The organism is Sphaerisporangium sp. B11E5, from assembly GCF_039871875.1.
Lineage (GTDB): Bacteria > Actinomycetota > Actinomycetes > Streptosporangiales > Streptosporangiaceae > Sphaerisporangium.
Window position 1 is genome coordinate 1 of the sequence record NZ_JBDPMD010000021.1, and the last position, 54,770, is coordinate 54,770.

The 54,770-nt window shown below is 69.6% G+C and carries 57 protein-coding genes and 4 pseudogenes (1 of these 61 running past the window's edge); 16 read left to right on the forward strand and 45 right to left on the reverse strand.

Annotated features, from left to right (window positions below; genetic code table 11):
• Positions 1–118 (forward strand): annotated as a pseudogene (locus ABGB17_RS19645) (IS5/IS1182 family transposase); the annotation flags it as partial.
• 23 nt (positions 119–141) lie between these two features.
• Here the strand turns inward: ABGB17_RS19645 and ABGB17_RS19650 are convergent.
• The 3 genes and pseudogenes from ABGB17_RS19650 to ABGB17_RS19660 all read right to left on the reverse strand — a co-directional run.
• Positions 142–267, reverse strand: a pseudogene (locus ABGB17_RS19650) (IS5/IS1182 family transposase); the annotation flags it as partial.
• A 572-nt stretch (positions 268–839) separates the two neighbouring features.
• Complete coding sequence (locus tag ABGB17_RS19655) at positions 840–1,034, reverse strand: DUF397 domain-containing protein (RefSeq protein WP_347631536.1); 195 nt, start codon at positions 1,032–1,034, stop codon at positions 840–842.
• Positions 1,027–1,854, reverse strand: coding sequence for a helix-turn-helix transcriptional regulator (locus tag ABGB17_RS19660; protein ID WP_347631538.1), 828 nt, complete (start codon positions 1,852–1,854; stop codon positions 1,027–1,029). Before ABGB17_RS19660 ends, ABGB17_RS19655 begins: the two co-directional genes overlap by 8 nt.
• Positions 1,855–1,978: 124 nt before the next feature.
• Here ABGB17_RS19660 and ABGB17_RS19665 point away from each other — a divergent pair, with 124 nt between their 5' ends.
• Positions 1,979–2,578, forward strand: coding sequence for an ATP-binding protein (locus ABGB17_RS19665; protein ID WP_347631540.1), 600 nt, complete (start codon positions 1,979–1,981; stop codon positions 2,576–2,578).
• Positions 2,579–3,115: 537 nt separating this feature from the next.
• On the opposite strand, the gene ABGB17_RS19670 is transcribed toward ABGB17_RS19665, so the two are convergent.
• From ABGB17_RS19670 to ABGB17_RS19685, 4 genes and pseudogenes are all read right to left on the reverse strand, one after another.
• Positions 3,116–3,532, reverse strand: a complete 417-nt coding sequence (locus ABGB17_RS19670; protein WP_347631542.1) for a PIN domain-containing protein — start codon at positions 3,530–3,532, stop codon at positions 3,116–3,118.
• Positions 3,508–3,819, reverse strand: a complete 312-nt coding sequence (locus ABGB17_RS19675; RefSeq protein WP_347631544.1) for a hypothetical protein — start codon at positions 3,817–3,819, stop codon at positions 3,508–3,510. The genes ABGB17_RS19670 and ABGB17_RS19675 overlap by 25 nt, the downstream gene beginning before the upstream one ends.
• 266 nt (positions 3,820–4,085) lie before the next feature.
• A pseudogene (locus ABGB17_RS19680) lies at positions 4,086–4,181 on the reverse strand (peptide-methionine (S)-S-oxide reductase); the annotation flags it as partial.
• Positions 4,182–4,370: 189 nt separating this feature from the next.
• Complete coding sequence (locus tag ABGB17_RS19685) at positions 4,371–4,790, reverse strand: hypothetical protein (RefSeq protein WP_347631546.1); 420 nt, start codon at positions 4,788–4,790, stop codon at positions 4,371–4,373.
• A gap of 204 nt (positions 4,791–4,994) precedes the next feature.
• Here ABGB17_RS19685 and ABGB17_RS19690 point away from each other — a divergent pair, with 204 nt between their 5' ends.
• Positions 4,995–7,682 carry an AAA family ATPase gene (locus ABGB17_RS19690; protein ID WP_347631548.1) on the forward strand — a complete coding sequence of 896 codons (2,688 nt, stop codon included), beginning with the start codon at positions 4,995–4,997 and terminating at the stop codon, positions 7,680–7,682.
• Here the strand turns inward: ABGB17_RS19690 and ABGB17_RS19695 are convergent.
• Complete coding sequence (locus ABGB17_RS19695) at positions 7,675–8,289, reverse strand: hypothetical protein (RefSeq protein WP_347631550.1); 615 nt, start codon at positions 8,287–8,289, stop codon at positions 7,675–7,677. The genes ABGB17_RS19690 and ABGB17_RS19695 overlap by 8 nt on opposite strands.
• Before the next feature lie 3 nt (positions 8,290–8,292).
• Positions 8,293–8,676, reverse strand: a complete 384-nt coding sequence (locus ABGB17_RS19700; protein ID WP_347631552.1) for a hypothetical protein — start codon at positions 8,674–8,676, stop codon at positions 8,293–8,295.
• Between the two features lie 311 nt (positions 8,677–8,987).
• Between ABGB17_RS19700 and ABGB17_RS19705 the strand changes: the two genes are divergently transcribed.
• Positions 8,988–9,452 (forward strand): GNAT family N-acetyltransferase, encoded by a 465-nt coding sequence (locus ABGB17_RS19705; RefSeq protein WP_347631554.1) that lies wholly within the window; start codon positions 8,988–8,990, stop codon positions 9,450–9,452.
• A 135-nt stretch (positions 9,453–9,587) separates the two neighbouring features.
• Here the strand turns inward: ABGB17_RS19705 and ABGB17_RS19710 are convergent, their stop codons facing one another.
• Positions 9,588–10,034 (reverse strand): hypothetical protein, encoded by a 447-nt coding sequence (locus tag ABGB17_RS19710; protein WP_347631556.1) that lies wholly within the window; start codon positions 10,032–10,034, stop codon positions 9,588–9,590.
• A 38-nt stretch (positions 10,035–10,072) separates the two neighbouring features.
• Positions 10,073–10,174: pseudogene (locus ABGB17_RS19715) on the reverse strand (peptide-methionine (S)-S-oxide reductase); the annotation flags it as partial.
• A gap of 38 nt (positions 10,175–10,212) precedes the next feature.
• Between ABGB17_RS19715 and ABGB17_RS19720 the strand changes: the two are divergent.
• From ABGB17_RS19720 to ABGB17_RS19750, 7 genes are all read left to right on the forward strand, one after another.
• Positions 10,213–10,974 (forward strand): recombinase family protein, encoded by a 762-nt coding sequence (locus ABGB17_RS19720; RefSeq protein ID WP_347631558.1) that lies wholly within the window; start codon positions 10,213–10,215, stop codon positions 10,972–10,974.
• Positions 10,975–11,020: 46 nt separating this feature from the next.
• Complete coding sequence (locus ABGB17_RS19725; RefSeq protein ID WP_347631560.1) at positions 11,021–11,659, forward strand: zinc ribbon domain-containing protein; 639 nt, start codon at positions 11,021–11,023, stop codon at positions 11,657–11,659.
• A 536-nt stretch (positions 11,660–12,195) separates the two neighbouring features.
• Positions 12,196–13,446, forward strand: a complete 1,251-nt coding sequence (locus ABGB17_RS19730) for a replication initiator (RefSeq protein WP_347631562.1) — start codon at positions 12,196–12,198, stop codon at positions 13,444–13,446.
• Between the two features lie 138 nt (positions 13,447–13,584).
• Positions 13,585–14,226 (forward strand): helix-turn-helix transcriptional regulator, encoded by a 642-nt coding sequence (locus tag ABGB17_RS19735; protein ID WP_347631564.1) that lies wholly within the window; start codon positions 13,585–13,587, stop codon positions 14,224–14,226.
• A 128-nt stretch (positions 14,227–14,354) separates the two neighbouring features.
• The gene (locus ABGB17_RS19740) at positions 14,355–14,684 is read left to right on the forward strand and encodes a DUF296 domain-containing protein (RefSeq protein WP_347631566.1); all 330 of its coding nucleotides are present in this window, start codon (positions 14,355–14,357) and stop codon (positions 14,682–14,684) included.
• A 220-nt stretch (positions 14,685–14,904) separates the two neighbouring features.
• A complete protein-coding gene (locus ABGB17_RS19745) occupies positions 14,905–15,213 on the forward strand; it encodes a hypothetical protein (protein WP_347631568.1) in 309 nt (102 codons plus the stop codon).
• Between the two features lie 11 nt (positions 15,214–15,224).
• The gene (locus ABGB17_RS19750) at positions 15,225–15,509 is read left to right on the forward strand and encodes a hypothetical protein (protein ID WP_347631570.1); all 285 of its coding nucleotides are present in this window, start codon (positions 15,225–15,227) and stop codon (positions 15,507–15,509) included.
• A 222-nt stretch (positions 15,510–15,731) separates the two neighbouring features.
• Here ABGB17_RS19750 and ABGB17_RS19755 read toward each other — a convergent pair whose 3' ends face one another.
• Together ABGB17_RS19755 and msrA are read right to left on the reverse strand one after the other, a co-directional pair.
• Positions 15,732–16,178: a hypothetical protein gene (locus ABGB17_RS19755; protein WP_347631572.1), complete on the reverse strand. Its 447-nt coding sequence runs from the start codon at positions 16,176–16,178 to the stop codon at positions 15,732–15,734.
• Positions 16,179–16,716: 538 nt separating this feature from the next.
• On the reverse strand, positions 16,717–17,379 hold the full coding sequence (gene msrA / locus ABGB17_RS19760; protein WP_347631574.1) for a peptide-methionine (S)-S-oxide reductase MsrA: 663 nt from the start codon (positions 17,377–17,379) through the stop codon (positions 16,717–16,719).
• A gap of 144 nt (positions 17,380–17,523) precedes the next feature.
• On the opposite strand from msrA, the gene rarD reads away from it, so the two are divergent.
• Positions 17,524–18,477: an EamA family transporter RarD gene (gene rarD, locus ABGB17_RS19765; RefSeq protein ID WP_347631576.1), complete on the forward strand. Its 954-nt coding sequence runs from the start codon at positions 17,524–17,526 to the stop codon at positions 18,475–18,477.
• On the opposite strand, the gene ABGB17_RS19770 is transcribed toward rarD, so the two are convergent.
• The 17 genes from ABGB17_RS19770 to ABGB17_RS19850 all read right to left on the reverse strand — a co-directional run bounded on the left by ABGB17_RS19770 (position 18,453) and on the right by ABGB17_RS19850 (position 37,039).
• A complete protein-coding gene (locus tag ABGB17_RS19770) occupies positions 18,453–19,448 on the reverse strand; it encodes a polyprenyl synthetase family protein (protein ID WP_347631578.1) in 996 nt (331 codons plus the stop codon). The genes rarD and ABGB17_RS19770 overlap by 25 nt on opposite strands.
• Before the next feature lie 7 nt (positions 19,449–19,455).
• Complete coding sequence (nuoN, locus tag ABGB17_RS19775) at positions 19,456–21,015, reverse strand: NADH-quinone oxidoreductase subunit NuoN (RefSeq protein WP_347631580.1); 1,560 nt, start codon at positions 21,013–21,015, stop codon at positions 19,456–19,458.
• Complete coding sequence (locus ABGB17_RS19780) at positions 21,012–22,541, reverse strand: NADH-quinone oxidoreductase subunit M (RefSeq protein WP_347631582.1); 1,530 nt, start codon at positions 22,539–22,541, stop codon at positions 21,012–21,014. The genes nuoN and ABGB17_RS19780 overlap by 4 nt, the downstream gene beginning before the upstream one ends.
• Positions 22,541–24,394, reverse strand: a complete 1,854-nt coding sequence (gene nuoL, locus ABGB17_RS19785) for an NADH-quinone oxidoreductase subunit L (RefSeq protein ID WP_347631761.1) — start codon at positions 24,392–24,394, stop codon at positions 22,541–22,543. Before nuoL ends, ABGB17_RS19780 begins: the two co-directional genes overlap by 1 nt.
• A gap of 66 nt (positions 24,395–24,460) precedes the next feature.
• Positions 24,461–24,757, reverse strand: coding sequence for an NADH-quinone oxidoreductase subunit NuoK (gene nuoK / locus ABGB17_RS19790; RefSeq protein WP_347631584.1), 297 nt, complete (start codon positions 24,755–24,757; stop codon positions 24,461–24,463).
• A complete protein-coding gene (locus ABGB17_RS19795; RefSeq protein WP_347631586.1) occupies positions 24,754–25,596 on the reverse strand; it encodes an NADH-quinone oxidoreductase subunit J in 843 nt (280 codons plus the stop codon). Before ABGB17_RS19795 ends, nuoK begins: the two co-directional genes overlap by 4 nt.
• Positions 25,589–26,104, reverse strand: a complete 516-nt coding sequence (gene nuoI, locus ABGB17_RS19800) for an NADH-quinone oxidoreductase subunit NuoI (protein ID WP_347631588.1) — start codon at positions 26,102–26,104, stop codon at positions 25,589–25,591. The genes ABGB17_RS19795 and nuoI overlap by 8 nt, the downstream gene beginning before the upstream one ends.
• Positions 26,091–27,452, reverse strand: a complete 1,362-nt coding sequence (gene nuoH, locus ABGB17_RS19805) for an NADH-quinone oxidoreductase subunit NuoH (protein WP_347631590.1) — start codon at positions 27,450–27,452, stop codon at positions 26,091–26,093. The genes nuoI and nuoH overlap by 14 nt, the downstream gene beginning before the upstream one ends.
• The gene (locus tag ABGB17_RS19810) at positions 27,449–29,860 is read right to left on the reverse strand and encodes an NADH-quinone oxidoreductase subunit G (protein WP_347631592.1); all 2,412 of its coding nucleotides are present in this window, start codon (positions 29,858–29,860) and stop codon (positions 27,449–27,451) included. Before ABGB17_RS19810 ends, nuoH begins: the two co-directional genes overlap by 4 nt.
• The gene (gene nuoF / locus ABGB17_RS19815) at positions 29,857–31,143 is read right to left on the reverse strand and encodes an NADH-quinone oxidoreductase subunit NuoF (RefSeq protein ID WP_347631594.1); all 1,287 of its coding nucleotides are present in this window, start codon (positions 31,141–31,143) and stop codon (positions 29,857–29,859) included. Before nuoF ends, ABGB17_RS19810 begins: the two co-directional genes overlap by 4 nt.
• Positions 31,140–31,808: an NADH-quinone oxidoreductase subunit NuoE gene (gene nuoE, locus ABGB17_RS19820; RefSeq protein ID WP_347631596.1), complete on the reverse strand. Its 669-nt coding sequence runs from the start codon at positions 31,806–31,808 to the stop codon at positions 31,140–31,142. The genes nuoF and nuoE overlap by 4 nt, the downstream gene beginning before the upstream one ends.
• On the reverse strand, positions 31,805–33,157 hold the full coding sequence (locus ABGB17_RS19825; protein ID WP_347631598.1) for an NADH-quinone oxidoreductase subunit D: 1,353 nt from the start codon (positions 33,155–33,157) through the stop codon (positions 31,805–31,807). The genes nuoE and ABGB17_RS19825 overlap by 4 nt, the downstream gene beginning before the upstream one ends.
• Entirely contained in the window at positions 33,154–33,831 is a 678-nt protein-coding gene (locus ABGB17_RS19830) for an NADH-quinone oxidoreductase subunit C (RefSeq protein WP_347631600.1), read from the reverse strand. The genes ABGB17_RS19825 and ABGB17_RS19830 overlap by 4 nt, the downstream gene beginning before the upstream one ends.
• Positions 33,828–34,379 carry an NADH-quinone oxidoreductase subunit B family protein gene (locus ABGB17_RS19835; protein ID WP_347631602.1) on the reverse strand — a complete coding sequence of 184 codons (552 nt, stop codon included), beginning with the start codon at positions 34,377–34,379 and terminating at the stop codon, positions 33,828–33,830. Before ABGB17_RS19835 ends, ABGB17_RS19830 begins: the two co-directional genes overlap by 4 nt.
• Before the next feature lie 39 nt (positions 34,380–34,418).
• Complete coding sequence (locus tag ABGB17_RS19840; protein WP_347631604.1) at positions 34,419–34,778, reverse strand: NADH-quinone oxidoreductase subunit A; 360 nt, start codon at positions 34,776–34,778, stop codon at positions 34,419–34,421.
• 116 nt (positions 34,779–34,894) lie between these two features.
• Positions 34,895–36,148, reverse strand: a complete 1,254-nt coding sequence (locus ABGB17_RS19845; protein WP_347631763.1) for a geranylgeranyl reductase family protein — start codon at positions 36,146–36,148, stop codon at positions 34,895–34,897.
• Positions 36,149–36,295: 147 nt separating this feature from the next.
• Positions 36,296–37,039: a demethylmenaquinone methyltransferase gene (locus tag ABGB17_RS19850; protein WP_347631606.1), complete on the reverse strand. Its 744-nt coding sequence runs from the start codon at positions 37,037–37,039 to the stop codon at positions 36,296–36,298.
• Between the two features lie 76 nt (positions 37,040–37,115).
• Here ABGB17_RS19850 and ABGB17_RS19855 point away from each other — a divergent pair, with 76 nt between their 5' ends.
• Positions 37,116–38,384 (forward strand): hypothetical protein, encoded by a 1,269-nt coding sequence (locus ABGB17_RS19855; protein WP_347631608.1) that lies wholly within the window; start codon positions 37,116–37,118, stop codon positions 38,382–38,384.
• On the opposite strand, the gene ABGB17_RS19860 is transcribed toward ABGB17_RS19855, so the two are convergent.
• Entirely contained in the window at positions 38,381–38,581 is a 201-nt protein-coding gene (locus ABGB17_RS19860) for a DUF4229 domain-containing protein (RefSeq protein ID WP_347631610.1), read from the reverse strand. The genes ABGB17_RS19855 and ABGB17_RS19860 overlap by 4 nt on opposite strands.
• 293 nt (positions 38,582–38,874) lie before the next feature.
• Between ABGB17_RS19860 and ABGB17_RS19865 the strand changes: the two genes are divergently transcribed.
• Positions 38,875–39,114 (forward strand): BldC family transcriptional regulator, encoded by a 240-nt coding sequence (locus ABGB17_RS19865; protein ID WP_262842220.1) that lies wholly within the window; start codon positions 38,875–38,877, stop codon positions 39,112–39,114.
• Positions 39,115–39,318: 204 nt separating this feature from the next.
• On the opposite strand, the gene ABGB17_RS19870 is transcribed toward ABGB17_RS19865, so the two are convergent.
• Both ABGB17_RS19870 and ABGB17_RS19875 read right to left on the reverse strand, forming a co-directional pair.
• Positions 39,319–39,567, reverse strand: coding sequence for a hypothetical protein (locus tag ABGB17_RS19870; protein WP_347631612.1), 249 nt, complete (start codon positions 39,565–39,567; stop codon positions 39,319–39,321).
• A gap of 10 nt (positions 39,568–39,577) precedes the next feature.
• Entirely contained in the window at positions 39,578–40,576 is a 999-nt protein-coding gene (locus tag ABGB17_RS19875) for a hypothetical protein (RefSeq protein WP_347631614.1), read from the reverse strand.
• A 193-nt stretch (positions 40,577–40,769) separates the two neighbouring features.
• On the opposite strand from ABGB17_RS19875, the gene ABGB17_RS19880 reads away from it, so the two are divergent.
• Positions 40,770–41,075 (forward strand): PLDc N-terminal domain-containing protein, encoded by a 306-nt coding sequence (locus tag ABGB17_RS19880; protein WP_347631616.1) that lies wholly within the window; start codon positions 40,770–40,772, stop codon positions 41,073–41,075.
• 63 nt (positions 41,076–41,138) lie between these two features.
• Here ABGB17_RS19880 and ccsA read toward each other — a convergent pair whose 3' ends face one another.
• The 6 genes from ccsA to ABGB17_RS19910 form a co-directional block, all read right to left on the reverse strand.
• Entirely contained in the window at positions 41,139–42,116 is a 978-nt protein-coding gene (gene ccsA, locus ABGB17_RS19885) for a cytochrome c biogenesis protein CcsA (RefSeq protein ID WP_347631618.1), read from the reverse strand.
• Positions 42,106–43,662, reverse strand: coding sequence for a cytochrome c biogenesis protein ResB (locus ABGB17_RS19890; protein ID WP_347631620.1), 1,557 nt, complete (start codon positions 43,660–43,662; stop codon positions 42,106–42,108). The genes ccsA and ABGB17_RS19890 overlap by 11 nt, the downstream gene beginning before the upstream one ends.
• Entirely contained in the window at positions 43,662–44,396 is a 735-nt protein-coding gene (locus ABGB17_RS19895; RefSeq protein ID WP_347631621.1) for a cytochrome c biogenesis protein CcdA, read from the reverse strand. Before ABGB17_RS19895 ends, ABGB17_RS19890 begins: the two co-directional genes overlap by 1 nt.
• On the reverse strand, positions 44,386–44,961 hold the full coding sequence (locus ABGB17_RS19900) for a TlpA disulfide reductase family protein (RefSeq protein WP_347631623.1): 576 nt from the start codon (positions 44,959–44,961) through the stop codon (positions 44,386–44,388). The genes ABGB17_RS19895 and ABGB17_RS19900 overlap by 11 nt, the downstream gene beginning before the upstream one ends.
• An 88-nt stretch (positions 44,962–45,049) precedes the next feature.
• On the reverse strand, positions 45,050–45,688 hold the full coding sequence (locus ABGB17_RS19905) for a histidine phosphatase family protein (protein WP_347631624.1): 639 nt from the start codon (positions 45,686–45,688) through the stop codon (positions 45,050–45,052).
• Positions 45,689–45,700: 12 nt separating this feature from the next.
• A complete protein-coding gene (locus ABGB17_RS19910; protein ID WP_347631626.1) occupies positions 45,701–46,633 on the reverse strand; it encodes a LysR family transcriptional regulator in 933 nt (310 codons plus the stop codon).
• A gap of 141 nt (positions 46,634–46,774) precedes the next feature.
• Here ABGB17_RS19910 and ABGB17_RS19915 point away from each other — a divergent pair, with 141 nt between their 5' ends.
• Positions 46,775–47,398, forward strand: a complete 624-nt coding sequence (locus tag ABGB17_RS19915; RefSeq protein ID WP_347631629.1) for a DedA family protein — start codon at positions 46,775–46,777, stop codon at positions 47,396–47,398.
• A 15-nt stretch (positions 47,399–47,413) separates the two neighbouring features.
• On the opposite strand, the gene hemL is transcribed toward ABGB17_RS19915, so the two are convergent.
• The 6 genes from hemL to ABGB17_RS19945 all read right to left on the reverse strand — a co-directional run.
• Positions 47,414–48,712: a glutamate-1-semialdehyde 2,1-aminomutase gene (gene hemL, locus ABGB17_RS19920; protein WP_347631631.1), complete on the reverse strand. Its 1,299-nt coding sequence runs from the start codon at positions 48,710–48,712 to the stop codon at positions 47,414–47,416.
• 401 nt (positions 48,713–49,113) lie between these two features.
• On the reverse strand, positions 49,114–49,767 hold the full coding sequence (locus ABGB17_RS19925; RefSeq protein WP_347631633.1) for a bifunctional DNA primase/polymerase: 654 nt from the start codon (positions 49,765–49,767) through the stop codon (positions 49,114–49,116).
• A gap of 81 nt (positions 49,768–49,848) precedes the next feature.
• On the reverse strand, positions 49,849–50,841 hold the full coding sequence (gene hemB / locus ABGB17_RS19930; protein ID WP_347631635.1) for a porphobilinogen synthase: 993 nt from the start codon (positions 50,839–50,841) through the stop codon (positions 49,849–49,851).
• Positions 50,842–50,909: 68 nt separating this feature from the next.
• Entirely contained in the window at positions 50,910–52,451 is a 1,542-nt protein-coding gene (locus ABGB17_RS19935; protein ID WP_347631765.1) for a uroporphyrinogen-III synthase, read from the reverse strand.
• 95 nt (positions 52,452–52,546) lie between these two features.
• Positions 52,547–53,485 carry a hydroxymethylbilane synthase gene (gene hemC, locus ABGB17_RS19940; RefSeq protein WP_347631637.1) on the reverse strand — a complete coding sequence of 313 codons (939 nt, stop codon included), beginning with the start codon at positions 53,483–53,485 and terminating at the stop codon, positions 52,547–52,549.
• Positions 53,482–54,770, reverse strand: the 3' portion of a protein-coding gene (locus ABGB17_RS19945; protein ID WP_347631639.1) for a glutamyl-tRNA reductase. It continues 37 nt past the right edge of the window; 1,289 of the gene's 1,326 nt are visible here — the last part of the coding sequence; the start codon falls outside the window, past its right edge; its stop codon occupies positions 53,482–53,484. The genes hemC and ABGB17_RS19945 overlap by 4 nt, the downstream gene beginning before the upstream one ends.

Consider the following 54,770-nt stretch of genomic DNA (forward strand, 5'->3'; position numbering starts at 1 on the left):
GCTGCACCACTTCCGACGGCTGCGCATCCGCTGGGAGATCCGCGAGGACATCCACCGAGCCTTCCTCAGCCTCGGCTGCGCCCTCATCTGCTGGCGACGCCTCACCTCATTGCGTTAGGAGCTCTTAGCGTCGACGATGGGTGGTTGCCCGCCGTTACAGCCCCGCTTGAGGCGGTTGGCCCGCCGACGCTTCTTGATCGGGATCACCGCCTTGATGCCGTCCCTGCGCAGGGAGGCCCAGTTGCTCCGAGAGGAGTACGCCTTGTCCGTCAGCACGGTCGCTGGCGGGATGTAGTTGATGCGGTAGACGTGGACGTGGACGTGGCTCACCGCCCCGGTTCCGGTCTGCCCGGACGGGAACCTCCTTGGCAGAGCGCGTCAACGTCGGATCCGGCGCCATGCGACCTGCGGCCGTGTGGGAAGGTCGGCCGGTGGCGCTGACGGACACTCAACTCCACGTGGTCCGGCGATATACGACGAGCACGGCGACGGCGGGAAACGCCGCCACATGTCGCGGTCTAGGTGTAGTGACCACGAGCGTTGGTGACAGTTGGGGTTGATCTGACAGCAGCGCGGCCATCAGGAGCATGCGACGGCAGCCGCACACCACCTTCTGACCTCCGTCTTCGGCGAGAGAGCAGAGTGATTGTTCCACCTGAAAAGCGGAAGGTCATTGCCGTACTTGGGTCGGTTTGCCATCGGACAATCTGGGGGCCGACCAACAGGCCCGGCAAAGCATCCACACAGCGCCGAAGGTCGCACGGCGGCAGGCTGAGCAAGAGCCGCCCGGCTGATGATTCGGCAAATCCCCACCAGGAGCGGGTACGGGCTGGCACGGCCTAGAGCCGGCCCGCCTTGACCTCGCCGAGGAACACAAACCACTCACTGGGCGGGCAGACAAGCACAGGGCCATCGGTGATCTTGCTATCGCGGAGCGCGCGCCGACCTGGGAGGTTGGAGGCGACTTCTACGCAGTTGCCGGCGTCGGTGCTGTAGGTGCTTTTGCGCCATTGTGCGCCCCGAAGGTCACTCACCTTGGTTCACCACTTCCTGTATCAGTCGAACTGACTGTCTGGCCGGTAGGGCTTCTGCCCTGATGGCGTCGTACCGTGCTGAGAGTTGGGCGATGGTACGGCGATCGTCCAGGGTCCGGCCGACAGGCTGTGAGTCCGTGTAAGCAGCGTAAGCCGATCCGTTGCGTTCGGCGATGATGAATCCGCCCGACAGCCCGCAGTGCGCGCCGGCGTCCGACGGGACGACTTGAAGTGTCAGGTGAGGATGCCGGGCCATCTCGATCACGAGCTCTAGCTGTTCTCGCATGACCTGTGCGTCGCCGATGCGCCGTCTGATCACGGCTTCGTCGATGACGACGCTGGTCAACGGCGGCTTGTCCTTGGTGAGAATCGCCTGGCGGCGCATGCGGCTCGTGAGACGCGTCTCCAGCTCCTCGCTGGTGATGCCGGGCCACGTGCCTAGGATCTCCCGCGCGTAGCTCTCGGTCTGCAACAGGCCGGGGATGATCAGAGGTTCCCATGTGCGCAGGCTCATGGCGTCTGCTTCCTCCTCCAGCCATGGCCGTAGGTATTCCGGTGCCTGCTGCTGCCATGTCGTGGCGGCTTGCAGCCGGACCATGACTCCGTCGAGCCTCAGTGCTTGATCGGCCAGCTCGGCGAAGCGCTCTGACGGCGTGCGCTTCATGGTCTCGACTAAGGCGACGAGAGCGTCCGAGTACCCCATGCGTTCTGCCAGCTGACGCTGGGTCAGCCCAGCCGCTTGACGGTATCGGCGCAGCTCGAAGGCGAAGAGGTGACGCGGTGACTCATGAGGGTTGATCTCCTCTTTGCTTGCGGACAAATCCCACCTTCCGGTTCAGATAGGGTCCTTTGCTGACTAACTAACGTGCTTACGTGAGTTGTAGTTAATACGTAAAACCAAACCGGCTCCAATGCTAGCGCTCCAGCGTCAACCTGGTAAGGCGATGTTCCCGGACGTCGCTAACCCTCTGCCGACTGAAGAGGTTAGGCGCAGAATGAGAACAGGAACACTGCTAGGTGTAATAGACCTGGTCGGCCGACCGGAATCCGTCCAGCTCGCTCGACAGTTCGCGAGCAGCAGGCTCGGGGAGGGTCACCCCGCTCTGGAAGACGTCATCCTTCTCACGTCCGAAGTCGTCACCAATGCCATAACGCACTCCAACTCGCGCGACGGCGGAAAGGTGACCGTGGTGATGGTGGAATGCCACGAGTACATCCACGTCAACGTCTCCGATGCTGGAGCCGATACGGCTCCTCGGCTCCGCACCGACGCCAACGGGGAGAACGGGCGCGGCCTGGTGTTGGTGGACGCGCTGTCCAGGGATTGGGGCGTACGCGAGGACGCCGGCAGGCGGACCGTCTTCTTCGAAGTCGCCTACGACTTCAGGCAAGCGCCTGCGCACCTCAGGCAGAGCGCGATGCGCAGGACCGCCGAACGAGCTGCGCGCACGGTGACGGAGAGCGCTGCCGTTGGGTGGAAGGCCCCGGACGACGCCCCAGCGGCCGGCTGTCACGCTACTGAAGCCGAACGATGGGTTGAGTAGACGGCTGACAGATCACGACGGTGCTCGGCCGACCGGTGCCGAGGCACGAGGCACCGGTCCTTCGATCCTCCCTGGCCACGCGCGTACAGAAACCGAACTCAGGCGATCGTCCGGCCTGCATGGGCTGAGGCGTAGAGACGGCGCCCCGTCAGAGCTGTACCTGATCGCCCCCGGGAGACCATTCTCCGGTCAGGCTGCGCTCACGACGGCGGCGGCCGGTGCTCCCCGTCGGGACCGGCCCTCAGGGCCGCACGCCCGGCGGGGAGGGCACCCTCACCACCGATCCGGTAGCGCCATCGGTTCGAGATGGGCTTCTTGCCCAGAACAAGAACGAGACCTCCGAGCAGGCCTGACCACCACCGCCCGGAGGTCTGCGCAATCCGGCTACTCCTCTGAAGAGGTCGTCAGCCCAGTCGGGCACCAGGCCCAAGGGTCACCTGCGTTGACACCGGTGCCGCCTATGCCGCAGTAGCCGTTGGGGACCTTGTGCAGGTACTGCTGGTGATAGTGGTATCGCCAGGGCGACAAATTGCCGCGCTACACGCGGACCAGGCGGACTGCTTTGCCGCAGAGCTTGCTCATGTCGTCTTCGTCTGACGTGAGGATGAGGACCGGGCGGGTGGAGCGGAGGGCGGTGGCGGCGACGACGGCGTCGATCGCGTACTTGTGGCCGTGGAGACCGCTGGCACGGAGCAGGCCCAGTGCTTGGGCGGAGACGTCCTCCGTCATTGGCTCCACACGCAGGCGCGACAGGTGCCAACGCAGGCGGTCGTTTGTCACACGCGGGTCGAAGGCTTCGATAGGCGTCAGAGAGCTGACGGCGACGCGGAAATCGTTGCTCTGCGCTTCTCGGACGATCGCGGTGACCCGCTGATCGGCCGCACACCATTTGGAGAGGCCTTCGGAGTCCAGGATGACGGTTCCGGCGCTCAGCTTGCTTCGTGCGCGTGCCATCCGCTGTCCTCCTGCAGTTCGGGAGCGGACTTCACACTGCGGAACAGGTCTTCCGCCTCATCACGGAAGCGCTGGGGAATCGGGCCGTTCTCCTGTTCGTTGGCTTGAAGCGCTTCCTCCAGCAGGTCTCGCTCGATCTGGCGCTCCACCGCGGCGTCAACGTAAGCGGAGAAACCGCGGGTACCAACACGTTCCTTCACAGCGCGGATGTTGCCGGCACGCAGAGAGACGCTGACCTTGGCCGCTGGCCCCTCCCCCGGCGGAAAGGCTCGTTCAGGCAGACTCATGGACCAATCTTACTACTTCGAGTAGCAAATTACCCACCTTCTGGGTGGAGCAGCAATCGCCGCCCTGGCGCGCAACGCGCTCCATGCGATCACAACCCAGACGATCTCGGACAGCCGAGGAGGTGCGGGGGCGGAGCCCCTGCCTCGGGGTTGGGGCGGGAGCCCCAATAAGAACAGTCCGAGCAGAGCGAGGGCCATTTCCGGGCGCAGCCCGCACACGCACTACGGGCCACACCTGGACGTGGTGCGGCCCGTGGCTCTGTGGGTCAGGCTTCGCCGGCGGTCAGGCCGATCGGGCAGCTGACGCCGGTGCCGCCTATGCCGCAGTAGCCGTTGGGGACCTTGTACAAGTACTGCTGGTGTTAGCAGTTCGCCTCCCGCAGTAATTCTGAGCGCTCGTGCTCGGTCACCCTGCGAGCAGTCTCGGACAGGGACCGCCTGGACGGTTTTCCCGCACAGTTTGCTCATGTCGTCCCATCGGATGTCAGAACGATGACCGGGCGCACCGAGCGCAGCGCGGTAGCCGCGAGTCCCCACATCCCCTCACCCGCTCAGGCCTTGCGGAGCCCGGCGAACTGCAAGCCGGTGAAACCTGCCACCACCGCCGCCTGGGCGATCACGAAGGCGGCGCCCAGACCGGCCAGCGGGAACCACCCGGCGATCAGCATCTCCGCGCTGGCCAGCACCCATGCCACGTTGACCACCATCACCGCGATCACCGCCGCCCTGTTCACCACCGGACGGCCGGCAAGGTAGAGGAGAGTCGCGGCGAAGGCGACCAGGAACGCGCCGACCGGCACGAGGAAGGCGGCGGGCAGGCCGAACATCGAGCCGAAGATCGCTGCGACGGCCAGGAAGACGAGGCCGTTGGCGCCCGACCCGATGGCGTCCTGCTTGAGCGCGAACCGCAGCAACTTGCCCTCGGCGTTGGAACCGGCGGCAGTGGTGGACCCGTCGGCAATGGCGGCCATGATCAGTCCTTTCGTGGTGCGGGACCCTGTCGTCCCTGCTGCCATCGAAATTACGCAGGCCGGTGCCGCGCCGAATCTGTCATCGTGACGGTAGTGCCCGGTCACGGTCACCCGCTCGCACACTGGGCACGCGTTTCCAGCCCTGCCACTTCGCCGCCGATGCCACGCCGGAGGTAGGACGCACGTTCCGCTAGATTTTCGGCCATGTTGTACGGGCGGGCTGCGGAGCAGACGCAGGTGGATCGGCTGCTGGCGGACGCGCGGTCCGGGCGCAGTGGTGTGCTGGTGGTGCGGGGGCAGCCGGGCATCGGGAAGTCCGCCTTGCTCGGCCATGTGACCGAGCGCGCCGCGGGAGTGCGAGTGCTTCACGGGGTCGGCATAGAGTCCGAGGCGGAGCTGCCGTATGCGGCCCTGCATCTGCTCCTGCGTTCCGAGCTTGACCGGATCGACGCGCTGCCCGAACCACAGGCGGCGGCACTGCGGGGCGCGCTGGGCCTGGCTGCAACGGCTTCGGTGAACCGGTTTCTCGTCGGGCTGGCCGTGCTCAGCCTGCTGGCCGAGGTCGCGGGCGACGGGCCGCTGCTCTGCCTGGTCGATGACGCGCAGTGGTTCGATCGGGCGTCCATCGACGCGCTGGTGTTCGTGGCGCGGCGGCTGGACGCGGAAGGCATCGCGCTGGTGTTCGCGGGAAGGGAGGAGTTCCACCCGCAAGGGCTGCCCGAGCTGTGGCTGGACGGTGTGGACCGCGACGCCGCCGTCGCGCTGCTGGCCGAGTCGGCCAGGGACCTGGCGCCGAAGGTGCGTGACCGCGTCCTGGCCGAGGCGTGCGGCAATCCACTCGCGCTCCTCGAGCTGCCGTCCACGTTCACCGCGGAGCAGCAGGCCTGGCAGCTGAACCCCTTCACCACGACTCCGGTCGCCAACCGGGTTCAGGAGGCCTTCCAGCAGCAGATCAGGGCGCTGCCCAGCACGGCTCAGGCCCTGCTCGCGGTGCTCGCCGCCGACGACACGGGCGACCTGGGCATCGTGCTGCGCGCCGCAGAGTCCTTCTCCGCCCGGCTGGCAGACCTGGAAGCGGCGGAGCAGGCCAAGCTGGTCACGGTGAACGGGGCCGCGGTGGCCTTCAGGCACCCGCTCATCAGGGCCGCTGCCTACCAGAACGTGCCGTTGACGTCGCGGCTGGCCGTACGGCGCGCCCTCGCCGAGGTGCTCGACGGCGGCGAGCACGCCGACCGCCGGGCCTGGCATCTGGCCGCGGCGACGACCACGCCTGACGAGGACGTGGCGCTCGGGCTGGAGCTGGCCGCGGAACGGGCGCGCACCCGTTCCGGTTATGCGGCCATGGCCGCGGCCTACGAACGGGCCGCCGAGCTCACCCCCGACACCGCCAAGCGCTCGGTACGGCTGGCCGCGGCGGCCGTGGCGGCCAGCGACGCGGGCCAGCCGACTCGTGCGAGCACGCTGGCTGACCGGGCCAGTGAGGAGATCCAGGACCCGCTGGCCCTCGCCCGCCTGATCCAGGTGCGCGCCCATCGGGAGTTCGAGCAGGGTAGCCAGGCCGTGGCCGGCGAGCTCATCATCGCCGGCGCGGAGCGGGTGGCCCCGCAGGAGGCCGAGCGGGCGGCCTACCTGCTCGTGGAGGCGGTGCGCTGCGGGTGGTACGCCAGTGACCCGGGCCTGGCGCAGCAGGCGGCGACGCTGCTCAGGGCCCTGCCCGAGGTCGGCTCCCCGCTGGTGAGCGGCGCGCTCGGGCTGGCCGCACTGATCAACGGCGAGCTGCAGGATGCGGTCACGCTCATGCAAGGGCTTGTGCTCGCTCCGGATCTGTCCGCGCTGCAGGTGCCGGGTCTGCTCTTCGTGGCCCAGCTGTGCGCGCCGATCGGGCGCTACGGTCAGGGCGAGGCCGTCGCGGCGCGCGTCGAGGCCGAGTGCAGGGCCCACGACATGGGCGGCTGGCTGACCGTCGCGGTGGAGACCCGGCTGCAGGCGCAGATGCTGCTCGGCAGGTATCGCGAAGCGGCGGCCAGGCTGGAGGAGATCATCCCCATGGTCGGCGACCTGGGACAACGGAACGGAGCGGTCGCGCTCACCGCGCTGCTCGCATTGGCCCGCGGCGAGCTGGGTGACGAGCAGGGTTGCCGGGCGGCGGCCGCTGCCGCCTTGGAACAGGCGGGAGCGCGCGGGCTCCGCACGGCTGAGGCGGTCGCGGTGGCCGGGCTCGGCCGGCTGGAGCTCACGCTGGGCCGGCCAGAGGCGTCGCTGGGGATCCTGGAGAGAATTTCCCCCGCCATGGTGCCTGTGTCCGTCTTCTCCGCCCCCGACCGGATCGAGGCCGCGGTCAGGGCAGGCGAACCCGAGCAGGCGCGCGAGCCCCTGGCGTACTACCTGGACTGGGCGGCCGGCATCGGCGTGCCGTCCGCCGATGCGGTCGCTCTGCGCTGCCGTGCCCTCGTCGAGGACGACGAGGACCTGTACGACGAGGCCGTGCGGGTGCACGAGCAGGGTGAGCAGCCGCACGAGCAGGCCCGCACGCGGCTGCTCTACGGCGAGTGGCTGCGTCGTGCGCGCAGGCGCGCCGCCGCCCGCGCTCAGCTGCGCGCCGCCCTGGAGACGTTCGACCGGCTCGGCATGAGGCTGTGGGCCGAGCGGGCCCGCGCGGAGCTGCGTGCCACCGGCGACGTCCCCGCGGCCCCGCGCCAGGCGGACGACCCGCTCAGCGTCCTCACCGCGCAGGAGAGACAGGTGGTACGTCTGGCCGCCACGGGCGCGTCCAACCGCGACATCGCGGCCCAGCTGTACCTCAGCCCGCGCACCGTCGGCTACCACCTCTACAAGGCCTTCCCCAAGCTGGGGATCTCCTCGCGGGCGGAGCTGGCCGCGATCGCTACCTGAGCCTGCCGTACAGCTCGGTGATCTTGGCTTCGTCGGCAACGAGCGGCAGCCGGTCGAAGGTCAGGGTCCAGTCGTTCGAGATGCCGCTGGTGTCGCCGACACGCTCGATGATGCCGAAACCGACCGGTTCGGTCTGCCCCTTGGGCAGAAGCGTGCCGTGCCATTCCAGGTATGTCGCGCCGTCGACCTTGACTGCCTGGCCCGGCTGCAGCTGGACGTCGCTGACCTGGTCGAAGAACCTCTTCAGGTAGGCGAGCTTGCCGTGCGTGGTGCGCAGCGTGCGGTCGTTCAGGCCGGGGGCGGACAGCGGCGCGCCGGTGAACCGTTCGACCAGGGCTTCCGCGTCCTCGGCGTTCCATGCTTCGGCGCGGGCGACGAGCTCGTCGGGGCCGAGGACAGGCCTGCGGCCCTGATCGGGGGCGCTGCCATCGGCGACGCCGGCGAACAGCTCGGGCAGCTCGGGGGCGAGCAGCTTGAACAAGCTGTGCCGGTCATAGTAGCGACGGCCCTGGACGACCTTGCCGCCGTCGGTCAGCTGGACCCGGTAGACCGCCGGGTAGGCGATCTCGTGGCCCTTGACCGTGGCCTTGTTGTGAGCTTCGAACATCACTCAGGCGGGACCGTTCACAGCGATGTGCGTCCCCTGGAAGCGGAAGTCGGGGATGAGGCTGAGCGTTCCGCTGATCGACTTTCTGATGGCCTCCTCACCCTGGAGCAGCGGCCTGCTCGCCTTCGCCGGCTCCCACAGCGTCGCGTCCTTGGACCAGATGTCGACGTAGGCGCTCACCCGGTCGGGCGTGGTGACCTTGCCGAACGTGATCTGCCGCTTGATGAACGTGCAGGCGTTCGGCGACACCCAGCCGCTGATGGAGGTGACCTCCGGCCGCGCCTCCGCGCAGCCCGCTCCGTCCCAGCCCTTCTCGGTCGCCTGCGCCGGGCTCACGATCGTGCACAGCGCAAGCGCCGCCCCGACCGCGAGACCCATCCCTGCCATCCGCGTCGCCTTCATGACCTGCCCTTTCGATGTTCTTTCAGGTGACACCGAAACTAGGCCGATCTACTTCGCGGCAAATCTGTCAACGTGACGGTAGCCAGGCGTGCCGCACCCGGCTCTCAGCCGCCCGCCCGGACGGCCCGCATCCTGATCGGTGTGGTCGCCGGGCTGGAACCCTGTACACGAGGCTGACCGACCTAAGCTCTGCGCGGACTGGCCATCATGTCGCCCGGCGACACTTCCCCTCATGCCGATGAGCGGATGCATGACGCCGAGGGACACCGATCACCACTCAGCCCGATAATGATCTGATGAGCATCCAGATTCGACGGCCCCAGCCAGGCACCGAGGCGGAGTTCGTAACAGGGCTGGAGTGGCTCTTCGACCCGCCCGGCAGCCGTCCTCCGGATTGGGACCGCGACCGCGCCGTCGAGCGCACCGCCCAGGTCCTCGCGAGCGAGAACGTCGCACTGTTCGAAGCCCGCTCGCCTCAGGACCAGTTGGTCGGCGTTGCCAGCGTCTACCTGGACATCCTCTCGGTGCGCTTCGGTCGCCGGGCTTCGATCGAGGATCTCGCCGTGCACCCCGAATGGCGCTCCCGAGGTGTCGGCGCCAGCCTGCTGACAGCCGCCAGGACGTGGGCGCAAGAGCATGGCGCCGACTACGTCTTCCTGGAGTCCGGCGTCGCACGAACCGAGGCGCATCGCTTCTACCTTCGCCAAGGTGCAAACCACGCGGCCGCAGCGTTCAGATGGACGGTTGGACACAATCGCTGACGAGCTTCGGTCGTGAATCGCCTTATCAGCTTCTGCCGCGAGTCGCGTCCCCGGCACAACTCCGGATTGATCATGTCAACCATCACCCGAGGCCGCAGTGTCAAGCATCAACCGAGGTAGGACAGTTACCGACGGCTACCAGTTCGGCGCCAGACCGTTCGGCCTACGAGTCCACCACCATCGGGTCTCGGTCCTCTCAGAGAGGGGCCGCCAGTACTGCCCGAGCTCCGCACCGCCGTCCTCGTGCGTCACCGCTCGGTAACGCTCGTCCAGCCGATCCAGGGCATGCCGGAACTTGCCCCGCAGCTTCCCGCGCAGGGCCTCGCAGTACTCCTCCAGCCCATCCCGCACGGTCAGATCGAGGATGTACTCCTGGACCGGATAAAAGTCCTGGCCAGGCCACTCCTGTTCAATGCGCTTGACCAGGAGTTCCCAGAGCCGCAGAGACGACAGGACGCCATAGACGGGTTCCTCCGCCTGGGCGACGGATTCGGCTGCCATCCCCTCCTTCTCCTCGGCAAGGCACTGGAGATCCAGGACGGCGACCTCCTGACGTTCCGCGGGAGTGAGGATTGCGGTCAACGCCTCCGTCTCACTCCCGCGTTGAATACGTCGAGCCACTAGTTTCCGTCACCAGAGGTCAAGCCGACAGGGCAGGCGACCCCGGTTCCGCCTATGCCGCAGTAGCCGTTGGGGACCTTGTACAAGTACTGCTGGTGGTAGTAGTACTCCCAGGGCTGTAATTCCTGTGGAGGTGCTCATGGGCCAGGTTCCCCCGGTCGTTCCCGTCGTCTCCTACGCTCGCATCTCGGCGGACACGCGGCGCGATGAACACGGCGTGCAGGATCAGCACACGATCAACCGGCGGACGGCGGCGCGGCAGGGCTGGACCGTCGTGCATGAGTTCACGGACAACGACAAGTCAGCTGCCAAGGCTGACGTCGTGCGGGATGACTCCGAAACCATGCTGAGGGCGCTTCGGGCGGGGAAGCTAGTCGACGGCACGCCGGTTCGGGGCGTCGTGATCGTCGCCGATGATCGATTAACCCGCCGTCCTGGCGACTACGAGCGCTTCGTGGAGTCGTTCACGTACAACGACGGCTTCGTGTTCGCGGACGCGAAGCAGACCAAGAACCTGTACAGCGAAGACGTCGAAAGCATGGGGCTCTTCGGGGTGGTCATCTCGAAGATGGAGGTCCGGAAGATGCAGCGCCGCATGCGGAGTTCCCACCGGGCCCGCGCCGAGAGGGGCGAACCGGTCGGCGGGACTCGGCCGTTCGGATGGCAGGCTAACCGCTTGACCTTGGACGCCGGCGAAGCACCACTTCTCCGTCAGGCGGCGATCGACTTCATTCGGGGGCGTTCCATCCACTCGATCGTCGTCGAGTGGCAGGCGCCGGGAGATCATGACATCGCGCGGCAACCCCTGGACGTCGAGATCACTGCGGCCGGCGCTGGACAACCCCCGTATGTGCGGCTGGCGTCAGCTCGGCGGGGAACTGGTCCGGGACACCAACGGTGATCCGGTCGTGGGGCGATGGGAGCCCATCATCACCCCTGATCAGTGGTTGGCGATCAAGGCCATCATGGATGCTCGCCGGGGTCGTCAGATCTACCCAGATGGCAAGATCGGCGAGATCCGTCCCCCCGACTTCACGGAGTACCGGTACCTCCTCACCGGCATCCTCCGGTGTGGACGCGTGAAGCCGGACGGTGCGACCTGCAACGCGTCCATGCGTGTCACCCACCAGCGTGACTGCAAGCAGCACATCTACGTGTGCCCGGACAAGACTCAAGGCGGGTGCGGCGGTGTGGGCCGACGCGGTGACCTCGTCGACTTCTTCATCTCGGAACTGGTGCTCACCAAGATGGAGGAAGAGGCGACGTTCACCAGCTCTGACACGGTGACGGCGTGGCCTCGGGAGCAGGAATACCAGGACGCGAGGAACCGTCTGGAGGCGCTCACCCAGCAGTGGGAGGCGGGACAGGTGACGAACGACCATTACTTCCGCCTGCTCCCCCGGCTGGAGAAGTCGATCGCTGATCTCCGCGCGGAGTCGGCCCGGTTCAAGGCGACGACCGAACGGCGGCAGGCCAGGGCGAAGCAAGCGAGAAACCGGCCGCGACAGCAGACGCGAGCGCACGAAAGCCACCGGGCGAAAAGAGATGATCAGCCGTTCCGCTGGAGGGCCCCGGCCCAGCGGTAGGCCACAGAACTTGGCAGCGCTCACCGGTTGAACCGTCGCGAACAACACTCCACGATCTTCTCTCGCTGAAAGCACCACCACTCCACAGGCCGCCATCACCTGTCTTCGGCCTGCCGTGCGCTGGTGCTTTCGTCGTCTTCGGACGTGGCGGGTGGCTTCCGCCCGAGGAAAGGAGGCCCCTGCTGGTACCCGATGAACTGGGACCGTATGCCGCGCTTGCTGCGGAGTGGTGCAAGCGCGAGATCGCCGAGTCACCCCGGTGGTCTGCCGACAAATGGCGTCGCATCGCCACCATCCACGGGATGGAGTACGTGGAAGACGTACCCACACCCGCCCCGTCCGCCGAGAGCGGGAGGGATGCCGCGTGAGCGAGGCTCCCTCCTTCTCCCCCGAGGTCTTCGCCGCCGCGCAACGCGCATCCATGCCCGACTTCGCCCGGTGGCAACAGATGGTGCGCGCGACGGGCGGCTGCGCCGAACCGATCCGGCTACAGGGGCACCGGATCACTTTCGACTCCGCCCCTAGAGATCCTGGACGTGTACCAAACGGCCGATGAGCCGACCGGATTCCTGCTCACCGCCTGCGGCAACCGCCGTGCCTCCCGCTGTCCCGCCTGCTCGGAGACCTACCGAGACGACACCTACCACCTGATCCTCTCCGGCCTGCGGGGCGGCAAGGGCGTGCCCGAGGACGTGAGCGCCCACCCACGGGTATTCGCCACCTTCACTGCCCCCTCCTTCGGCGCTGTCCATGCTCGACGCGAGAGGGACGGCAAGGCGCTCATGTGCCGGCCCCGGCGCGACACCCCCGTGTGCGAGCACGGACGGCCGGAAGGCTGCGGGGCACGTCACGAGCAAGACGATTCCCAGATCGGGCAACCCATCTGCGTGGACTGCTACGACTACGTCGGCGCGGTGCTGTGGAACGCCCACGCCGGTGAGCTGTGGCGCCGCTTCACCCAAGCACTCCCGGCCTCCTTCGCTCGACGTCTGGGCATCACGCGTGCCGCGCTGCGCAAGCGGATGCGGCTGTCGTACGCCAAGGTGGCGGAATACCAGGCGCGCGGCCTGGTCCACTTTCACGCCGTGATCCGCCTCGACGGACCGGCCGGCCCTGCCGATCGTCCCCCGGACTGGGCAGCCGTCCCCGTCCTACAGGACGCCATCCGTGAGACGGCGGCCTCCGTGTCGGTCCTGGTCCCAAAGGACGGTTCCCCCTTCACCGGCCGGTGGGGCAGTCAGCTCGACGTGGATCCCATCTACGTCTCCCCTGCTCTGGAGGGCGTAGCAGATCAACGGGTCGCGTCCTACATCGCCAAATACGCTACAAAGGGCGCCGAGTCGGCCGGGACGGTGGATCGCCCGATCCGCGACATCAGGTACGTGGCCGGGCTGGAGGTCACCGAGCATGCCCGGCGCATGATCTACACGTGCTTCATCCTCGACCGGCAGCCGGAGTTCCGGCTGCTGCCGCTACGGCAATGGGCTCACATGCTCGGCTACCGGGGCCACTTCTCCACCAAGAGCCGCCACTACTCCACCACCCTCGGCGCCCTGCGGCAGGCACGGGCCGACCACCAGGCCGAAGCATCTCGACAACGGCGCGGCCTCCCGGGCCTCGGGACCCGTCAGACGGTCACAGCCGGACAATGGGGGTACGTCGGCAGCGGGCATCGCGACGGTGAGCACTTCTGGGCGGAACTCGCCCGGCAGCGCGTCTCCGCTGCCCGCCGGCTCGCACGCCAGCAGCAGCACCCAAGTCCGCGGGATGGGGGCGGCTGCCCATGAACGTAGTGGAGTGGCCGGCGCCAATGCGACGCACCCCGAAGGGGCCGCGAAGCGGTTGGGGCCGGCGACGCCACCCCTTTGCAGAGTGAGCACCCCGATCCCGAGGTCGTCGGAAGCTCCCAAGCGTACGATCGGGACGTGTCGATCGGACCCCTGATCAAAGACCTTCGTGAAGCGGCCGGACTCTCCCAATCGGAGCTTGCCGACGTCCTTTGCGATCTCTCCGGCAGGCCGACAGTCACCCGAGAAACGGTCTCACGCTGGGAGAACAGCAAGCGCAATCCAACGTTCTGGCTACCGTTCCTGGCCGAAGCGCTGGACGTCCCTCTGAGTGTCTTGGAGTTCGGGGAAGTGAGAAGACGTACGTTCGTCGTCGGCACCGCTCTCGGCGCGTTGAGCCCGATGATTCCGCCGACCACCAGAAACACAGCAGCAGAGATCGTGACATCGATCGCGAGCGGCGACCCCAGCCCACTGGCCACCGTCCAGACCTCGCACGAAACCGATCTACTCATCTCGCGCTTCGCCTCACAGGACACGGCGACCGTGCGCCATCTCGTCCGATGGCTTGACGAGGGACCGCCCGTCCTGCGCGTCAACGCATGCGGGATCGTCGCGAAAACGTCGAAGATCGATTTGATCGACTCCGCGACACACGCGCTCCGGCGTGACGCTGAGATTCGTGACCTCTACATGTGGGCTGTCGGCAAACGCGTAGGTGACAACCCGAAAGCCCTGATCAAAGAGCTGTACAACCCCAAGGACGCCGGGGCCCGCTGATGCTCGGCGATGATGCTCCGTCAAGGCCCCGCCGAGTTGGTGACCCCGGCCCTTCGCGCCGCTCTACGATCTGAGCCGATCCCGGAGAACATCCGCACCATTGGCCTGATCCTGAACGGAGCAGATCCGTGCATCTGATCGAAATCAAGAACGCCGAACTGATGGAGACCTTGCAGGCACGCGTCACGGAACTCGGCATCACGAACGGCGCTGTCGTCTCACTCATCGGCGCCGTCGACTCGTTCCGCATCTCCACCATGCCGGAGGACGACGCGACGAAAGACATCGTGACCGACTACGAACTACCCGCCGAGATGAGCGGCACCGGGGAGATTGTGGACGGCATGCCGCACATCCACGCCGTTATGGCAGTACAGGGTGACAGGGGCATAGCAGGTCATCTCCACGCCGCATCGGTAGGGACCTGGTTCGCCCGCGTCTACATTCAGCCGTTCTAGGAGAAATGTCGGCGAGTGGCCACCCTCCCTGGCCACTCCTCGAGCGTAGGCAAGGGCGTTCCCTGGGAATGTGCTTGCAGCGACCCAGGACACTCCCGCTGCGGGCACAACAGATGCCCCTGGAACGAGCACTGGGAGGAGTCAAACAATGGCCGCAGGCTGGAGGGTAGACCGCCGAGAGGAACAAGCCGACCGCCACCGTACTTACCTGGCGAAACTGGTGCCCTTACTCGAGGAGCAGGGCCTCTCCACCCTCATCACGAAAACGATCAAGCTGTCCGTGGCGGGCGGCGACTACAAAACTCCCACATCCATGCTGGACTTCTACCCTCCGGAACTGGACGTCTGGAGCGCCGACGGAACGCCGGTCACGACCATCGCCATCGACGAGGGACGCGCCAGCGAAACCCCGTACTACACCTACCGGCGGCGCGGCGGCGACCCCCCGCAAGTGCTGTGCCCCATCGACGCCCCTGGCGACGGCGCACAGTCGGTAGCCGCGATGGCCAAGGCAGGACCCGAGCGGTAAGCCCGGTTGCCGTGTACCCCTACATCCGCCACGACCCACCGGAAGATCAACGGCAAGCGAACCCGGACACCGTCAAGCGGGTCCGCTCCGCAGTGGCGGACATCGTAGAGACCGAACGGCGACGGCACCGGGCTGAGGGCCTGGTGCACTCATGGGACCTCAACCGTGAGGACCTCGACAAGGCGGCCGTCTCGTTGGGCATCCCCCCGGTGTCCGATGAGGAGTGGGGCACGATCCTGGCCGCGCGCGGTAAGCCAGACCAACCACCCCCTGATCACATCGTGCTGGATGGGTGAGGGCGTAAGTAGTCCGGCGCGATGGAGCCCCCCACCGGGGAAGCGATGGTGGGGGCTCATCCATGCTTGGCAAATTTGCTACGGACAGTTCCCCCGGGTTCCCGATGGACCGGCGCGAAGCGCCGGGCCTTCGATCGCCCCCGACCCCGTGTGGAGACAAGCCACCGCATGGCGATCGTAGGGCTGTACCTGATGAACGCGTAGGGACGCCTGCCATCCCTGCTAGTAGTAGGTGTAGACGGGGACCGAGAGAGTGGTGTACCGGCCCTGTGCCTCTGTCACCCTGACAAGGGTGAACGCCGCAGCGCGTGTGACGTTCCAGGTGTGCGCGGCCAGCACCCACGGGGAGCTACAGGCCAGCTGCGTACCCGGCTGGAGCATAACCGGCTGGAGCCGAGACGGTCCGCAGTCGGTCGTGCCGTACTCCGGAAAGGAGATGAGCGATACCAGTTCCGTCAGCTGGATGGCCTGGTCCGTATTGTTGATCACCGTCGACAGGCCCCGGCGCTGGTCACCTTCTGCCTCGGTGCAGGTGACGATCAGAATGTTGGGAGTATCTGCCCGCAGTTGCTGCTGCGCACAGTCCACGGTGCTGGCATGAGCTGGGCCGGCGAGGCCCAGGGTGGCAACGCCGGCCGCCGCGAACATGAGAATCAGGCTCTTGGTCAAGATTCGCATGTGGTACCTCCACTTTGGACATCATCGATGTGTTATCGAAACATCCATCGGGCCGTTCGTACCATCCCTTCATGTCTTCAGGGCCGGCGCCGTAGCTGCCAGACGTGTATGGCTCCGCGACTCCCGGCCAACATGACCTCCTCAACCGGCTGCGCCGTGTCGCCGGCAACCAGCCAAGCCGGCAGCGTGCGCCGCCGCCCGGCGGCACCGGCCGTGAAACTTCCACGGAGGCCCGTCCCGCCAGCGTTTCGCGCGGCGCAGGGTGTCCACCGCCTCTAGGCCGGTAGCTTGATCAGCCCTCACGTCGACATCTCTTGTAGTGCAAGGCTGCTCACGTGCGGCGGTCGGTGCTCCCGGCCGGGACCGACCTGAAGGGGCGCACGCCCGGCCGGGAGGGCACCGGCCGCGCGGCGCGCTTGCGCGCCGCCTTGACCCTGTAGAGAAGGTCCTCGCCGGAGAAGGGTCTAGCCCAAGATCCGCGCCGGGGTTGCCGGGAATCCTGGGCCGGGATGCGGGTGGAACCGCTGGTCTACGCCTCGCCGGTTGTCAGGCCGATCGGGCAGGAGACGCCGGTGCCGCCGATGCCGCAGTAGCCGTTCTTATTGCGGTGGAGGTACTGCTGGTGGTAGTCCTCGGCTGGGTAGAAGGTGGGGGCTGGGCGGATTTCTGTGGTGATTTGGGGGTGGCCGGCCTTGGTCAGGGCCTGCTGGTAGGTGTCTCGGCTTGTTTCGGCGGACTTTTGCTGGGCTTCGGTGTGGGTGTAGATGGCGCTGCGGTACTGGGTGCCTACGTCGTTGCCTTGGCGCATGCCTTGGGTGGGGTCGTGGGACTCCCAGAAGACCTTGAGGAGTTCCTCGTAGGTGACTTCTGTGGGGTTGTAGACGACGCGGACGGCTTCGGTGTGGGCGGTTTGGCCGGTGCAGACCTCTTCGTAGGTGGGGTTGGGGGTGTGGCCGCCTTGGTAGCCGACCAGGGTGGTCACTACGCCTGGGGTTTGCCAGAACTTGCGTTCGGCGCCCCAGAAGCAGCCGAGGCCGAAGTCGGCGATCTCGGTGCCCTCGGGGTAGGGCGGGGCCAGGGGGGTGTCCAGGACGGCGTGGCGCTCGGGGAGGGGGATGGGGTCGGAGCGACCGGGGAGCGCTTCGTCGGGGGTGACCATGGACGTCTTGTGCTTGGCGAAGAGCCAACCCATTTGGGGCACCTCCGTTGGGATCAGGGTTGCACTGGGAGTAACCGCTGGGGGGACTGACTTGTTCCCTGGGATTAGCGATGCTTAACAGTAGGGCAATGCGTTACTTATTTGTGGTTAAGGAGTCTACAGAGGAAGATGGCGGTTATGCCTGACTCACGACGTGGTGTCCTGTTCGGTGCGGCGGCGTACACCATGTGGGGGCTCTTCCCTCTGTACTGGCCGTTGCTCCGGCCTACGGGGGCGGTGGAGATCCTCGCGCACCGCATCGCCTGGTCGCTCGTCGTGGTGCTCGGGGTGTTGCTGGTGCGGCGGCACTGGTCGTGGATCAGGACGATCGTGCGGCGGCCGAGGACGTTGCTGCTGCTCACCCTCGCGGCCATGGCGGTGACGGTCAACTGGGGGCTGTACATCTACGCGGTGAACAGCGGGCATGTGGTGGAGAGTTCACTCGGGTACTTCATCAACCCTCTGGTGAACGTGCTGTTCGGCGTGCTGGTGTTCCGGGAGCGGATGCGGCGCTGGCAGTGGGTCGCGGTGGGGCTCGGCGCGCTGGCGGTGGTGGTGCTGAGTGTGGACTACGGGCGGCCGCCGTGGATCGCATTGGTGCTGGCGGCGAGTTTCGGCACGTACGGGCTGCTCAAGAAGTCCGCGGGGGTGGGTGCGGCGGAGAGCCTGGCGGTGGAGACGCTGGTGCTTCTCGGGCCGGCGCTCGGCTACCTGCTGGTCCTGGAGTTCCAGGGGGCGGGGACCTTCGCCGGGTACGGGGTCTGGCACGCGGTGCTGCTGGCCGGCGCGGGGCTCGTGACGGCGGTGCCGCTGATGATGTTCACCGCGGCGGCGATCCGGGTGCCGCTCACCGTGCTCGGGCTGCTGCAGTACATCGCGCCCATCCTGCAGTTCCTGTGCGGCGTGCTGGTCGCGCGCGAGGTCATGCCGATGAGCCGGTGGGTCGGCTTCGCGGTGATCTGGGCGGCGCTGGCAGTGTTCAGCTGGGACAGCCTGCGTCACACGCGGGCGGCACGGCGCCGCGCCGCGCGGCCCGCGGAGCCTGTGGCGCCCCTCGGACGGGTGCCTCAGCCCGAGCGGTCGGCCACGTAGGAGCACAGCGCGAGCAGCGCCTCGCGGGCCGGGATGTCCGGCAGGGCCAGCAGGTCCAGCCGGGCCCGCTCCACCCATGACATCAGCTCGGCCCGTGCCCGGTCCATCGCGGGGTCGGCGCGCAGCAGCGCCACCGCCTCCGCGACGTGCTCCTCGGGCACCGGGCCGCTGAGCAGCTCCCGCAGCCGCGCGTTGCCGGGCTCCTCGGACGCCAGCACGTACAGCACGGGGAGGGTGCGGACGCCCTCGCGCAGGTCCGTACCGGGGGTCTTGCCGCTCTCCCCCGCCGACGACGCCACGTCGAGCAGGTCGTCGCCGAGCTGCCACGCCACGCCGATCGCCTCGCAGGCGCTGGTGAGCCGCTCCACCACCGCGGCGGGCGCCCCGGCGAGCATCGCGCCGAACCGGCCGGAGGTGGCGATCAGGGAGCCGGTCTTGTCGGCCAGCACCTCGAGATAGTGGGTGACGTCGTCCACGCCGGGCCGCGGGCCGATGGTCTCGCGGATCTGCCCGCGCACCAGCCGGGAGAACGTGCGCGCCTGGATGCGCACCAGCTCGGGCCCGAGGTCGGCGAGGATCTCGGACGCCTGGGCGAACAGGTAGTCGCCGGTGAGGATGGCCACGGTGTTGTCCCACCGGGCGTTGGCGGACGGCGAGCCCCGGCGCACCGGGGCCTCGTCCATCACGTCGTCGTGGTAGAGCGTCGCCAGGTGGGTCAGCTCGATCACCACGGCCCCGGGCACGACACCCGGGGCGCTCGAGTCGCCGAAGTGCGAGGCCAGCAGCACGATCATCGCGCGGAAGCGCTTGCCCCCCGCCTCGATGAGGTGCTTGGACGCCTCCGCGACGAAGGCGTCCTCACTGTCGGCGGATGCCCGCAGTAGCTTCTCGACGGCGTCGAGACCGCTGGCGATGTCCGCTGCCAGTCCCTCGTCGATGAAAGGCAGGTCGACTACGGGCGGCGCGGCCATGAGACTCCTATCGAACGAACAACGACTGCGCGGCCGAGTGCGCCAGGTCGAGCACCGGCTGCGGGAAGACCCCGAGGACTACGGTAGCCGCAGCCGAAAGGGCGACCACAGCCGCGGTCCCCATGCTGGGCACCGCGATGGTCGGCCCCTCGGGCGCGGGGTCGCTGAAGAACATCAGCACGATGACGCGGACGTAGAAGAACGCCGCCATCGCCGAGGTGACCACACCCACGATGACCAGGGTCGTCGCGCCGCCGGCCACCGCGGGGGCGAACACCGCGTACTTGCCGAAGAACCCGGACGTGAGCGGGATGCCGGCGAAGGCGAGCAGGAACAGGGCGAAGATGCCCGCCAGCGCGGGCGACCTCTTGCCGAGGCCGGCCCACCGGGACAGGTGTCCCGCCTCGCCACCCGCGTCGCGCACCATGGTGACGACCGCGAAGGCGCCGACCGTCGCGAACCCGTAAGCCACCAGGTAGAACAGGATGCCGCCGAGCGCCGCGGCGTTCTGCTGCAGGTTGCCGGTGGCCACCACCGCGACCAGCAGGAAGCCGGTGTGCGCGATCGAGGAGTACGCCAGCATGCGCTTGATGTCGGTCTGGGTGATCGCCAGGATGGCGCCGATCACCATGGTGAGGATGGCGACGGCCCACAACACCGGCTGCCAGATCTCGTCCAGGTTGCCGAGCCCCACCCAGAACACCCGCAGCAGCGCGCCGAACGCGGCGATCAGCGTGCCGGACGCCATCAGCGCGGTGATCGGCGTGGGCGAGCCCTGGTACACGTCCGGCTTCCACGCCTGGAACGGCGCGGCACCGATCTTGAAGAGCAGCCCGACGCCCAGCATCGCGGCGCCGATATAGAGCAGGTTGTCCTGCCCGAGCTGCGTGCTGATCATCTGCTGCAGCGCGCCGAGGTCCACCGAGCCCGCGAAGCCGTACAGCAGCGCGGTGCCGTAGAGGAAGAACGCCGAGGAGAAGGCGCCGAGCAGGAAGTACTTCATGGCCGCCTCCTGGGACAGGAGTCGGCGGCGCCGCGCGAGGCCGCACAGCAGGTACAGCGGCAGGGACATGACCTCGAGGGCCACGAACATGATCAGCAGGTCGTTGGAGGCCGGGAACAGCATCATGCCGCCGACCGCGAACAGCACCAGCGGGTAGATCTCGGTGTGCGCGCCGCCCTGGCTGATCGCCTGGTCCTCCTCGGCGCTGCCGGGCACGGCCGACGCCTGGGCCACGAAGTGGTCGTCGTCGTTGACCAGCAGCACGCTGACGATCGCGAGCAGCAGGATGGCGCCCCACACGAACAGCGACGGCCCGTCCACCGCGACCGCGCCCATGGCGGCGGCCTCGCGCACCCCCTGCGTGCCCTGCCAGACGGTCAGCGCGAACGCCCCGATCAGGGACAGCAGCGTGATGGGCATCTGCAGGGACTTGCGCAGGTAGCGCGGCGTGAACGCCTCCACGAGCACCCCGGCGACGGCCGCGCCGAACACCAGGAGCAGCGGGGACAGCGTCCCGTACTCGATCGTCGGCGCGGGGATGGGCGCGAGGGCGAGCAGGCTCATTCTCCTGGCCCCTTCTGGTCGGCAGCCGCGGGTATGGCCGGGGTGAACTGCGGTGCCTGCACGCTGGTGAGAGTGTGCTGGACCGCGGGGTTGATCACGTCGAGCAGCGGCTTGGGGAAGAACCCGAAGCCGATGAGCAGGGCGATGAGCGGCGCCACCACGAACTTCTCGCGGAGGTTGAGGTCCGCCATGCCACGCACCTGCTCGGTCGCGGGCCCGCCCATCATGCGCTGGTACATCCACAGGATGTACACGGCCGCGAGCACCATGCCGGCCAGCGCGATGATCGCGGGCACGAGGTACCGCTCGTAGGTGCCGATCAGCACCATGAACTCGCTGACGAACGTCGAGAGGCCGGGCAGCGACAACGACGACAGGCCGGCGATCAGGAAGGTGCCCGCGAGCACCGGGGCGACCTTCTGCACCCCGCCGTAGTCGGCGATGTACTGCGAGCCGCGCCGGTGGATGAGGAACCCGGCGAGCAGGAACAGCGCCCCGGTGGAGAAGCCGTGGTTCACCATGTACAGCGTGGCGCCGGAGCCGGCGTCGGCGGTCAGCGCGAACACGCCCATCGTGATGAAGCCGAAGTGCGAGATCGAGGTGTAGGCGATGAGCCGCTTCATGTCGGTCTGCCCGATGGCCACGATCGCGCCGTACACGATGCCGATGACGCTGAGCGCGATGATCACCGGGGTGAAGAACTTGGCGGCGTCCGGGAACAGCTCCAGGCAGAACCGCAGCATGCCGTAGGTGCCGACCTTGTCCAGAACGCCGACCAGCAGCACGGCCGCCCCGGCGGGCGCCTGCGCGGCGGCGTCGGGCAGCCAGGTGTGGAACGGCCACAGCGGCGCCTTCACCGCGAAGGCGATGAAGAACCCGAGGAACAGCCACTTCTGCGTGTCAGGGTCGGTGATCGCCCCGATCAGCTCGGGCTGCAGGAACGTGTTCTTCGCGGCGAGGTGGTACAGCGCGATCACCGCGACCAGCATGAGCAGGCCGCCGAACAGCGAGTACAGCAGGAACTTGACCGCCGCGTACGACCGCTGCGCGCCGCCGTAGGACCCGATCATGAAGTACATCGGGATCAGCATGGCCTCGAAGAACACGTAGAACAGGAAGACGTCGGTCGCCGCGAAGACGCCGATCATCATCGCTTCGAGCACCAGGATGAGCGCGAAGTACGTCTTGACCGACCGCTTGGCGTCCGGCCGCTCGGCGTCGTGCCAGGAGGCCAGCACCACGACCGGCACCAGCACCGCGGCCAGCGCGATCAGCACCAGCGCGATGCCGTCCACCGCGACGGCGTAGTGCACGCCGAACGCCGGGATCCAGTCGTGGACCTCGCTGAACTGCTGGCGCGCCCCCGACGGGTCGAACTGTGCCGCCATGGCGAGCGTCAGCGCAAGCACGACCAGCGACACCGCGAGCGTGAGCTGCTTGGCGAGCTTGTCGTTGCCCTTGGGCACCGCAGCCACCGCCAGCGCGCCCAGCACGGGCACGCCCATCAGGATTGAGAGCCAGGGCATCACAGGTTCCCTACGAAGAACAGTGCGCCGACCAGGAGTGCGGCACCGAAGAATATCGACAAGGCGTACGAGCGGACGAACCCGGTCTGCACGCGGCGCAGGCGCCCGGAGGTGCCGCCGATCGTCGCCGCGAGACCGTTGACGAGGCCGTCGATGCCTCGGTTGTCGAAGAACACCGCGAGCCGGGTCAGCCACTGGCCGGGACGCATGAACAGCGCCTCGTTCAGGGCGTCGCCGTACAGGTCGCGCCGGGCGAAGACCGTGAGGAACGACCCGCGGGGGGCCACGACGGGCACCGGCGCCCGGCCGTACCGCATCCACGCGTACACCGCGCCGACGGCGACCAGCGCCAGGGTGGCGAGGCCGGGCACGCTGAGCGCGTGGAACACCGGCAGTTCCTCGGGACGCCCGACGGCGGGCGACAGGAACTCCATGAACCGGTTGCCGACGATGAGGAACGCGCCACCGAAGACGGAGCCGACCGAGAGCAGGATCAGCGGCCAGGTCATCACGGACGGCGACTCGTGCGGGTGGGCGTCCTTCTCCCAGCGGCGGGTGCCGTGGAAGGTCATGAAGAACAGGCGCGACATGTAGAAGCCGGTGATGCCGGCGCCGATCACGGCGAGCCAGCCCAGGATCGGGTTGTGCTCCATCGCGGCCTCGATGATGCCGTCCTTGGTCCAGTAACCGGACAGCAGCGGGAAGCCGATGATCGCGAGGTAGCCCAGCCCGAACGTGATCCAGGTGATCTTCATGACCGAGGACAGGCCGCCGTACTTGCGCATGTCGACCTCGTCGTTCATGGCGTGCATCACCGAGCCCGCGCCGAGGAACATCGAGGCCTTGAAGAAGCCGTGCGCGATGAGGTGGGCGATGGCCAGGGCGTACCCGACCGGGCCGAGGCCGGCGGCGAGCATCATGTAGCCGATCTGCGACATCGTGGAGCCCGCGAGGGCCTTCTTGATGTCGTCCTTGGCGGTACCGATGATCGCACCGGCGAGCAGCGTGGCCACGCCGACGATGGTGACGACGAGCTGCGCGGTGGGCGCGCCCTCGAAGATGGCGCCGGAGCGCACCACGAGGTAGACGCCGGCGGTGACCATGGTGGCCGCGTGGATGAGCGCGGAGACCGGGGTCGGGCCCTCCATGGCGTCGAGGAGCCAGGACTGCAGCGGGAGCTGCGCGGACTTGCCGCACGCGCCGAGCAGGAGCGCGAGACCGATCAGGGTGAGCGTGCCCTGGGACGCCTCGCCCGCGTGCTGGAACACCGGGCCGTACGAGATGGTGCCGAACGTCGTGAAGATCACGAAGATGCCGAGCGCGAGGCCCATGTCGCCGACGCGGTTGACCACGAAGGCCTTCTTGGCGGCGGTCGCGGCCGTCGGCTTGTGCTGCCAGAAGCCGATCAGCAGGTACGACGCGAGACCCACGCCCTCCCAGCCGATGTACAGGCCGAGGTAGTTGTCGGCCAGCACCAGCAGGAGCATCGCGGCGACGAAGAGGTTCAGGTAGCCGAAGAACCGCCGCCGGCCCGGGTCGTGGGCCATGTAGCCGATCGAGTAGATGTGGATCAGCGACCCGACTCCGGTGATCAGCAGGGCGAACGAGATCGACAGCGGGTCCAGCAGCAGGCCCATCTTCACCTGGAGCGACGCGCCGGCGGGCAGGAAGTCGTACAGCTCGACGAGCCTGCGGCGCTGGTCGGCTCCGAGGCCGAGCAACTCGAAGAGGACGAGCGCGGCCACCACGAACGACCCGAGCGACATCGCGACGCCGACGAGGTGACCGAAGCGGTCGGTGCGGCGGCCGCCCAGCAGGAGGATCGCGGCGCCGAGCAGCGGCAGGGCGATCATCAGCCAGGACGCGCCGATCACTCCACCGGAGTGCTGGACGATCTCAGCGGGTTCCACGGCCACCTCTTAGTACTTCAGCAGGTTGGCGTCGTCGACCGACGCGGACCTGCGGGTTCGGAAGATCGTCACGATGATCGCCAGACCCACGACCACCTCGGCGGCCGCCACGATCATCACGAAGAACGCGATCACCTGGCCCTCCAGGTTGCCGTGCTGGCGGGCGAACGCGACGAAGGCCAGGTTGCAGGCGTTCAGCATGAGCTCGACGCACATGAACACCACGATGGCGTTGCGGCGCACCAGCACGCCGACGCCGCCGATGGCGAACAGCAGCGCGGAGAGCACCAGGTAGTGGGTGGTCACTTGCCTTCCTCCTCGACGTGACCGTCGGCGGTGGCGGTCCGCGCCGCGGCCGGGCTCCCCGGCTCGACCGGGTCGGCGGCGGCCTTGGAGCCGCCGGCGACGTTCCTGATCGCCTGGGCGAGCCGCGGGTCGTCCGGCAGATGGCGGTCCTCGACGTCGTGCCGGGCGATGACCCGGTTGACCGACAGCTCCGACACCGTGCCGTCCGGCAGCAGCGCCGGCATGTCGATGGCGTTGTGCCGGGCGTAGGTGCCGGGGCCGGGCAGCGGCGCCGGGTGCCCGCTGAGGAACCGGGCGCGGGACAGGTCCTTCTGCGTCGGCTTCGGCGCGGACCGCTCGCGGTGCGCCAGCACCATCGCGCCGAGCGCGGCGGTGATGAGCAGCGCGGAGGTGACCTCGAACGCGAAGACGTACCGGGTGAAGATCAGCGACGCCAGGCTCGGCACGTTGCCGCCGTTCGCCTGCACCGCGCCGCCCAGCCCGGCGGCCCCGCCGAACGCGACGTTGCCGAGGCCGGCCGCGAGCAGCACGGCGAAGCCGAGCCCGGCGACGAAGGCCCAGAACCGCTGGCCGCGGATCGTCTCGACCAGCGAGTCGGAGGAGTCCACGCCGACCAGCATCAGCACGAACAGGAAGAGCATCATGACCGCGCCGGTGTACACGATGATCTGCACCACGGCGAGGAACGGGGCGTCCTGGACGGCGTAGAGCACCGCGAGCGAGAGCATGACCACGCCCAGCATGAGGGCGGAGTAGACCGCCTTCCTGCTGAAGACGAGCCCGAACGCGGCGGCCACCGAGACGACGGCCAGCACCCAGAACGTGATGGTCTCACCCATTGCTACGGCCCAACCGGTAGTAGTCCTCTTCGGTCTCGCCGAGGCGCATGGGGTGCGGCGGCGTCTCCATGCCGGGGGCCAGCGGCGCGAGCAGCATCTCCTTGGTGTAGATGAGGCTCTCGCGGCTGGAGTCGGCGAGCTCGTACTCGTTGGTCATGGTGAGCGCCCGGGTGGGGCACGCCTCGATGCACAACCCGCACAGGATGCAGCGCAGGTAGTTGATCTGGTACGTGCGGCCGTACCGCTCGCCCGGGGAGTAGCGCTCCTCGTCGGTGTTGTCCGCGCCCTCCACGAAGATGGCGTCCGCGGGACAGGCCCAGGCGCACAGCTCGCACCCGACGCACTTCTCCAGCCCGTCCGGCCACCGGTTCAACTGGTGGCGACCGTGGAACCGGGGCGCGGTCGGCCGCTTCTCCTCCGGGTAGTTGGTCGTCACCGGCTTCTTGAACATGTGGTGGAAGGTCACGCCGAACCCCTTCACGGGGTTCAGGAAATCAGTTAGTCCCACTGGGGACCTCCTTGCGTCCGTTGACGCCGTGGTAGTGCGGCAGGTCAAGCGCGGGCACCGGGAAGCCGCCCGCGGTGGGCTCCTCGGCGAGCTGCTCGAACTCGGCCTGGACCTGCTCGGCCTGGGCCTCCCTGCGGCGCTGGTTGACCGTGTCGAACCAGAAGTAGATCGCCAGGCATCCGACCACGACCACCGCCGCGATGACCATCACCAGCGACCGGTCGGCCTGCGGGACCTGCATGGCGCGGAAGCTGGCCACGAGCAGGATCCACGCGAGGTTCAGCGGGATCAGCACCTTCCAGCCGAAGGCCATGAGCTGGTCGTACCTGATGCGGGGCAGCGAGGCGCGCACCCAGATGAAGAACGAGAACACCAGCACGAGCTTGATGAAGAACCACAACATCGGCCACCAGCCGGTGTTGGCGCCGTCCCACAGCGATATCGGCCACGGGGCCCGCCAGCCGCCGAGGAAGAGCGTGATGCTCAGGGCGGACACGGTGAACACGTTGACGTACTCGGCCAGCATGAACATCGCGAACTTCAGCGACGAGGAGTACTCGGTGTGGAAGCCGCCGACCAGCTCGCCCTCACCCTCGGGCAGGTCGAACGGCACCCGGTTGGTCTCGCCGAGCATCGTGATCACGTAGATCAGGAACGACGGGATGAGCAGCACCGCGTACCAGGACGGCAGCGGGATGTCGAGCCCGAACATGTTCCAGGTGTTGCCCGACGCCTGCTTGGCCACGATCTCGGACGTGGACAGCGTGCCGGCGAAGATGAACACCGCGACGAACGAGAGCCCCATCGCGATCTCGTACGAGATCACCTGGGCGGTGGAGCGCAGGCCGCCGAGCACCGCGTACGGCGAGCGGGAGCCCCAGCCGGCGAGCACGATGCCGTACACGCCGATCGAGGCCATGGCGAGCACCAGCAGCACCGCGACCGGCAGGTCGGTGAGCTGCAGCGGGGTGCGCACCCCGAACATCGACACCACGGGCCCGAACGGGATGACGGCGAACGACAGGAACGCCGGGACCGCGATGATGATCGGGGCGAGGATGTAGATGACCTTGTCGACGGTGCGCGGGAGGATGTCCTCCTTCAGCCCCATCTTGATGCCGTCCGCCACCGACTGCAGCAGGCCGAACTTGCCGGCCCGGTTGGGGCCGTAGCGGTGCTGCATGCGCGAGATGAGCTTGCGCTCGGTCCACACGCCGAACAGCACACCCAGCATCAAGAACACGAAGATGAACAGCGCCTTGATGATGGAGATCCACAGTGGATCCTTGCCGAAGTCGGCCAGGGTGGGGCCGACCGGCTCGGCCGGTGCGGCCAGCAAGAGACTCATTCCGCGCTCCCGATCTCGACGACGTCCCCGGACACCGCGCGCAGGTCCCGGGTCACCGAGCACCCGGGTGAGTTGGCCGGCACCCACACGACGCGGTCGGGCAGGTCGGCCACCCGCACGGGCAGGCTGACCGTACCGCCTTCGGTGGTGATCGTGACCTTACCGCCGGGCACCACGCCGATCTCGGCCGCGGTGGTCTCCGACAGCAGCGCCTCGACCGGCTTGCCGGTGCCCGCGAGGTACGGCTCGCCGTCCTGCAGGCGCCCCGCGTCGATGAGCAGGTGCCAGGTGGCGAGCACGGCCTGACCGGCCCGCGGCTCGGGGTGCACGCCGCCGCTGACGGCGGGGCCGCTCGGCCGGGCGCCGCGCCAGGCGCCGAGGGCGGCCAGCTCGCGGCGGGCGGCGGCGGTGTCGGGCAGCCCGAGGTGGACGTCCATGTGGTCGCTGATCGCGGCGATGGCGCCGAGGTCGCTCATGAGGCCGGGGACCTCGATGGCCCGCTCGAAGGTGCGGCCGCGGCCCTCCCAGTCGACGAACGTGCCGCTCTTCTCCGACACCGCGGCGACGGGCAGCACGACGTCGGCCCGGTCGGTGACGGCGCTCGCCCGCATCTCCAGGGCGACGATGAACGGGGTGTTCTCCAGGGCCGCGAGCGCGGCCTCGGGGTCGGGCAGGTCGTAGGGGTCCACGCCGCCGACCACCAGCGCGTCCAGGTCGCCGGTGAGCGCGGCGGCCAGGATGGCGGCGGTGTCGCGGCCCGGGGCGGCCGGCACGGAGGAGACGTTCCAGGCGCGGGCCACCTCGGCGCGTGCGGCCTCGTCGGTGACCGGGCGGCCGATCGGCAGCAGGCCGGGCAGCGCACCGGCCTCGACGGCCCCGCGCTCACCGGCCCGGCGCGGCACCCAGGCCAGCCGGGCGCCGGTGACGGCGGCCAGCCGGACGACGGCCGACAGCGCGCCGCGGGAGGTGGCGAGCCGCTCGCCGACCAGGATGACCGCCCCGGACTTGCCGAGCGCCTCGGCGGCGGGCGAGGAGTCGGAGATCAGGTCGCCGATGGCCTCGGCCTCGGTGCCGGGCAGGGCGCGCAGCAGCGTGCCGCCCATCTTGGCGAGGCTCTCGGTCGCGAACGGCGCGATGGAGAAGACCCGCAGGCCGTGCTTGCGCCACGCCTTGCGCAGGCGCAGGAAGACGATCGGCGACTCCTCCTCGGGCTCGAACCCGGCGAGCAGGACGGCCGGCGCCTTCTCCAGGTCGGCGTAGGAGACCTCGATGCCCTTGCCCGCGACGGCGTGGGCGAGGAACTCGGCCTCCTCCTGCGAGTGGGCCCGCGCGCGGAAGTCGACGTCGTTGGTGCCGAGGGCGATGCGGGCGAACTTGGCGTACGCGTAGGCGTCCTCGACGGTGGCGCGTCCGCCGACCAGCACACCGGCCCGGCCGCGGGCCCTGGCGAGCCCAACGGCTGCGGCCGTGAGGGCCTCGGGCCAGGAGGCGGGCCGCAGCAGGCCGTCCTCGTCGCGGACCAGCGGGGAGCGCAGGCGGTCGGGCTCGGTGGCGTAGGAGAACGCCCACCGGCCCTTGTCGCAGTTCCACTCCTCGTTGACCTGCGGGTCGTCCCCGGCCAGGCGGCGGGTGACCCGGCCGCGGCGGTGGTCGGTGCGTAGGGAGCAGCCGCTGGCGCAGTGCTCGCAGGCGCTCGGCGTGGACACCAGGTCGAACGGCCGGGCCCGGAACCGGTAGGCCGCGCCGGTGAGCGCGCCGACCGGGCAGATCTGGATGGTGTTGCCGGAGTAGTACGACTGGAAGGGCTCGCCGTCGGCGACGCCGACCTGCTCGGCGGCGCCCCGCTCGAAGAAGTCGATCAGCGGGTCGCCCGCGATCTCGTCGGAGAACCGGATGCAGCGGGCGCACTGGATGCACCGCTCGCGGTCCAGCAGCACCTCGGTGGACAGCGGGATCGGCTTCTCGAAGGTGCGCTTGTCCTCGGTGAACCGCGACTCGCCCTGGCCGTTCGACATGGCCTGGTTCTGCAGGGGGCACTCGCCGCCCTTGTCGCAGACCGGGCAGTCGAGCGGGTGGTTCATCAGCAGCAGCTCCATCACGCCGCGCTGCGCCTTCTCGGCCACCGGCGAGGTGAGCTGGGTCTGCACCACCATGCCCTCGGTGCACACGATGGTGCAGGACGCGGCGGGCTTGGGCATGCCCTCGATGGTCACCAGGCACTGGCGGCAGGCGCCGACCGGGTCCAGCAGGGGGTGGTCGCAGAAGCGCGGGATCTGGATGCCGAGCAGCTCGGCGGCCCTGATCAGCAGCGTGCCCTTGGGCACGGCGATCTGGAACCCGTCGATGGTGAGGTTCACCATCTCCACGGGCTGCTCGATCTGCCCCTCCGGCGTCGTCTGAACGGTCATGCGGTCCCCCACACGGTGGACGCCGCCGGGTCGAACGGGCATCCGCCGATCTCGAAGTGCTTGAGGTATTCGTCGCGGAAGTGCTTCACCGACGAGTGGATCGGGCTGGTGGCGCCGTCGCCGAGGGCGCAGAACGACCGTCCGAGGATGTTGTCGGCGATGTCGGTGATGGTGGTCAGGTCCTCTTCGGTGCCCTGGCCCTTCTCCAGCCGCCGTAGCACCTGCTTGAGCCAGTAGGTGCCCTCCCGGCAGGGGGTGCACTTGCCGCAGGACTCGTGGGCGTAGAACTCGGTCCACCGCAGCACGGCTCGCACCACGCAGGTCGTCTCGTCGAAGATCTGCAGGGCCCGGGTGCCGAGCATCGAGCCCTTGGCGCCGACCGACTCGAAGTCGAGCGGCACGTCGAGGTGCTCGTCGGTGAAGATCGGGGTGGAGGAGCCGCCGGGGGTCCAGAACTTGAGCCGGTGCCCGGCCCGCACGCCGCCCGCCATGTCGAGCAGCTCGCGCAGGGTGATGCCGAGCGGCGCCTCGTACTGGCCGGGGCGGGTGACGTGGCCGCTCAGGGAGAAGATGCCGAAGCCCTTGGACCGCTCGGTGCCCATGCCGGCGAACCAGTCGGCGCCGTTGGCGATGATGCTGGGAACGCTGGCCACCGACTCGACGTTGTTGATGACGGTGGGACACGCGTACAGGCCCGCGACGGCGGGGAAGGGGGGCTTGAGGCGAGGTTGACCCCGGTAGCCCTCCAGCGAGTCCAGCAGCGCCGTCTCCTCGCCGCAGATGTACGCCCCGGCGCCGGTGTGCACCACCAGCTCCAGGTCGTACCCCGAGCCGAGGATGTCGGTGCCGAGGTAGCCCTTCTCGTACGCCTCGCGCACGGCCGCCTGCACCCGCCGCACGACGTGCAGCACCTCGCCGCGGATGTAGATGAAGGCCTGGTTGGCGCGGATGGCGTAGGAGGTGATGATGACGCCCTCGACCAGCGAGTGGGGGTTGGCCATCATCAGCGGGATGTCCTTGCAGGTGCCCGGCTCGGACTCGTCGGCGTTGACCACCAGGTAGTGCGGCTTGCCGTCGCCCTGCGGGATGAAGCCCCACTTCATGCCGGTGGGGAAGCCCGCGCCGCCGCGCCCGCGCAGACCGGAGTCCTTCACGGCCTTGATGATGGCGTCGGGGTCCATGCCGAGCGCCTTGCGCGCCGCGGAGTACTCCCCGTAGCCGTCCAGGGTGAAGGAGTCGGCCTGGTCCCAGTTGGCGGTGAGGACCGGCGTCAGCGTGGTCATTCCGAGGCCCCCTTCGGCGCCGTCCATCCGTTGGCCTTGGCGATCTTGAGGCCCTCGAGCGACGGGCCGGCCGCCGAGGGACCCTCGCCCGCCTGCCCGTCCGGCAGGCCGGCCAGCACCCGCGAGGCCTCCTTGAACGAGCACAGGCGCCCGGGGCCGCGGGTCGGCTTGACCTCCTTGCCGGCGCGCAGGTCGTCCACGAGCTGCTTGGCCGACTCGGGGGTCTGGTTGTCGAAGAACTCCCAGTTGACCATCATGACCGGCGCGAAGTCGCAAGCGGCGTTGCACTCCAGCCGCTCCAGCGACACCTTGCCGTCCGCGGTGGTCTCGCCGTTGCCGACGCCGGCGTGCTCGGTGAGCTCGTCCCAGATCTGGTCGCCGCCCATGATCGCGCACAGCGCGTTGATGCAGACGCCGACGTGGAACTCGCCCGCGGGCTTGCGCTTGTACATCGTGTAGAACGTCGACACGCCCACGACCTCGGCCTTGGTGAGCCCGAGCATCTCGGCGCAGAACTCCTGCCCGGCGTCGGAGACGTAGCCCTCCTCGGACTGCACCAGATGGAGCAGGGGCAGCAGCGCCGAGCGGGTCCTCGGGTAGCGGCCGATGATCTCTTTGGCGTCCCGTTCGAGACGCTCGCGGACTTCCGGCGAGTAGGTCGTCACCGGTCCACACCTCCCATGACCGGGTCGATCGACGCGACCGCGGCGATGACGTCGGCAACCATGCCGCCTTCGCAGGTGGCGGGCACCGCCTGCAGGTTCGTGAAGGACGGGTCGCGGAAGTGCACGCGGTACGGCCGGGTGCCGCCGTCGCTCACCACGTGCGCCCCGAGCTCGCCGCGCGGCGACTCGACCGCCGCGTACGCCTGGCCGGCCGGGACGCGGAAGCCCTCGGTGACCAGCTTGAAGTGGTGGATGAGCGCCTCCATGGAGGAGCTCATGATGTGGGCGATGTGGTCGGGGGAGTTGCCGAGGCCGTCGGGGCCGAGCGCGAGCTGCGCGGGCCACCCGATCTTCTTGTCCTCGATCATGACGGGCTTGCCCTTGAGCTCGGAGCCCGACAGCCGGTCCAGCGCCTGGCCGATGATCTTGAGGGACTCCTCCATCTCGGCCACGCGCACGAGGTAGCGGCCGTAGACGTCGCAGGAGGTCTGCGTCGGCACGTCGAAGTCGTAGGTCTCGTAGCCGCTGTACGGCTGCGACTTGCGAAGGTCCCAGGGCAGGCCCGCCGCGCGCAGCATGGGGCCGGTGACGCCGAGGGCCATGCAGCCGGTGAGGTCGAGGTAGGCGACGTCCTTGGTGCGGCGGACGTAGGCGGGGTTGGCGTCGAGGAGCTTGCGCATCTCCTTGATGCGGCCCGGCATGACCTTGAGGAACTCGCCGATCTTGTCGACCGCGCCGGCGGGGAGGTCCACCGAGACGCCGCCCGGGCGCACGTACGCCATGTTCATGCGCAGGCCGGTGATGTACTCGAACAGGTCGAGCACCATCTCACGCTCGCGGAACCCGAACAGCATGGGGGTGGTGGCGCCGAGCTCCAGGCCGAACGTCGCGATGGCCACCAGGTGGGAGCTGATGCGGTTGAGCTCCATCATCATGACGCGGATGGCCTGCGCTCTGGCCGGCACCCGGTCGGTGATGCCGAGCAACTGCTCCACCGCCATGCAGTACGCCGCCTCGTTGAAGATCGGCGAGAGGTAGTCCATGCGGGTGACGAACGTGACCCCCTGGGTCCACGTCCGGAACTCCATGTTCTTCTCGATGCCGGTGTGGAGGTAGCCGATGACGGTGCGGGCCTCGGTGACGCTCTCGCCGTCCAGGGTCAGCACGAGCCGCAGCACGCCGTGGGTGGACGGGTGCTGGGGGCCCATGTTGATGACGAGGCGCTCCTCGGAGGACTCGGCGACCGCGTCGACGACCTGGTCCCAGTCCTGGCCGTTGACGTTGTAGACCCGGCCCTCGGTGGCGTCGTCGTCGCGGCGGTCGGTGTCGCCGTCGTGCACGGTGGTCATGCGTACGACCTCCTCTGGTCCGGCGCGGGGATGGTGGCGCCGCGGTACTCCACCGGGATGCCGCCGAGCGGGTAGTCCTTGCGCTGCGGGTGGCCGTCCCAGTCGTCCGGCATCTCGATGCGGGTCAGCGCCGGGTGGCCGTCGAAGACGATGCCGAAGAAGTCGTAGGTCTCGCGTTCGTGCCAGTCGTGGGTCGGGTAGATCGACACCGTGGACGGCACGTGCGGGTCGGCGTCGGGGCAGGAGACCTCGACGCGGACGCGGCGGTTGAACGTGATCGAGCACAGGTGGTAGACGGCGCGCAGCTCGGCGCCGGTCTCCTCGGGGTAGTGCACGCCGGAGACACCGAGCGACAACTCGAAGCGCAGCGCGGGGTCGTCGCGCAGGTGGCTCATCACCTCGGTGAGCCGCTCGCGCGCGACGTGCAGGGTGAGCTCGCCGCGGTCCACCACGACCCGCTCCACCATGCCGGCGAAGGTCTCACCGGCCGCGCGCTCCAGGGCGTCGGCCACCTCGTCGAAGTAGCCGCCGTACGGGCGGGCGCTCCCCGGCTTCGGGGGGCGGCGCACCACCAGGCGGCCGTACCCGGAGGTGTCGCCGGTGCCTGTGACACCGAACATGCCGTGCCTGGCGACCGGCTCCTCCGGTACGCCCGGAAGGTTGTCGCTGCTCATTTCGGGCTCCCCTGATCGATGAGCGGAAGCGACCGCAGAGCCTGCTGCTCCAGCTCCTCGATCTGCTTGGCGCGATGCGCGCCGAACTTCATGTTCTGGATCTTGTCGTGCAGCTTCACGATGGCGTCGATGAGCATCTCGGGGCGGGGCGGGCAGCCCGGCAGGTAGATGTCCACCGGCACGACGTGGTCCACGCCCTGCACGATCGCGTAGTTGTTGAACATGCCGCCGCTGGAGGCGCACACGCCCATCGCGATGACCCACTTCGGCTCGGCCATCTGGTCGTAGATCTGGCGCAGCACCGGCGCCATCTTCTGCGACAGCCGCCCGGCCACGATCATCAGGTCGGCCTGGCGGGGCGAGGCGGAGGCCCGCTCCATGCCGAACCGCGCCAGGTCGTGGTTCGGCCCGCCGGTCGCCATCAGCTCGATGGCGCAGCAGGCCAGGCCGAACGTCGCCGGCCAGACCGAGTTCTTGCGCGCCCAGCCCGCCGCCTGCTCCACCGTGGACAGGACGAACCCGCTCGGCAGTTTCTCTTCGAGACCCATCTCAGTGCTTCCTCCCGCGCGCCGAAGGCACGCCGCCTCTCAGTCCCAGTCCAGGCCGCGGCGACGCCACACGTAGGCGTACGCGACCAGGACGGTGACGATGAACAGCACCATCTCGATCAGACCGAAGACACCGAGATTGTCGAAGGCCACGGCCCACGGGTACAGGAAGATGATCTCGATGTCGAAGACGATGAAGAGCATGGCAGTGATCATGTACTTCAGCGGGAACCGGCCGCCGCCCACGGGCTGCGGAGTCGGCTCGATGCCGCACTCGTAGGCGTCGAGCTTGGCGCGGTTCCATCGCTTCGGCCCTGTGAAGGGCGCGATGCCCACAGAGAAGACCGCGAAACCGGCCGCGAGAACCGCCAGCACCACGATCGGCACGTACAGTTCCATCGCTTATCCGTCTCCTCTGTCTCTCGTGGTTCTTCTGTGTCCGAGCGCGCGGGCGCCTCTCGACCGGTTGCTGAGTCTAGGCACGGCGATCATCTGTCTTCGTTCCGGGTGTCTGGTCATGCCGGCGGCGTCACCTTCGACAGGGCGTTGATCAGCCGGTCCGACGCGTCACCCCGCCGGTCCGTGAGATTAGCAAGGAGCTTCAGCGCGAACCGCATCAGAGTGGGGTGAGGGAGCCCGTGCCGCGTCAGGAAGGCCATCACGCCGGGTTTGCCGATCGCCTCGACGAACAGCCGGCCGAGGGTGAAGTAGCCGCCGTAGGCGTCCTTCAGCACCTGCGGGTAGGCACGCAGCAGGCGCTCGCGCTGGGCGGGTGTGGCGGCGGCCAGCGCGCCGGCGACGACGCCCGCCGCGATCCTGCCGGTCTCCATGGCGTACGCGATGCCCTCGCCGTTGAACGGGTTGATCATGCCGCCGGCGTCGCCGACCAGCACCAGGCCCTTGGTGTAGTGCGGCTGGCGGTTGAAGGCCATCGGCAGCGCGGCGCCGCGCACCGGGCCGGTCATGTTCTCCTCGGTGTAGCCCCACTCGGCGGGCATGTTCTTCACCCAGCGGCGCAGCAGGTCGCGGTAGTCGAGGTTCTGGAACGACTCGCTGGTGTTGAGCAGGCCGAGGCCGACGTTGCTCGTGCCGTCGCCGACGCCGAAGATCCAGCCGTAGCCGGGCAGCAGCCGCGCGCGGCCGTCGTCGCCGGTGTCCCACAGCTCCAGCCACGACTCCAGGTAGTCGTCGTCGTGCCGGGGGCTGGTGAAGTAGGTGCGCACCGCGACGCCCATCGGCCGGTCGCCGCGCCGGTGCAGGCCCATGGACAGCGACAGCCGCGTGGAGTTGCCGTCGGCCGCGACGACCAGGCGCGAGCGGTACGTCACCGGCTCGCCGTCCTTCTTCGCGGTCACGCCGATGATGTGGCCGCTGCGCAGGTCCAGCACCGGGCCGGTGACGTTGACGCCCTGCAGCAGCCGGGCGCCGCCCGCCTCGGCTCGCTCAGCGAGGATCTTGTCGAAGTCCAGGCGCGTGCGGACCAGCCCGAAATCGGGATAGCTGGACAACTCGGGCCACGGCAGCTCCATGCGGTGACCGCCGCCGATCACGCGAAGGCCCTTGTTCCTGATCCAGCCGGGGCTGTCGATGTCGACGCCCATGGCGATCAGTTCTTTCACCGCGCGCGGCGTGAGACCGTCCCCGCAGACCTTCTCGCGGGGGAAGCGGGTCTTCTCCAGCAGCAGCACGTCGAAGCCGGCCTGTGCGAGGTAGTAGGCCGTGGTCGAACCCGCTGGTCCGGCACCGACGACGATGACGTCGGCGTCCATCGCGGGGGCTGACTCGCTCACGGGACCTGTCCTGTCCTGGGTGTTCGAGGGCCTTCAAGGTTCGGGGCCTTCGTGCCTTTGTGAACTACTTCACAAACTTGTCGGCGGAAGTCTAGCCCTTTTCCCCTGCCCTGTGTCAGATGGAGCTTACCTACTCTCCACGGCCGGTTTGACGGCCCGGTGGAGTGCCACGATCCCGAGGGAAAGATTGCGCCACCGCACGCCCTCCCAGCCCGCCCGCCCGATGATCCGCGCGAGCCCCGCCTGGTCGGGCCAGGCCCGGATCGACTCGGCGAGATAGACGTAGGAGTCGGGGTTGGAGCTGACCGCGCGGGCCACCGGCGGCAGCAGTTTCATGAGGTACTGGCTGTACACGAGGTCGAACGAGCGGACCGGGGGCCGGGAGAACTCGCACACCACCAGCCGGCCGCCGGGACGGGTGACCCGCAGCATCTCGCGCAGCGCCCCCTCGGTGTCCTGCACGTTGCGCAGACCGAACGAGATGGTGACGGCGTCGAACACCGCGTCGCCGAATGGAAGTCTCAGCGCGTCACCCCCGACGAAGGTGATGCCGTTCGCCCCGCCGGCCTCATCGGACACACCCGACCCGCCGTGCCGCTCGGCGCCCGCGCGCAACATGCCGAGGGAGAAGTCGCACGCGACGGCCCGCGCGCCGAGGGTGGTGAAGGCGTCGGTCGAGGTGCCCGTGCCGGCGGCGAGGTCCAGGACGAGCTCCCCGGGACCGGCGTCCACCGCCGCGGCGGTCGCCTTGCGCCAGTAGCGGTCCTGGCCGAGGGAGAGCACATCGTTGACCAGGTCGTAGCGCCGGGCCGTGCGATCGAACATCGCCGCGATCTCCCGCGGCTGTTTGTCCAGCGATGCACGTGTCATGCGTTCAGCTTAGTGGGACCAGGCGATCGACCCAAAGTGACCACCTCGTCACGCTCCGTCTGCTAGGACTTGGCAAATGTTTACCGGAAAATCGCCCGTGCGGCGGGTGCTGCCCGCCGCCGCGCTGCTCGCCGGGCTGGTCCCGCTCGCGCTCGCCGCACCGGCGGACGCCGGCCCGGTGCCCCACGACCGCGTCGTGTCCGCCGATCCGGCCGCCAACACGCCGCACGTGCTGGACGGCATCGTCAACGCCTTCGCGATCGCCGGGCGCACCGTCGTCGTCGGCGGGTCGTTCAGCAAGGTGCGGGAGGCCGGCGGCACGGCGCGGCTGCCGAGGAGCAACATCTTCGCGTTCGACCTCGCCACCGGGCGGGTCGACCGCCGCTTCGCTCCGCGGCTGGAGGGGGCGGTCGCCGCGCTCGCCGCGGGCGCCGACGGCACGGTGTACGCGGGCGGGTCGTTCTTCGCGCCGGGCGGCGGCGTGGGCCTGACGCGGCTGCGCCTGGCCGACGGGGCGCCCGTGCCCGGCTTCGCGGCGCCGGTGCGCGGGGGCGACGTCTCCTCGCTGGTGCTCCACGGCCGTCATCTGTACGTCGGCGGCGACTTCAGCGGCGTCGGGCGCGCCATGCGTCCCGCGCTCGCCCGGCTGGACGCCGCGACCGGCGCGGTGGACCCGGCGTTCACCGTCACGCCCGGCGGCGGGCTCAGCGCGCTCAAGGTGCACGCCATGGCGATGTCCGGCCGCGTGCTCGGGGTCATCGGGTCGTTCACCACCCTCGACGGGCAGCGCCGTCCCCAGGTGGGCCTGATCGACGTCGGCGCGGCGCGGCCCAGGGTCGCGGCCTGGCGCACCGAGGCGTACGCGGCCCGCTGCAAGGACGTCTTCCCTTATTACGTACGAGGTCTGGATTTCTCCCCCGACGGCCAGTACTTCGTCGTCGTCACGACAGGCGGCGCGGGCGGTGTCCGCAAGCTCTGTGATTCGGCCGCCCGATTCGAAATATCGGCGCGCGGCGCGGCGCGGCCCACGTGGGTCAACCACACCGGGGGCGACTCGCTCTACTCGGTGGCGGTCACCGGGGCCGCGGTGTACGTCGGCGGGCACCAGCGCTGGCTGGACAACCCACGGGGAAGGGACTCGGCCGGCCCCGGCGCGGTGGCGCGGCCGGGCATCGGCGCGATCGATCCGGTCACCGGACGGGCACTGCCGTGGAATCCCACCAGAGAGCGCGGCATAGGGGTGAAAGCGTTCCTCGCCGACAAAAGCGGCCTTCTCCTCGGAAGCGACACCACGCGGCTCGGACACGAGTACCATGCCCGGGTCGGCATGTTCCCGCTCTTCTAGCCCTTGTGGCGCTCACTGATCTGCCGGCTCACCGCGTCCCGCTGCCCCGACAGCAGCACGTAACTGGCGACCCCGCTGATCGCAAAACTGATCACGAGCAGCCAGAGAGGGTTGTGGAGGCCGATCAGATAGAGCACACCGAGGGTGACCGCGAACAGTCCGAGGCGTGACGCGGTGTAAACGAGAATCGGTCGCACAAGGTCGAGGTTACGCCACCCCGTGCTGGAGCGGTCTACCCCCGCCACCCCACGGGACACCGATTTCGCAGGTGGAGCTTTACAGCGCTCGCTTCGCATCGGGAGCGAGCACTGCTAGTGTTCCCAACACGGCGCTTATGTAAAGAAACACCCACGAGCGCCCCAAAGAGGCTCTATCATATAACAAACGGGCAGTCAGCTGATAACAACCCGTGATCTTTCAAGCTAAATCACGGATATATCAGATTTCGCTCGGCAAACTGGATACCTGTCCGCCCGCTTCGAGGTGCGGGATGCGAGGGGGAGAGATTGTGGAGAGTAGCAGCGAGCGTCTGCTGACCCCTGGAGAGGTGGCCGCCCTCTTCCGGGTCGATCCAAAAACGGTGACGCGCTGGGCGGCGGCCGGTCGCATCAGCAGTATCCGTACCCCCGGAGGGCACCGGCGTTTCCGAGAGTCGGAGGTGCACGCCCTCCTGCGTGGCGAGGAAGTCCTCACGGCCGACAGGCCTAGCGGCGACTCACCGCGTGTCTGAACCACCGGTGCGAGCCCGCCGAGCACGAAGCCCGGTGATCTCGATCCGGCCGTGTACCACCCGGTGATCCTGCGTGCCCCCCGGAAGCCGCAGGGTCACTGTTCTTTTTACGGACGTCCTTAAATGCTTTAAATGCGTATCACTAATCCGAAGGGCCGCCATTGGCGCTCCTTCGGGGCCCCCCGAAGCCCGCCCGTGGACCGCTCAACGGTCGGAGCCGGCCTGCGTCTCCTTGAACGCCAGGAATTCCCGTTCCAGGTCGTCGTTCTCCTCCCGCCACCGGCGCCGCCGCTCGGCGTCCTGCTCCTCGGTGATCGACTCGGCGAGCCAGCGCTCGTAGTCGGGGTCGCTCGGGGCCACCTCCAGGTAGGCGTTGCCGATCAGACGGCCGTCGCCGCTGGTGAGGGAACGCGGGATCCGCAACGTCCCGTCCGCGAGCCGGATGACGTACATGGCGGATCACCTAGATTCCGTAACGCCGGTTGAAGAACAGCATGACGTTGAGCGCGGCGCGCGTGTCGCCGCCCAGCATGTCCACCAGCGCGGGGCGCTGCCGCGAGGCGATGGCGGCGAAGGCGTCCGCGAAGAACTCCTTGCGGCCGAGGCCCCCGGGCTGCTTGTGGAACGTCGAGGCCAGCAGAGGGCCGCACTCGTCGTACAGGGCGGCGAACTCGGGCGAGTCGGACACCCAGTCGCCCGGGGGCGCGTCGATGTCGTCGAGCGCGTGACCCGTCTCGTGCATCATCACGTCGGGCGTGGGCGACGGCCGGTCCCCGACGACGATCTTGCGGTCGCCGTACGCGCCCGCGCAGATGTCCCACGTCGCCTTTCCCGACGGCAGCGGCGCGCCCCGCAGATAACCCATGTCGTCCAGATCGGGCACTCCCCCGGGCCCGACGTAGATGCCGTCGAGCCCGACCGCCAGAAGCGACTTCAGCCTCTCAGGGAGCCGGGAGAGGCTCTCGATGGCACGCACCGCGTCCGGGGACGGCGGGCCGTACGACGCGTCCCATTGACGGTGCAGTATTCGTTCCAAGGGGCCACAATGTCGTAACCCATCACGGAGGTCGGGAGTGTCAGGAGAGTTGGGCTGCGCGAGCGGCGGTTCGTCGTCCAGCTCGAAGTCGCGCCAGATGTACTGCGGCCGGTCCACCACCGGCGCGGTGACCGCCCCCGGGGCGTCCGTGCGCGGCCGGTCGCCCTGCCAGAACGACTCGGCCTGACGGCTCTCCCTGCGCCCTGACCTGCGGTTCTCCCTGCGATCCTGGCGGTCGCCCCGCCCGGCGTCGCCGCGGCGGTCGCCCGTGCCGTCGCCAGGCCGGGAGTCGGCCGCGGGGCGGGTGTCCGGCGCGTCCGGGCCCTCCCGCGGGGTCTCCGAGCGGTACGGGGACGCGGACGGCCCACGCTGCCGCCAGCGCGGCCCCCTGCGGTGGCGACCCTTGTCGCCGGAGTACGCCGTCAAGGCGCCGTGTGTGCCGGGACGAGGGGGGACATCGGCGGGCACCTCTCCGTGCTGGGCTTCGCGGCGGTCACGGTCCACCGTACGACGGAGCAGGGCGGGAAGCCATCAGGAATGTCCTATGGCGATGAATCCCGGCGTCCCCGGTGTCGCCCCCGAAAACACGATCTACCGCAGAATGGCTTACGCTGCCGACATGCCTAGCGTGCTTCTCGGCCTGGCGCTGTTGGCCTTCTGGCTCTACTGCCTGTTCGACGTCATCACGACACCGGAGCAAGATGTAAGAAACCTGCCCAAGATGCTGTGGGTCCTCATCACCGTCCTGCTGCCCGGCCTCGGCGGCCTTCTGTGGCTGCTGCTCGGGCGCCCGCTCAGCGAGCAGACGGTGCGGCGCCGGGCCGCGGGGCCCGGACGGCCCCGGCCCTCGGTTCCCCGCGGCCCCGACGACGACCCCGACTTCCTGCGCGACCTCGACCGCCGCATGCGGCGCGAGGAAGACTAGACCCGCCTGCTTCCCCTGCTTCCCCGCTTACCCGGTCTCCCGGCCTCTGAGCCCTGTCCCCGCTCAGGGCACCTGCGCGTAGGAGTGCAGGCCCGACAGGAAGATGTTCACCCCGACCAGGTTGAACATCAGACACGCGAACGCCACGAGCTGCACGATCGTGGCGGCCCGTCCCCGCCAGCCCGCGGTGGCCCGTGCGTGCAGGTAAGCCGCGTAGGCGATCCACGTGATGAACGACCAGACCTCCTTGGGGTCCCAGCCCCAGTAGCGGCCCCACGCCTTGTCCGCCCACAGGGCGCCGGCGATGACGGCGAACGTCCACACGGGGAAGGCGAACACGACGGCCTTGTGCGCCACGGCCTCCAGCTCCGCGCGGGAGGGCAGGCGCGACGGGCCGTCCTTGCGGGCGAGGTACAACACGCCGGACACCCCGGCGACGATGAACAGACCGCTGGCGAGGATGGCGGCGGTGACGTGGATGGCGATCCAGTACGAGTTCAGGGCGGGCACCACCGGCCCGGCCTGCACGTGGAGGTAGCGGACCGCGAAGCCCAGCCCGAGCGCGGCGGCGAGCGTCACGAAAGCGCCAAGGAAGCGCACGGGCTGGCGGGTCTGCATCACGAGGAACGCCGTCACGGCGGCCAGGCAGATGGCCACCACGAACTCGTACATGTTGCCCCACGGCCAGCGGGCCACCGCGACGCCGCGGCCGATCACGGCGCCGAGGTTGGCCGCCCAGCCGAGCCAGGTGAGGGCCACCGCGGCCGTGCCGGCCCTGACCGCCCACGCGGGCGGCTCAGGAGCCTCAGGGGCCTTCGCGTCCCCGGCGTCCGTGCCGGGGACCCCCGCGTCCGTGCCGGAGGCGCCTGGGCCGCCGTCCGCGCCCACCGTGACCGGCACGCGGCCCTCGGCGGGCACCTCCGCGCGCACGCGGCCGAAACCGAGGTCCAGGGCGTAGGCGATCATCGCGAACACGTACAGCAGGACGGTCACCAGGATCAGCTGGTCGCTGAGCGTGGCGAGCCCCGGGTCAGTGGGCATCCTTCACTCCTTGACGCGTGGCGGCCTCGCGGCCGGGCAGCCCGGAAAGGGCGGTGACGAGCTGGGTGAACTCCTCGGCGAACGCGGCGCCGCCACCCTCGGTGCGGGGCAGCCCGCCCACCTCGGCAGGGCCGCCGTCCTCGGGGACGCGCACCCAGACGCGGCGGCGCCGCACGGTGAGCGACAACACCAGGCCGAGCACGGCGAACGTGGCGGCGAGCAGCGCGGGCACCCGCCCGGGGTCGTACGCGATCTGCAGGCTGATCCACTCGCGCACGCCGGCGAGCCGGATCGTGCCCGCGCCGCCGGGCAGGGTCAGCGACTCCCCGACGGCGAGCGGCTTGGTCTTGTCCCCCATCACCAGCGGCTTCAGCTTGGTGGTGTCGAGCCGGTACACCGACTGGGGCGCGCCGTTGCGGAGCCCGAGATCACCGGAGAACGCGAACACCTGGATCGCCGGGTTCGCCGCGCCGGGGAACACCGAGATCCACGAGCCGTCGGCGGCCGGCACCGCGGTCGGCAGGAACCGCACCAGGAAGCCGAGCTGCTCGGGCTCGGCGTCCGGCGCCTTGATGACGCACTCGGAGGTGTAGGTGGTCTGGTCGACCGGCAGGCACGGCACCGGGCCGTCGAACGCCACCTGGCCCTTGCCGTCGGTGACCTTGAAAACGGGGGCGTATCCGTGCCCGAGCAGGTACGTCTGGGTGCCGTTGACGTCCAACGGCTCGTTGACCTTCAGGTCGTAGGGCCGCTCGGCCGCCCCCGGGCGGTCGGCGACCGTCAGGCGGGCGGAGAAGTCCAGCGGCTGGCCGCGGCGTTCCCCCGCGGCGACGTAGGTGGCCTGGAAGTCCTTCAGAGTGAACGAGAACGGCTCCAGGGCGGCGGCCGAGACCCGCTGGCCGGGGATGTAGCGGTCGTAGGCGGCCACGGTGTTGGCGAAGCCGTTGCCCTCGACCACCAGCACGTTGCCGCGGTAGCCGAACAGGCCGCCGAGGCCGACGGCCAGTAGCATGGCGAGCAGCGCGGCGTGGAACAGCAGGTTGCCGGTCTCGCGCAGGTAGCCCTTCTCCGCGGCCACCCAGCCGGGCCCGGTGACCGTGCGCCAGCGCCTGCCGCGCAGCGCCGCAGCGTACTGCTCCACGGTCACCCCGCGGGCATCGAGCACGGTGTGGCGGGGCAGGCGGGACAGGTTGCGCGGGGCGGAGGGCGGGGGGCGGCGGAGCTCGCGGACGTGCGCGGCCGCGCGGGGCAGCACGCAGCCGGCCAGCGAGACGAACAGCAGCAGGTACGTCGCGGCGAACCACGGAGCGGTGAAGACGTCGAACAGGGACAGGCGGTCCAGCCAGCGGGCCGTGCCGGGGCTGTCCTGGAAGTACTTCGTGACCTGCTCGGGGCTGATCGAACGCTGCGGGAAGATCGAACCGGGCACCGAGGCCAGGGCGAACAGAAACAAAAGGATGAGCGCCGTGCGCATCGACGTGAGCAGGCGCCAGCCCCAGCGCAGCCAGCCCGCCACGCCGAGGCCCTTCGCGGTCGTCGTCGTCATCAGATCACCGGCTCGAATCCGCCGACCCAGCCCTGGATCGCGGCGATGAACTGCCCCCACAGGCCGGTCACCAGCAGGACACCCACCAGCACCAGCATGCCGCCGCCCAGCCGGGTGATCAGGCGGCTGTGCGCCCGCACCGCGGCGAAGGCCGTCAGGGCCTTGCGGTACAGCAGCGCCGCCAGGACGAACGGCAGGCCGAGGCCGAGGGCGTAGGCGAGGGCCAGCAGCGCGCCGCGGGCCGCGCTCGCCTGGTCGAGGGACAGAGTGAGGACGGTGGACAGGGTGGGGCCGATACAGGGCGTCCAGCCGAGGCCGAACACCACGCCGAGCAGCGGCGCGCCCGCTAGGCCCGCCGCCGGGAAGCGGTGCACGCGGACGTCGCGCTGCAGGCCCGGCAGGAGACCGATGAACGCCAGCCCGAGCACGATGGTCAGGGCGCCGAGCACCCGGGTGATCACCTCGGCGTTGCCGAGCAGCAGGGCGCCCACCCCGCCGAACAGGGCCCCGCCGAGCACGAACACCAGCGAGAAGCCGAGCACGAACAGGGCGCTGCCCGCGACCATCCTGCCCCGGCGGGGGTCGCCGCTCATGCCGGTGACGTACGACAGGTAGCCGGGGACCAGCGGCAACACGCACGGCGACAGGAACGACACCACCCCCGCGGCCACCGCCACCGGCACCGCGAGCACAAGGGAGCCGGCCGCTATGGTGCCGGCCAGGTCACCGCTCATCGCTGACCTTGGTCACGGCGTCCATCAGGTCCGAGTACTTGACCTCGCCGAGCGCCCGCGCGGCCACCCGTCCCTGCCGGTCGATCACCAGGGTGGAGGGGATCGCCGCGGGGTTCACCATGCCGTGGAACGCCAGCGCGACCTTGCCCGGCTGGTCGAACAGGCTCGGGTACCCCGGTTTCTGTGTGCGCTGGAAGGCCAGGGCCTGCGCCCGGTCGTCCTTGAAGTCGACACCGAGGAAGGTCACGCCCCTGGCCTTGGTCTTCTCCGCGACGTCCTTGAGCACCGGCGCCTCGCTGCGGCACGGGCCGCACCACGACGCCCAGAAGTTCAGCACGACCACCTGGCCCTTGTGGTCGGCGAGCCGCGCCCGCCGTCCCTCCAGGGTCTCGCCCTCGATGGCGGGGGCGGCCTTGCGCTCCCCGGCGGTGAACACCTGGACCGCGCCGTCGCCCGCGACGAACCGGGTGTCGCCCGACTGCGGCTGCGCCGACGGGTTACCCGCGCAGCCCGCGAGAACCGCCATGAGAAGCACGGCGGTCAGGGCTCGTGACTTCGCGAACACGGCGCCAGGATCTCCTTGCACTACAACCGGTAGAGCGCCTCAACCCTACCCATCCCGCGCGGTGCCCCGGAAATCGGGGGCCTCGGCCTCAGCGGCGGCCGCGGCCGTCCATGCCGGGCGGCCTGAGCAGGGCCCCCGCGGGTTCGCTGTAGCCGACGCTGGTGAGACGGTCGCCGTCGAAGGTGAAGCTGGTGACGCTGGCCAGGGCGCACTGGCGGCGGCGCGGGTCGTGCCAGAGGCGGCGGCGCTCGGCGGCCTGCCGGATGGTCCAGATGGGGAGCTGGTGACTGACCAGCACGGCCTCGTGGCCGCGTGCCTCGGCGCGGGCGTCGTCGATCACCGAGCGCATGCGGCGCACGATCTCGACGTACGGCTCACCCCAGGACGGTTTGCTCGGGTTCCAGAAGTGACGGTAGTGCCGGGGGACGCGGAACATCGCCCCCAGGGCGAGCCCTTCGAAGATGTTGCCGGCCTCGAGGAGCCGATCGTCGGTGCGCACGGTGAGACCGAGGGCGTCGGCGAGGGGGATGGCCGTCTCCTGGGCACGCTCGAGGGGGGAGCAGAGCACGAGGGTGATGTCACGTCCGGAAAGCGCCTTGGCCACCATGTCGGCCATGGAGCGGCCCGTCTCCGAGAGGTGGTAACCGGGCAGACGGCCGTACAGCAGGCCCTCCGGGTTGTGCACCTCCGCGTGCCGGAGCAGGTGAACAACGGTGCTGGCAGTCATAACGGACACAGCCTACTGGTCGGCATGTGTGAGGACCCGCCCCGACACAGCCGACGGACTCACCTCCCGCAACACGTCCACAGCGGCCCTGATCGCCGGCCGCCGCGCCGCGTCCGTACGCCACAACGCGTAGATCCGCCGGGTCGGCCGCGGCCGCACCGGGACGACCCGCACCTCAGGCGGCAGCACCCCCCGCCCGAGACGCGGCACCACCGTGCAGCCGAGCCCCGCCCCCACCAGCGCGATCTGCGTCGGGTACTCGTCCGCCACACAGGAGAAGTCGGGTTCGAGGGACGCCGTGCGCAGCGTGAACACCAGCCAGTCATGGCAGACGGTCCCCGGCGAGGAGCTGATCCACCGCTCCCCGCGCAGATCGGCCAGGTCGATCTCCTTGTGCCCCGCCAGGGGGTGCCCCGCAGGCAACACCACATCGACCACGTCGTCGAACAGCGTCGCCCGGGACAGGCCCTCAGGTGTCGCCATGGGCCGGTTCAGCCAGTCCTGCACGACCGCCAGATCCAGCTCGCCCCGCGCCACCTCCCGGACCTGCCGCTCCGGCTCCCGCTCGTACAGCACCACGTCGAGCTCCGGGTGCCGCATCGTGAGCTCCTTCAGCGCCTGCGGCATCAGCCCCCGGGCGGCCGTGGGGAACGCCGCCACCGACAGCCGTCCGACCACGGCCCCCCGGAGCGCCTCGAAGTCGGCCTCCGCCGTCTCCACCAACGCCAGGATGCGCTCGGCGTGCTGCGCCAGCACCCCCGCCGCGTCCGTGAGCCGGACCCCCCGCCCACTGCGTTCCAGCAGCGTGGCCCCCGTCTCCCTCTCGAGCTTGGCCAGTTGCTGCGAGATCGCGGACGGGGTGACCATGAGCGCCTCGGCCGCCGCGCCGACCGACCCGTAGGTCGCCACCGCGTGGAGGGCCTTGAGCCTGTGGAGATCGAGCATACAGCGATGCTAAACGATGGATTCTCTTTGAGACAGTAATTCTGAAGTCGATGTCTTTCCGCAGGGTAGGGTCAGCCCCACCCCTGATACGGGTACTCGCCGCATTCCCGTCATCCAGCGATCATTCATAGCCTTTGGTCCATGACCGACTGGCTCATTGGACTGATGGAGAACCTCGGGGCGCCGGGGGCCGGCCTGGCCATCGCACTGGAGAACCTCTTCCCACCCCTCCCCAGCGAAGTGATCCTTCCCCTGGCCGGCTTCACCGCCTCCCAGGGCGACATGGACCTCCTCGACGCGGTCGTGTGGACCACCCTGGGATCCGTCGTCGGAGCGCTCGCGCTGTACTGGATAGGCGCGCTGCTCGGCCGCGAACGCACCCTCGCCCTCGCCGCCCGCATCCCCCTGCTGAGCATCTCCGACATCGAGAAGACCGAGGCGTGGTTCCTCAAACACGGCCGCAAAACGGTGTTCTTCGGCCGCATGATCCCCGTCTTCCGCAGCCTCATCTCGATCCCGGCCGGCGTGGAACGCATGCCCCTGACCGTGTTCACCCTCCTGACCACCGCCGGCAGCCTCATCTGGAACACCATTTTCATCCTCGCCGGCTATGCCCTGGGCGAGAAATGGTCCCTGGTCGAGACCTACGTAGGCACCGGCACCAACATCGTCATCGCCGTCGTGGCCCTGGCCGTCGTGGTCTTCGTCGTCAAACGCCTGAACGAACGCCGCAAGAACCGCCGCGCCTCCCAGACCTCCAGCTAGCCTGCCGGCGGTCGCTCAGGAGAGGGCCGCGGCGGCCGCTTTGGCCGCCGCCGGGAGGGCGTCGGTGACCTGGCTGAGGGCCTCCTCGGTGTGGGCCGCGGAGAGGAACCACGCCTCGTACGCCGACGGGGGCAGGTAGACCCCCTGGTCGAGCATGCTGTGGAAGAAGGCCCGGTACGCGGCGGGGTTCTGGGTCTGGGCGGTGGCGAAGTCGGTCACCGGGGTGTCGGTGAAGAAGACGGAGAAAAGATTGCCGGCCGTCTGGAGCCGGTGAGGCACCCCGGCGGCGGACAGGGCCTCGGTGGCGGCCTGGCCGACGACTGAGGCGGCGGCGTCCACACGGGTGTACACGTCAGGGGTGCAGGCGCGAAGTGTGGCGAGACCGGCGGCCACCGCCAGGGGATTACCGCTCAGCGTCCCCGCCTGGTAAACGGGCCCTTCAGGAGCCAGGTGCGACATGACGTCGGCACGCCCCCCGAAAGCGGCAGCGGGAAGGCCGCCCCCCATCACCTTGCCGAACGTCATCAGATCGGCCTCCACCGGTTCGAGCCCGTACCAGCCGGCCGCCGAGACACGGAACCCCGTGAGCACCTCGTCCATGATGAGCAGCGCCCCGTGGGTGGTGCACAGCTCGCGGAGCAGGGCGTTGAACCCCGGCCGCGGCGGCACGACACCCATGTTGGCCGGGCAGGCCTCGGTGATGACGCAGGCGATCTGGTCACCGTGGGTCGCGAACGCCTCGGCGACCGCCTCTGCGGAGTTGTACGGCAACACGATGGTGTCGGCGGCGGACGCCCCCGTCACCCCGGGCGAGTCCGGCAGCGCGAAGGTGACCACCCCCGACCCCGCGGCGGCGAGCAGCGCGTCCACGTGCCCGTGATAGCACCCGGCGAACTTGACCACCCGGGACCGCCCCGTCACCCCCCGCGCCAGCCGGACCGCCGACATGGTGGCCTCGGTACCGGAACTGACCAGCCGCACCCGCTCGACCGGCCCCACCCGCGAGACGATCTCCCCGGCCAACTCGACCTCACCCGCCGTCGCGGTCCCGAACGACGTCCCACGGGACAACGCCGAGGTGATCGCCTCCACGACCGCCGGATGCCGATGCCCAAGGATCATCGGCCCCCAGGAGCACACAAGATCGACATACCGATTGCCGTCCACATCGACGAGAAAGGCCCCGTCCCCCGACTCCATGAACCGCGGCGTCCCCCCCACCGCCCCGAACGCGCGGACAGGTGAGTTGACACCCCCCGGCACCAGACCACGGGCACGCTCGAACAGGCTCTCAGACACCTCGGTACGACTCACCCGTCCAGGGTAGTGCCGCCCCCACCCCGCCCCGAAAGAGCCCACCCCGGCCCTCTCCCACCGGCGGACCCCGTACGGCGGCGCCGAATTCGCCGTAACATGTCCCCCGCGTCGGCGCCGAAAGGGACCCGTATGGCGCAGGTGCCGACAGACATCGCGGCCGAGGCGACCGTGATCGGGCAGCCGTGCCCTGCCGCCGTAAGACGGCGCCGGATTCGCCATACCTCCTCCCACTGTGCGGGGGCGGAGCCCCGTCCCTGGGCTGGGGGTTCGGGCGGGAGCCCCGATGAACACAGTCCGAGCGGAGCGAGGCCCATTTCACGAGGCGGTGGCGGTCACGGGCGAAGGAGTGGCCGCCACCGGGAACGGTGGGGTCTTCGGGGGGTGCTGGGAGGCCGGGGTCAGTCGATGGCGTCGGCCAGGTGGTCCAGGACGTGCAGGGGGTCGGGGAGGGGGTGGGGGGTGGGGGGGCGGAGCCAGCGGGACGTGGTGCCGTCGGGGAGGGTTGAGGGTGGGGCCAGGACGTAGCTGTCGCGGCAGTGCCAGCGGAGGCCGGGGGTGTCCTCTATGGTCTCCGGGGCGTAGTCGAGGTGGCAGGACCACCATTCGTCCTCGTCCTCGGGGGCGCCTCGGGTGGCCACGAAGAAAAGGACCCGGTCGCCGTTGACGGCTACCGGGCCGGTGTCGAAGCCAGAGGCGTCCATCGCGGAGAGGGCGGTATGGCCGCCGGCGGCGGGGACGTCGAACACGTCGAAGACGCGGCCGGTGGGCAGGATGATGTTGGCCTCGGGGGTCTGGTCCCACCAGCGCTGCAACTGGGCGGTGTCGGTGGTGGCCATCATGCGCCAGGCGGGGGACACGGGGTGGGCGCCGGGGTCGGGGCAGCCCACGCGGTCACAGGAGCAGGCCCGCCGGCCTTCGCGCAGCGGGTGGGCACCAGGGACGGCGGCCCAGCCCAGTGCGGCGTAGTCGAGCACCGAGGTGATCGAGCGTGCCTTTCCGTGGGCACGGCTTCGCCGTTTCGCCCTGCGTGCCGCCAGCGGTACCCCCACCATCACGTTCCTTCCCACCCGGCCTTTCCCCGATGATGCCTGATGGCGCCCGCCCAAGGTGCGGCGACCCCCGGAAATGGCCCGTCAGGATAGTCCCCGGGCCACCTCAGTAGCCCAGTAGGTGAGGATCAGGTCGGCCCCGGCGCGCCGGATCGCCGTCAGCGACTCCATGATCGCGCGTTCCCTGTCGATCCAGCCGTTGGCCGCCGCGGCCTCGATCATGGCGTACTCGCCGCTCACCTGGTAGGCCGCCACCGGGACGTCCACGGCGTCGCGCACCTGCCGCAGGATGTCCAGGTAGGCCAGGGCCGGTTTGACCATGACGGCGTCCGCCCCCTCGGCGAGGTCGAGCGCGACCTCGCGCAGCGCCTCCCCCACCGGGCCGGCCGGGTCCTGCTGGTAGGCGCTGCGGTCACCGAACTGGGGCGCGCACTCGGCGGCGTCCCGGAAGGGGCCGTAGAACGCCGAGGCGTACTTGGCGGAGTACGCCAGGATGGGGATGTGGGGGAACCCCGCGCCGTCCAGCCCGGCGCGGATGGCCGCGACCTGGCCGTCCATCATGCCGCTCGGCGCGATCACCTGCGCCCCGGCCCGCGCCTGGGAGACCGCGACGGAGGCGTAGCGCTCCAGGGTGGCGTCGTTGTCCACCTCGCCCTCGGGCGTGAGCACACCGCAGTGCCCGTGGTCGGTGAACTCGTCCAGGCAGGTGTCGGTGATCACGACGATGGTGTCCCCGAGGTCGGACCGCAGGTCGGCCACCGCGCGCTGCACGATGCCTTCGGGGTCGTCGCCCGCCGAGCCCCGGGCGTCCTTGACGGCGGGGACGCCGAACAGGATGACCCCGCCGACCCCCGCCTCGGCGGCCTCGTGCGCGGCTTTGCGCAGCGAGTCGCGCGTGTGCTGCACCACGCCCGGCATGGAGGCGACCGGCTGGGGCTCGGTCACGTCCTCCTTGACGAACATCGGCAGCACCAGCTCGGCCGGGTGCAGCCGGGTGCCCGCCACCATGCGGCGCAGCGACGCGGTACGGCGCAGCCGCCGCGGCCGGGCCACCGGGAACTCCGCGTTCGGCATCATGTCTTCGGTTTCTCCCTTCGCCGCCGCGGACACCGGCGACGGACCGTGGGTTTCCGGAGGGTGACCGCCTACCGGGCGCGGCGGCGGGCCCCCCTGCGGGTCTGCGAGGGCCGCCTCGGGACGTCCCCCGCGGCGAGCGCGGCCTGGCGCTGCTTGGCGCCGTAGTCCGCCAGGGCGGCCGCCAGGGCGGACGCCGACGGGCTGTCGGCCATGATGTCGACCCGCAGCCCGAACTCCTCGGCGGTCTTGGCGGTCTGCGGCCCGATGACCGCGATCACCGTCACGTTGTGCGGTTTGCCGGCGATGCCGACGAGGTTGCGCACCGTGCTGGACGAGGTGAACAGCACCGCGTCGAACCCGCCGCCCTTGATCGCCTCACGGATCGGCGCGGGGGGCGGCGCGGCGCGCACCGTGCGGTACGCGGTGACGTCGTCGCACTCCCAGCCGAGCTCGGTGAGCCCGGCGATCAGCGACTCGGTGGCGATGTCGGCGCGGGGCAGCAGCACCCGGTTGATCGGGTCAAGCATGGAGTCGTACGGCGGCCACTCGGCGAGCAGGCCCTCGGAGGAGTGCTCGCCCACCGGCACCAGGTCGGGCTTCACCCCGAAGCTGACCAGGGCGTTGGCGGTGGCCTCGCCGACCGCGGCGACCTTCAGCCCGGCGAACGCCCGCGCGTCGAGGCCGTACTCCTCGAACTTCTCCCTGATCGCCTTGACCGCGTTGGCGGAGGTGAACGCCACCCACTCGTACCGCCCGGTGACGAGGCCCTTGATGGCCCGGTCCATCTGCTGCGGGGTGCGCGGCGGCTCCACCGAGATGGTGGGCACCTCCTCGGGCACCGCGCCGTACGACCGCAACTGCTCCGACAGCCCGGCGGCCTGCTCCTTGGTGCGCGGCACCAGGACCCGCCAGCCGAACAAAGGTTTGCTCTCGAACCAGGACAGCTTGTCGCGGGTGCCGACGGCGTCCCCCACGACGATCATCGCGGGCTCGGCGATGCCGGCGTGCTTGAGGTCGGCGGCCAGCCGGGCGAGCGTGGACACGACGGTGTACTGCTCGGTGGTGGTGCCGTTCTGGGTGACCGCGACCGGCGTGCTGTCGGGCTTGCCCGACGCGACGAGGGCCTTGGCGATCGCGACGGCGGCCGACACCCCGTTGTAGATCACGAGGGTGCCCTCGCACGCGGCGTGCGGGGCCCAGTCGTCCACCTGGTCGGCGTCCACGACCCGGAACTCGGGCATGCCCATGGCGGGCGCGATGCCCGCGTACGTGGGCACCGCGGTGGCGGGCGGCACGCCGGGCACGATCTCGAACTCGACGTCGGCCTTGGCACAGGCGGCGACCTCGTCGGCGACCGAGGAGAAGAACCCCGGGTCGCCGGGGCAGAGCCGCACCACGCGGCACCCGGTCTTGGCCTCGCGCACCGCCTTCAGCGACACCGCGCCGACCTCGGCGGCGATGTCCACGATCTTGACGTCCTCACGGCAGCGGCCGAGCAGCCCGCCGTAAGCGTCGACGTCCAGCACCACGACGTCGGCGCGGGACAGCAGGTCGGCCCCGCGCAACGTCAGCAGGCCCTCGTCGCCGGGGCCCGCGCCGACGAACGCCACGAACCCCGTGGAGCGCCGGGCACCGCCCTCGGGCGCGCCGGTGGCTCCGGCGGCCTGCTCGATGCCGGAGGTGTTACTGGTCTGGCTTCCGGAGCTCAATGGGTCCGCTCCCCCATCAACGTGCCGGCCCCCTCAGCGATCATGGCGGCCGCGAGTTCGCGGCCGAGCTCCATGGCGGCCGAGAGGTCCCCGGCGGTGGACTTGCGCACCGACCGCGTGCCATCGAGGGCCACGACGGCGGCGGTCAGGTTGAGAATGTGCCCGGCATCGGTGGCGAACGCACCTACCGGGGCGCTGCACCCCGCCTCCAGGGCTGCCAGCACCGTGCGCTCGGCCGTGACCGCGGCACGGGTGCGCGGGTCGTCAAGCGCGGCGAGCAGCTCGATGAGGTCGGCGTCGCCGGCCCGGCACTCGACGGCGAGCGCTCCCTGTCCCGGCGCGGGCAGCATGTCGTCCGGTTCGAACACCTCGGCGATCTCGGCCTCGCGCCCGATCCTGGTCAGGCCCGCGGCGGCCAGCACGACGGCGTTCAGCTCGCCCGAGCCGACCTTGCCGATACGGGTGTCGGCGTTGCCGCGGATCGGGACGTACTCGAGATCGGGGCGCAGGGCACGCAACTGGGCGACGCGCCGCGGCGAGCCGGTGCCCACGCGGGCGCCGGCGGGCAGGCCCGCGAGCTCGACCGGGCCTACCAGGGCGTCCCTCGGGTCGTCGCGCGGCGGGACGGCGGCCACGACGACGTGGGGGTCGGGCGCGGTGGGCAGGTCCTTGAGCGAGTGGACGGCGAAGTCGATCTCGCCCTCGATCAGCTTGTCGCGCAGCGCGCTGACGAACACGCCGGTGCCGCCGAGCTGGGAGAGCTGCGCCTTGGTCACGTCGCCGAAGGTCGTGACGCCGACCAGCTCGACGGGCGTGCCGGTCAGCGCGGTGAGCCGGTCGGCCACCATCTGGGACTGGGTGGTGGCCATGAGGCTGCGTCTGGTGCCGAGGCGCAGAACCCCACGCCTGGCGTAGGTCTGCTGGGTGACGGTCATGCGTCCTCCTCGCCGGCCCGACCGGGCGAGTCGGTCTCGATGTCGGCCACGTCGGCTCTGGTCACTGCCTCGGGCACCTTCGGGTTTAGGTCGAACAGTTCGCGCAGCGCCTCGGCATAATGATCGCCCGCCGGGGACGCCGCCAGCCGCTTGACACGCACGGTGGGCTCGTGCAGCAGCTTCTCCACCACCCTGCGCATCGTCTGCGCGATCTCGCCGCGCAGCCGGCCGTCGATCTCGGGCATCCGGGTGACCAGGCGCCCCAGCTCGGTCTCGACCACGTCGGCGGCCTTGGCGCGCAGGGCCACCACGGTGGGGGTGACCCGGGCGGCGCGCTCGGCCCTGAGATACTCGCACACCTCCGAGGCCACGATGGACCGAACCGCCGTGACGTGGTCGCCGTCCTGGTCGCCGAGGCCCCGCATGGATTCGAGGTCCGCCAGGGTGACGCCGGGCAGGTCGCGCACCGCGGGGTCGATGTCGTGCGGCAGCGCGAGGTCCAGCAGGAACAGCGGCCCGGGGTGCCCGGCGCGGCGCACCATGTCGGCGGTGAGCACGACGTCGCCGGCGCCGGTGCAGGAGATCACGAGGTCGGCGCCGGCCAGTTCGCGGCCGACGTCGGCCAGCTCCACGGCCCGCCCGCCGACGCTCTGCGCGAGCCGGGCGGCCCGCTCGAACGTGCGGTTGGCGACCACGATGTCGGTGATCCCGGCCCGGCCGAGGGTGGCGACCGACAGGGCGCTCATGGAGCCCGCGCCCACCACGAGCGCCCGCCGTCCCACGAGGGGCCCGAGCTCGGCCTCGGCGAGGGTGAGCCCCACGCCGACCAGGGAGGCGCCGGCCCGGTCGATGCCGGTCTCGGTGTGGGCGCGCTTGCCGACGCGCAGCGCCTGCTGTGCCAGGTCGTTGAGGATGCTGCCGGCGGTGCCCTGGTCCTGGGCGAGCCGCAGCGACTGGCGCACCTGGCCGAGGATCTGCCCCTCGCCCACCACCATGGAGTCCAGGCCGCAGGCCACCGTGAACAGGTGCTCGACCACCCGGTCCTCGTAGTGGACGTACAGGTGGGGGGTGAGCTGGTCGACGGGCACGCCGGAGTGGGCGGCGAGCAGGTCGGTGACGGCGGTCACACCGCCGTGGAAGCGGTCCACCTCGGCGTAGATCTCGACACGGTTGCACGTGGAGACGATCATCGTCTCGGACACGTGGACGTCGCCGAGCACGTCGTGGAGCATCTTGACCAGGGTGTCCCCGGCCATCGAGACACGTTCGAGCAGCGCCACCGGTG

What these genes read in the sequence shown, in the direction of transcription:
- ccsA (WP_347631618.1), bottom strand. Translation starts at nt 42,116, where the DNA reads ATGCCCACTGACCCGGGGCTCGCCACGCTCAGCGACCAGCTGATCCTG.
- hemB (WP_347631635.1), bottom strand. Translation starts at nt 50,841, where the DNA reads ATGATGCCGAACGCGGAGTTCCCGGTGGCCCGGCCGCGGCGGCTGCGC.
- ABGB17_RS19830 (WP_347631600.1), bottom strand. Translation starts at nt 33,831, where the DNA reads ATGAGCAGCGACAACCTTCCGGGCGTACCGGAGGAGCCGGTCGCCAGG.
- ABGB17_RS19720 (WP_347631558.1), top strand. Translation starts at nt 10,213, where the DNA reads ATGGGCCAGGTTCCCCCGGTCGTTCCCGTCGTCTCCTACGCTCGCATC.
- ABGB17_RS19910 (WP_347631626.1), bottom strand. Translation starts at nt 46,633, where the DNA reads ATGCTCGATCTCCACAGGCTCAAGGCCCTCCACGCGGTGGCGACCTAC.
- nuoH (WP_347631590.1), bottom strand. Translation starts at nt 27,452, where the DNA reads ATGAGTCTCTTGCTGGCCGCACCGGCCGAGCCGGTCGGCCCCACCCTG.
- ABGB17_RS19845 (WP_347631763.1), bottom strand. Translation starts at nt 36,148, where the DNA reads ATGGACGCCGACGTCATCGTCGTCGGTGCCGGACCAGCGGGTTCGACC.
- ABGB17_RS19855 (WP_347631608.1), top strand. Translation starts at nt 37,116, where the DNA reads ATGTTTACCGGAAAATCGCCCGTGCGGCGGGTGCTGCCCGCCGCCGCG.
- ABGB17_RS19700 (WP_347631552.1), bottom strand. Translation starts at nt 8,676, where the DNA reads ATGGCAGGGATGGGTCTCGCGGTCGGGGCGGCGCTTGCGCTGTGCACG.
- ABGB17_RS19840 (WP_347631604.1), bottom strand. Translation starts at nt 34,778, where the DNA reads ATGGAACTGTACGTGCCGATCGTGGTGCTGGCGGTTCTCGCGGCCGGT.
- ABGB17_RS19835 (WP_347631602.1), bottom strand. Translation starts at nt 34,379, where the DNA reads ATGGGTCTCGAAGAGAAACTGCCGAGCGGGTTCGTCCTGTCCACGGTG.
- ABGB17_RS19695 (WP_347631550.1), bottom strand. Translation starts at nt 8,289, where the DNA reads ATGTTCGAAGCTCACAACAAGGCCACGGTCAAGGGCCACGAGATCGCC.
- ABGB17_RS19850 (WP_347631606.1), bottom strand. Translation starts at nt 37,039, where the DNA reads ATGACACGTGCATCGCTGGACAAACAGCCGCGGGAGATCGCGGCGATG.
- ABGB17_RS19825 (WP_347631598.1), bottom strand. Translation starts at nt 33,157, where the DNA reads ATGACCACCGTGCACGACGGCGACACCGACCGCCGCGACGACGACGCC.
- ABGB17_RS19690 (WP_347631548.1), top strand. Translation starts at nt 4,995, where the DNA reads ATGTTGTACGGGCGGGCTGCGGAGCAGACGCAGGTGGATCGGCTGCTG.
- ABGB17_RS19890 (WP_347631620.1), bottom strand. Translation starts at nt 43,662, where the DNA reads ATGACGACGACGACCGCGAAGGGCCTCGGCGTGGCGGGCTGGCTGCGC.
- ABGB17_RS19880 (WP_347631616.1), top strand. Translation starts at nt 40,770, where the DNA reads ATGCCTAGCGTGCTTCTCGGCCTGGCGCTGTTGGCCTTCTGGCTCTAC.
- ABGB17_RS19675 (WP_347631544.1), bottom strand. Translation starts at nt 3,819, where the DNA reads ATGAGTCTGCCTGAACGAGCCTTTCCGCCGGGGGAGGGGCCAGCGGCC.
- ABGB17_RS19895 (WP_347631621.1), bottom strand. Translation starts at nt 44,396, where the DNA reads ATGAGCGGTGACCTGGCCGGCACCATAGCGGCCGGCTCCCTTGTGCTC.
- ABGB17_RS19795 (WP_347631586.1), bottom strand. Translation starts at nt 25,596, where the DNA reads ATGGGTGAGACCATCACGTTCTGGGTGCTGGCCGTCGTCTCGGTGGCC.
- nuoF (WP_347631594.1), bottom strand. Translation starts at nt 31,143, where the DNA reads ATGACCACGCTGACGCCGGTCCTCACCGCCAACTGGGACCAGGCCGAC.
- ABGB17_RS19665 (WP_347631540.1), top strand. Translation starts at nt 1,979, where the DNA reads ATGTTCCCGGACGTCGCTAACCCTCTGCCGACTGAAGAGGTTAGGCGC.
- ABGB17_RS19925 (WP_347631633.1), bottom strand. Translation starts at nt 49,767, where the DNA reads ATGGTGGGGGTACCGCTGGCGGCACGCAGGGCGAAACGGCGAAGCCGT.
- msrA (WP_347631574.1), bottom strand. Translation starts at nt 17,379, where the DNA reads ATGGGTTGGCTCTTCGCCAAGCACAAGACGTCCATGGTCACCCCCGAC.
- rarD (WP_347631576.1), top strand. Translation starts at nt 17,524, where the DNA reads ATGCCTGACTCACGACGTGGTGTCCTGTTCGGTGCGGCGGCGTACACC.
- ABGB17_RS19865 (WP_262842220.1), top strand. Translation starts at nt 38,875, where the DNA reads ATGCGAGGGGGAGAGATTGTGGAGAGTAGCAGCGAGCGTCTGCTGACC.
- hemC (WP_347631637.1), bottom strand. Translation starts at nt 53,485, where the DNA reads ATGACCGTCACCCAGCAGACCTACGCCAGGCGTGGGGTTCTGCGCCTC.
- ABGB17_RS19915 (WP_347631629.1), top strand. Translation starts at nt 46,775, where the DNA reads ATGACCGACTGGCTCATTGGACTGATGGAGAACCTCGGGGCGCCGGGG.
- ABGB17_RS19810 (WP_347631592.1), bottom strand. Translation starts at nt 29,860, where the DNA reads ATGACCGTTCAGACGACGCCGGAGGGGCAGATCGAGCAGCCCGTGGAG.
- ABGB17_RS19685 (WP_347631546.1), bottom strand. Translation starts at nt 4,790, where the DNA reads ATGGCCGCCATTGCCGACGGGTCCACCACTGCCGCCGGTTCCAACGCC.
- ABGB17_RS19870 (WP_347631612.1), bottom strand. Translation starts at nt 39,567, where the DNA reads ATGTACGTCATCCGGCTCGCGGACGGGACGTTGCGGATCCCGCGTTCC.
- ABGB17_RS19780 (WP_347631582.1), bottom strand. Translation starts at nt 22,541, where the DNA reads ATGCCCTGGCTCTCAATCCTGATGGGCGTGCCCGTGCTGGGCGCGCTG.
- ABGB17_RS19705 (WP_347631554.1), top strand. Translation starts at nt 8,988, where the DNA reads ATGAGCATCCAGATTCGACGGCCCCAGCCAGGCACCGAGGCGGAGTTC.
- nuoN (WP_347631580.1), bottom strand. Translation starts at nt 21,015, where the DNA reads ATGAGCCTGCTCGCCCTCGCGCCCATCCCCGCGCCGACGATCGAGTAC.
- nuoL (WP_347631761.1), bottom strand. Translation starts at nt 24,394, where the DNA reads ATGATCGCCCTGCCGCTGCTCGGCGCCGCGATCCTCCTGCTGGGCGGC.
- ABGB17_RS19670 (WP_347631542.1), bottom strand. Translation starts at nt 3,532, where the DNA reads ATGGCACGCGCACGAAGCAAGCTGAGCGCCGGAACCGTCATCCTGGAC.
- ABGB17_RS19905 (WP_347631624.1), bottom strand. Translation starts at nt 45,688, where the DNA reads ATGACTGCCAGCACCGTTGTTCACCTGCTCCGGCACGCGGAGGTGCAC.
- ABGB17_RS19770 (WP_347631578.1), bottom strand. Translation starts at nt 19,448, where the DNA reads ATGGCCGCGCCGCCCGTAGTCGACCTGCCTTTCATCGACGAGGGACTG.